We start from the raw sequence: 57,088 nt of genomic DNA, 5'->3' as shown, positions 1-57,088 counted from the left end.
TCGCCACGACGGTCCTGGACCACGTGCGGTTCGACACCCGGCGGATGGCCGAGGCGTGCGAGCGGGAGTTCCTCGGCGGATTCGCCCTGGCCAACGCCCTCACCCTGCGGGAGGGTGTGCCCTGGCGCCGCGCCCAGGTGATCGCCGGCCGGTACATCGTCGCCGCCATGGAGGCGGGCCTCGCACCGGCGGACACGGACCCGGCGCTGCTCGCACGGGCGGCGGCGGAGCTGGGCTCCGAACTGGCGGCACCCGAAGCGGTCCTGGCCGGCGCCTTCGACGTACGGCGCGCCCTGACCGCCCCGAAGTCCGCCGGCTCGACCCAGCCGGAGGCGGTCGCGGCCGTCCTGCGCGCACAGGCGGCGGAATACGCCCGGCTCGACGGGGAGTGGGCGCACCGCACCCGGACCGCCCGCGGCGCCGCGTCGGAAGGCGGCGCAGCGGCCGACGGAGCAGCAGGACACGACGGAGCAGCAGGACACCACGGAGCAGCAGAGGGAGGAGAGCGAGAGCATGTCAGCGCAGTCGTACACGCAGGAGCTTGACGGGCCGGCCGGCACCACGGACACGGAGCCGCTGCACACCGGCGGCGCGGGAGCGTCGCGCAGCGGCTGCGCCGGCGTCGGCAGGGCCTTCGGCACCTTCGGCGAGCTCCTCCAGGGCGTCCTGCCCGGCACCGGCGAGCACTTCATGGTGACCTCGCCGGTCGCGGCCTGGTCCACCGCGACCTTCGCCTGGGAGCCGGACGCGGACACCGTCCAGGTGGCCCCCGCCCACAAGCGCAAGGCGGCCCGGCTCGCCCAGCGCGCACTCCGGGCCGCGGGCCGTCCCGGCGGGGGCCAGCTCCGCATCGGCAGCGAGCTGCCCGAGGGCAAGGGCATGGCGAGCTCCTCGGCGGACCTGGTGGCCACCGCCCGGGCCGTCGCAGACGCCATCGGCACCCGGTTCACCCCGGCGGACATCGAGAACCTGCTGCGGGACATCGAGCCGACCGACGGCGTCATGTACGACGAGATCGTCGCGTTCAGCCACCGCGAGGTCCGGCTCCGCGAACGCCTGGGCACCGTCCCGGCCATGACCGTCATCGCGTACGACGAGGGCGGAACGGTCGACACCATCAGCTACAACCACGCCGCCGGGGCGCGCACCGAGGCCGAGACGCACGAGTACGCGCGGCTGCTCGACCAGGCGCGGGAGGCGATCCGCGACTCCGACCTGCGCTCCCTGGGCCGGGTCGCCACCCGCAGCGCCGAGCTGAACGCCCGGCACAACCCGCGGCCCTCCCTGCCCGCGCTGCGGCGCATCTGCCGGGACATCGACGGGCTGGGCATCGCCTGCGCCCACAGCGGCACCATGCTCGGCATCCTGCTGCCCCACGACGACCCCGACACCGCGCTGAAGGCCGACCTGGCGCTCGGCGCCTGCGCCTCGCTGCCGGGCACCACGATGGTCTACCGCTCCCTCGGCCACCGCGACGACTGGTCGTACGGGGGCCTGCGGGCCCCCGACGGCGCGCGCTCCTCCGGGGACCCCCGGCCGCTCCGGCCGTTCCGCCCGTTCACCGCCGGGTACGCCCCGGCCGGCACCACTGCCTGAGGAGTGACGATGCTCTTTCACACCGTCAACGACATGGTCGGCCGTACTCCGCTGGTCAGGCTCCGCCTGGAAGTACCGGCCGGCACCGAGGTGTACGCGAAGCTGGAGCTGGCCAACCCCTTCGGGATGAAGGACCGGGTGGCCAAGAGCGCCATCGAGGAGGCGCGGCGCATCGGGGTCCTGTTACCGGGGGCCCCGATCGTGGAGAGCTCCTCCGGCACCATGGCCTGCGGCGTGGCGCTGGTGGGCCGTTCCCTCGGGCACCCGGTGCACATCGTGACCGACCCGCGGATCGACCCCATCACCATGGCGAAACTGACCTCGCTGGGCGCCGAGGTGCACGTGGTCCGCGAGATGCCCGCCACCGGCGGCTGGCAGGCCGCCCGCCTGGAACGGCTCGACGAGCTGATGCGGGAGCTGCCCGGCGCCTTCTGGCCGCGCCAGTACACCAACCCCGACAACCCGCGCGCCTACCGGGCGCTCGCCGCGGAGCTGATCCGCGACCTGGGCACCGTCGACGTCCTGGTGGGGGCGGTCGGCAGCGGTGGCTCCCTCTCCGGCAGCACCCGGGCGCTGCGGCGGCACCTGCCGGGCCTGCGCTCGGTGGGCGTGGACTGCGTCGGCAGCGCCCTGTTCGACCAGCCGGACATGCCCAAGCGGCTGCAGGGCGGCCTGGGCAACAGCCTCTCCCCGCACAACCTCGACCGCGGGGTCATCGACGAGGTGCACTGGCTCAACGACCACGAGGCCTTCGCCGCCACCCGCGAGCTGGCCGCCGAGCAGCAGATCTTCGCGGGCAACACCTCCGGTTCCGTCTACCGGGTGCTCGCCGACGTGGCCGCCCGCGCCGAACCGGGCAGCCGGATCGTCGGCATCCTCCCCGACCGCGGGGACCGCTACGCGGAGAGCGTGTACAGCGAGGACTACTGGGAGGCGCACCGCGTCGCCGGCCTCCCGCGGGCCGCGCGGCCGGCCGAGGTCCCGTACGGCACCCCGGTGACGCGGTGGTCCCGGGCGGCGCTCACCCGCCCGGCGGACCGGCCCCGGCGGCTCCTGTTCATCGAGTCCAACACCACCGGCACCGGCATGATCGCGCTGCGTACGGCCCGGGAGCTCGGCCTGACCCCGGTCCTGCTGACCGGCAGTCCGGAGCGGTACGCGGGCCTGGCCGAGACCGGCTGCGAGGTCCTGGTCTGCGACACCAACTCCCTGGCCGAGCTGCGGGACGTCATCCAGCAGGGCTTCCCGCGCCAGGAACTGGCCGGGGTGACCACGACCAGCGACTTCTACGTCCCCGTGGTGGCCGAGCTGGCCGACTGGCTGGACCTGCCCGGCAATCCGGCGGAGGCCGTGGCCGCCTGCCGCAACAAGGCGGTCACCCGCCGGGTGCTGCGGGACGCGGGCGTCGGCCAGCCGCGGTTCGCGGTGCTCACGGACCCGGCGGAGGCGGCCGGGGCGGTCCGCGAGGTGGGCCTGCCCTGCGTGGTGAAGCCCGCCGACGACTCGGGGTCGAACGCGGTCCTGCTGTGCGCCACCGCCGAGGAGGCCGCGGAGCACGCCGCGCGGATCCTCGCGGTGGAGACCAACGCGCGCGGCCTGCCCACGGCGCGGACCGTGCTCGTCGAGGAGTACCTCGACGGGCCCGAGTACAGCGTGGAGACCTTCTGCCACGACGGGGTCGTCACCTGTGTGGGGGTCACCGCCAAGGAGGTCACGGCCGGCCCGTGGTTCGTGGAGACCGGCCACCTCTTCCCGGCCCCGCTGCCGGAGGCGGTCGCCAATGACATCGCCGAGGCGGTCGGCGCGGCCCTCAAGGCCATCGGATGGGAGCTCGGCGCGACCCACACCGAGGTGAAGCTGACCGGGCGCGGCGTCGCGGTGGTCGAGATCAACCCACGCCTGGCCGGCGGCATGATCCCGGAGGCGGTCCGCCACGCCACCGGCATCGACCTGCTCGAACAGCAGGTCCGGGCGGCCACCGGCATGCCGCTCGACCTCACGCCGGGCCGGACGGCGGCCGCGGGCATCCGCTTCCTGCTCGCCGACGCCCCGGGCACGCTCGACGGCATCGGGGGCGTGGAGGAGGTACGCGCCGTCGACGGGGTCGCCTCCGTCACGGTCACCGCGCGGGAGGGCGCCGCCGTCCGTCCGGCGGAGAACGCGTACGACCGCCTGGGCCACGTCATCGCCACCGGCCCCGGCCCGGACGAGGTCCGCACCGCCCTGGACGCGGCCGTGGCCGGCCTGCGGATCGGCATCACCCGGGCCTGAACCGGTCGGGCGGCCGGGCGCGCGAAGCCCGGAAGGCAGCCCTGAAGGCCCGGACCGCCGGCGGGACCGTCGGCGCGATCCGGGCCTTCCGCCCCCGCACGGGGGTCCGTGCGGTCTACGCTCGGCCTCGGGAGGCGGTGAAGCGGATGCGCGACGAGCCCTACTTCGGCAGCACGGCGGAGCTGGAGGGTGCGGCGGAGGTCATCGTGCGGGTGCGGCTGGGTGCCGGCCACGAGGAGACCGCTGAAGGGGTGAGCACGACGGTGGCCACGGCGAGGGTGGTGGCGACCGCCAAGGGCGGGGCGACACCGGGCGATGCGGTCCGGCTGTCCTACACGCCGGCCGGCGCCGGGCCGGAGACCGCGGGACTCGCCGAGGGGAGGGAGTACGTCCTCCTGCTCGAACGCGGGGAGGACGGGATCCACTTCCTGGTGAACACCACCCAGGGGTGGTACGCGGTCGAGGACGGCACGGCGGTCGCCGGAAGGCACAACGGGGTGGCGCTGAGCCCGGTCGTGCGCGGGGCACTCCGGCTCGCGCCGTAACGCCGTAACGCCGCAGCGCCGCAGCGCCGTAACGCCGTACACCGCGGCGCCGGTGCGCCACGGAAGCTCCGTGGCGCACCGGCGCGTGCGGTGCGGGAGGGCGGACGCCCGACTACTGCGTGCGGTTCTTGGCGATCCGGTCGGTCCGGTCGGCCAGCTGCGCGACCTTGCCCGCGTCGTCGAAGCCCTCGCCCGACACGGCCTTGACCGCGCCGTCCGGGCTCACGGTGTAGAGCGCCTGCTGCGGGTTGATCAGGTCGTACGGATTCCCGCTGCCGTGGCCGGCGAGCATCATCACGTACTCCGGCCCGCCCTTGGCGAGCAGGGTGGTGTCCTGCTCCTTGTACGTGACGCCCTTGAAGGTGCCGCCGAGCTGGCTGACCTCGATGGTGTCGCCGGCCTTCACCTTCCCGGAGAGCGCCTGGGTCACCTTCACCTTGAAGACGGTGACGACGACCGGGTCGGCCTCGGCCGCCTTCCTGGCCTCCTCGGCCTCGGCGGGCGACAGGCCGGCCTGCGGGTTGGTGGCGGGGTCGTTGCCGGCGGCCGCGTCGGGCAGCATCTGCTGCACCCGGCTGCCGATCACGTTCCCCTTGACGACGAGGTCGGACTTCTTGATGACCTCGTCGAGGGAGGAGTACGCGGGGTAGTCGGCGTGGTAGGCCACCGTGTCCGAACCCTCCGCGGACCCGGCCCCGTTCGTGGACCCGCCGTCCGCGGAGCAGCCGACCGCGGCGAACGCGGCGAGCATTGCGGTCCCGGTGATGAGAGCGTTCCGTCGCAGGGTCACCTGTAGATCCTCTTCACCTCGGACTTGTCATAGGGCTGCGGCTTCTGCACGGTCGAGCGGTTGCGGTTGTGCTTCATCAGCGAGGCGCGCGACGTGTTCGGGTTGTCGTTGAGGCTGAGCGCGTGGCCGAGTTCGTGGGTGCTGGTGCTCCGGACCCACTTGTCGTACTGGGACATGGACCCCGTGTCACGGTCGAGGGTCCGGGCATTGACCTTGATCGCGAAGGACCGGTTCGGCCGCGATCCGGACGGTGCGTACAGGCCGTACCAGCTGGCGCTGTAACGGCCCGCCGTGAAGCTGGGCTTGGCCCGCGAATTGCGCTTGATGCTCGCGCCGACACCGGCGTCGTTCCAGTTCTTGCGGGCGGTGTCGAAGTACTTGACCCACTCGCTGTTGATCCCGACGGTCTTCACGCTGAAGGACCGCTTGGGCATGCCCCCGCTGTAGTACGTGGCCTCGGCGGGTGCCGATATGACGAGGGTGCCGGCCAGGGCCAGCGCGGCACCCGACGACAGAGTGAGTGAGGCCCGCCTGATACTTCGATTCAAAACTTTTCCTCCGTGAATCGGGCAGGAGGCACGGCAGAGTTCGTGCTCGCGTTTCTCCACGGTCGGCACAGCGTGCTGAGACCCGTGTCCCGGATCCCAGGGCTCGGGAAAGGAACGGAAGGACATGGGGACGCGGATGGTCGACGCGTCCCGGAACGTACTGGTTTCCTCCTTCGGTCCCCCGTGAGCCGCTGCTTCGCCCCCGCGTGCCGAGGTGGTCAGCCGTGAGCCGAACACGCACTGCGATGCCGCGCCTATGATCGATTCCCAGCATCACAGCCGGGGCAGGCCTGGGCATCGGCCTCAAGGAGGAACGCCGCGACAGGGCCTCCTACTTGAGGTCACATCAGTTCGCGAAGGGAAACCGGGGCAGATGATCCGTGTGCTTGTCGTGGACGACGAGGAGCTGGTGCGGGAGGCGCTGCGGCGATTACTGGAGGCCGAGGACGGCATCCGCGTCTCGGTCCGGGACGGTGCCGGGGCCCTGGACGCCGTACGCGGCACGGCACCCGATGTCGTCCTGCTCGACATGGTGATGCCGGACCCCGACGGGCTGACCTTGCTGGCCGCGATCCGGGCGCTGCCCGATCCGCCTGCAGTGGCCATGCTCACCGCCTTCGACGCCGGGGACGGGCTGGAGGCGGCCCTGCTCGGGGGAGCGGCCGGGTTCCTCTCCAAGGTCAGTGCGCCCGCGCTGCTCGTCGAGGCCGTACGGGTGCTCGCCGCCGGCGGGGTGATCTCCACCCCCGGCGGCTCTCACGCCCTCCTGGCCCGCCACCTCACCGCCCGGCCCGACCCCGGCCCGGCCTCCACTCCCGCCCCCGCCCCCGGTTCTGCCGATTCCCCCGGTTCCGCCGGGCCGCCGCTGCCCGAGCTGACCCGGCGGGAGCGCGAGGTGCTCGTCCTCATCGCCCTCGGCCTGTCCAATGCCGGCATCGCCGACCGGCTGACCGTCAGCGTCACCACGGTCAAGACCCACATCACCGCGCTGAAGCGGAAGTTGGGGGCGCCGAACCGGGTCGCCCTCGCCACGGCCGCGCAACGGGCGGGACTGGCGTGAGCACCGCCTGGCGGAGGCGGCTCGGTGACACCGCCGTCGTGGCCCTCGCCCTGCTCGAAGCCGTCGCCGCCCGCGACCGGGGCCCCGACTGGATGACCGGCTGGGTCCTCCTGGCCGCCGCCGCCCTCCCCGCCCGACGGCGTTTCCCGCGCACGGCCCTGCTCCTCGCCCTCCCCGGGCTCGCCGTCGGCCGGCTCTGGCTGCCCGCGTTCTTCGCCCTGTGCACGGTGGCCGCCACGCCCCGCCACCGGGTGGAGCTCGGGATCTGGGCCGTGGCGGTGGACGCGGTGGCCGTCCTCCCCCGGCCGCACCTGGGGCCCCTCCCCGCGACCTGGGAGGACATCACGCTGGAGCTCCTGGGTACCGAGCTGCTGGCCCTGGCCCCCGTCGGCCTGGGCCTGCTCCACGCCTCCCGCCGGGAGCTGGTGGCCAAGGCGTCCGAACTGGCGCTGAGCCGGGAAAGAGCGCAGGCCGTGGCCGCCGAACGGGCGACCAGGGCCGAACGGGCACGCATCGCCCGGGAGATGCACGACGGTGTCGCCCACCACCTCAGCCTCATCGCCCTCGGCGCGGGCCCCGGCGACCCCGTGCACCGGCAGGCCCAGGACGCCCTCGCCGAACTCCGCCGCGCGGTCGGCGCCCTGCGCGCCCCCGGTCTGGCGGACCTGGCGGCCCTCGTGCGGGCGGCGGGCCCGCACGTACGGCTGCACATCGACGCCACGGGGGCCACGGACGTCACCGGGGCCACCGCATCCCCGGTGCCGGTACCGGTGCCCGTGCAGCAGGCGGCGTACCGGATCGTCCAGGAAGCCCTCACCAACGCCCGCAAGCACGCCCCCGGCAGTCGTGTCCGGGTGGACGTGGCCCACGACGCGCAGACCCTCCGGGTCACGGTCCGCAGCACCCGGACCACCGGCAGCCCCCCGCCACCGTCCCCGTCCCCGCCCCCGGCCCCCGGCGGCCACGGCCTGGCCGGCCTGCGCGAACGCGTCACGGAGCTGGCCGGCACCCTGCACGCCGCCCCGGACCCGGACGGCGGCTTCTCCGTCCGCGCCGTCCTGCCGATGACCTGACGCGCGTGACCGGTGTCCTGGGACGACGCCGCTGGGCCGTACAGGGCATTCGGCTCGTCTGTACGGCCCCCGTCCACGGGTCCTGAGCGGGCTCGGGCCCGGGACGCGTCTAGCGTCGGCTGCGGCGATCACCAGCGCCGCGGCGGTCCCGGACACCCCTGGCAGGGCGTCGGCCGCCGACCTTGATCCGGAGCACGGAGGCGGCACGTCGGTGCCTCGTGCGCTGCAGGAGGTCTTGATGTCGGATAGCGCAGTGGCGAGGGTGCGGGACCGGGGAGGGGCGTCGCGAAGCCGCAGCGGCGGTGCGTGGTGGACGCCGCTGCGGGCTTGGGCGACGGGGCTGACGGTGCTGGCGGGGACGGTCCTCCCGCTCTCCGTGGCCACGACCGCCGCCGCGCAAACCGGCACGTTCGCCTACGTCGCCAACTCCGCCGCGGGCACCGTCTCGGTGATCGATTCCGCCCATACCGTCATCGCCACCGTCCCCGTCGGCGCCGGCCCCGAGGGGGTGGCGGTCGAGCCGGACGGCACCCGCGTCTACGTCGCCAACTCCGCTTCGGACACGGTGTCGGTGATCGACACCGCCACCCACACCGTCAGCGCCACCATCCCCGTCGGCACGCTTCCGCGGGGGGTGGCGGTCACCCCCGACGGCACCGGCGTCTACGTCACCAATTCCGGTTCGGACACGGTGTCGGTGATCGACGCCGCCGCCACCCCTCCGGCCGTCATCGCCACCGTCCCCGTCGGCGTGGGCCCTCGTGGCGTGGCGGTGGGAGACAGCGTCTACGTCGCCAATGCCGGTTCGGACACCGTCTCGGTGATCGACACCGACACCAACGGCGTCAGCGTCACCATCCCCGTAGAGGACTTCCCCCAGGGTGTGGCGGTGGGTCTGGGCACCGCCTACGTCACCAACTCCAACTCGGACACGGTGTCGGTGATCGACACCGACACCAACAGTGTCAGCGCCACCATCCCCGTCGGAGGCTTCCCCTTCGGAGTGGCGGCCGCCCTGGTCAGTGGTGCCGCCGTCTACGTCGCCAACTCCGACTCGGGCACCGTGTCGGTGATCGACAGCGCCACGAACAGCGTCAGCGCCACCGTCCCCGTCGGGGAGCTCCCGGAGGGGGTGGCGGTCACCCCGGACGCCACTGGCGTCTACGTCACCAATTCCGGTTCGGACACGGTGTCGGTGATCGACGCCGCCGCCACCCCTCCGGCCGTCATCGCCACCGTCCCCGTCGGCGACCTCCCGGTCGGTGTGGCGGTCGGGACCGTCCCGGTGACATCGGGAATTCCGACGACGCTGACGCTGAAGGCGGAGAAGGGCAAGGGCAAGGAGCAGGAGCAGGGGAAGAACACGCTGGGTGTCCCCGGCCACCACAAACTCACCCTGAAGGCCAGGCTGACCACCGCCGACGGGGCCCTGGAGGGGAAGGCCGTCGAGTTCACCACCGACTCCACTCCGCTGTGCACCGACACGACCGACAGCCGGGGCCGAGCCGCGTGCGAGGTTCCGCGTGGACAGGGCGGCGAGGCCTGCTACACGGCCGCCTTCGCCGGTGACGACGCCTACGGTCCGTCCACCGCGACCGTCTGCGTGAAGGACGGTCGTGGCGAGCCCCGCCCTCTCCTGCTCGCACTCACCGATTCCGGCTGCACCCTCCGGAACCTCGAAGGGTTCACCGAGAAGCCGACCAACCCGGCCGATCCGCTGTCCGGAAGGCCGTCGGCGCTCTGCTCGCGCTCGGCGCCGAGCGGCCCGTAGGAGCCCGTCGGCCGGGTGCAGCTCGAGGCGACTTCGGCCGGTGGCGGCGGGCCCTTGATCCACGCCTCGATCACTGCGGCGTTCTGGTTGAGGTTGAGCTCGGAACGACGAAGGACCCGGCCGCGATGCGGTCGGGTCCTTCGTTTGCCCTGGCGGGCGAGTGCGGAGGATACGAGATGTACAGGGGTCCGGCGGGCACTGTACCCGTCCTGACCTGCGGCGGCGCCTCTGGTGAGCCCGTCCGAACGGGCCCGGACGGAGGCGAATGCAACCAGAACTGCAACCACCCGTCGGCTACTTGCGGCCCTCCGGGCCGTACCACTGGATGGGCTGGCCGGTCACTGCGGCGATGCATTCGAAGTCGTGGTCACAGTGCAGGAGGGTGAGCCCCTGCAACTCGGCAGTCGCGGCCACAACGAGATCCACCGCACCTGCGCTGCGGTGCTTGCCTTGCTTGGTGAGGGCCTCCTGGACCTGCCAGGCCCGGTCGTAAGCGCGGTCGTCGACCGGGACCCAGCCGAAGAGCAGCCGCATGTCTTCGACGCCGCGTGCCCGGTCGGCAGCCGATCGGGCGCTGTAGGAGAACTCCAGCTCGGTGATGGGGCACGTGGCGATCAGGCCGGCGGCTGCTGCCTGGTCCCAGCCGTACTGCTCCGCGTCGCCCCGCATGAAGCGGGCGAGGGCGCTGGTGTCGATCAGGTAGAGAGCGGCATTCACCGTCGGTAGTTCCGCTTGTCCTCGAAGAGTGTCAGATCGAACGCGCCTTCGTCGGCGGCGGCGCGCAGGCGGGTCAAGGCCAATGCCCGCCGCCTGTTCTCCAGCACCTCGCGCAGGGCTGTGTTGACCGTCTCCTTCTTGGTGCTGGTCCCCAGCGCTTTGGCCACGTCTGCCACCAGCTCGTCATCGAGGTCAATCACTGTCCGGCTCATGTGCACCTCCTTTATATCAAGTATGGAATCAACTATACCTCTCACGGTTCATCGATGCCGTGGATTCACGTCGGCATGACGCTGTGGATCCGGGAGAGGGTGAAGACGCGTGCGTCTTCTCGCAGGTGGCACCAGGCCTCGAGGTAGGGCGGGTCGAGTTCGAGGCGGCTGAGGGTGCGTACCGTGCGGTTGCCGGAGGTGGCGACGTATTCGACGGTGAGGGGCGTTCCGGCGTCGATGGCATGTGCGAGCTGGCGGACATCGGTGTAGGACAGCCGCTTCGCGTGCCCGGCGACGATCTCCTCGGTGTCGGTGCCGAAGGGGACCCCGCTGCCGAAGGGGTCGGGGTCCGGGGTGGTGGGCGGGGCGGTGAGCAGGCGGGCGGCCAAGGCGCTCGGGTCGGTGCCGGCCGGTGTCCTCACGGTGTGGTGGACCGCGTTGTGGCGGTCGGCGCCCGTGCCGGCCTTTCGGGGGGTCGGTACGGCGGCGGCCCTCTGCGGTCGGGTCTGCTCGATGCGTACGGTTCCGTCGGCGGTCTCGGCGACGGGGGCGTAGCCCTCGGCGCGGAGCGCGGCGAGGGTCGCGCCGAGCGGGCTGCGGCTGACCAGCACCGTGGGCGTGAGCTGTCGGAGGCCGAGTTTGGCGAGCTTGCGGTGGGCGGCGAGCTCGGCGAGCATCGCCGGCTCCTCGCCGTGGATGACGCAGGCGGCGGGGGCGATGCGCACACGGCCGTGACCGCGGGCGGTGTCGGCGATGAGATAGGACAGGGGCTGGGGCAGAGGCCCGGTGGCGACGGCCGCCAGGTCGGCTGTGAGGTCGTCCGGCGTATGCCCGGCGTCCAAGGCCCGGCGGATGCTGCCGGTAGTGAACCGCCAGACCGAGGCCGTGCCGCTGGTTTCGCGGTCGGCGACGGAATCCAGTAGCGCCGCGAGTGGCGCCGATGGGGTGCCGGAGGCGACGGCGGTGAGGTCGCCGCCGATCCGGGCCGTTCGGGTGGCCGCGGGCAGGAGCCGCCGGCACACGGTGGCCGGCGCTGAGACGTCGTCTTCCAGCAGGGCGTGGCCGAGGGGGGACAGCGTGCCGCGGGCGAGCACGCCGAGCAGCCCGGCCTCGCGGATCAGGGTGGCGAACGGTGTCCCGTCCAAGGGCGACCCGTCGGCGAACGGGCGGTGCCAGGCCACCAGCGGCCCCAGGTCCGCGGGGACGGCCGCGCCCTGCCCCGCCGGAAGCTGTGACGCCGCGTGAAGCAGTCCGTGCCGGGCCTGCAGGCAGCCGCCGCAGGGAGGTGCTCCAGCAAGGGCGGGGAGCGCCTTGTTGTCCTCGTCACGTGCCAGGGTCGGGGTCAGCGCCAGGTCGCGCCATGCCTGGAGCAGCACCGCGATCCGTTCGGCGGGCTCCTGTTCCGCCCAGGCGTCGTATGCCGCGGTGGGTGCCACATGGTCGCCGTCCCGGCCCAGCAGCCCGGCCGCGTACGCGGTCTCCAGGGTGAGGCGTACGACGGCGTCATCGGCCTGGGACGCCTTGCCGATCCGGGCCAGTTCACGTGCACCAATCCCACCGGACTTGAGCCTGGCCGGCGGGCAAGCGGAGCAGGCCGACAGGACAGAGGCGGCCTGGGCGGCGAGCGCCATGGCCGCGGCTGCGGCCTCCCGTTCCACGTCGGCGGCGCCGACGGGCACCATCTGTGTGGAAGGCGGCACCGGTGCGAACGGGGCGTGCCAGTCCGGCCCGCGCAACGCCAGCGCGACTTCGACGGGCATGCGCGCGGGGCCGTACCGGTGGCGGTCCACGACCAGGAGCCCCCGGTCGAGTGCCCATCGGGCGCCGGGTTCGAGCTCGGGCCCGGGTGACCCGAACATGATGAACTGCCGCTGCCCCGCCGCGGATTCCGCTCGGCGGGCAAGCAGCTTCTGTGTGATTGCCGGTGCCCGTGCCACCAGTGTGGCGATGGCTTGCGGGTCGCTGTGGTGATCCACCAAGGCCGCCAGTCGCTGCTGCTTGGTGCCGGGTGGCTTGATGCCGAGGGTCACGAGCATGGTGCGCAGCTCGTCCGAGGCCACGCTTGCCAGCAGTTTCTCCAGAGGGGTGTCCAGCCCCAGGGGTGCGTCCCACGCCTGCCGCAGGGGTGCGGCCATGCGGAGTGCTCCGGTGCCGTCCGGCCACACCAGAGCGTGATCGGCCAGCACCTCCAGCGTGGAGTCCAGCCTGCGGGCGGCTTCGCCGCCCGTCGCTCCCAGCAGCTTCATCAGGGCATCGCGCGACGCCGGTCCCTCCAGCGCCGCCAGCGCCTCGGCCCCTTGCAGGCACGGCAGCGGGAGCTGCGGCAGGGCCAACGCCACCGACCCCGGGCGCTGGAGGCGGTCCGCCAGTTCCCCCACCGTCCGCGGCTCCGGAGACGACGCTGCGTCCTTCCGTACAGCGAGTACACGCGCCAGGCGCGGAGCGTCAAGGCTGCCCAGCCAGGACGCCAGCGTTGATCGGGATTTCATGGGGCACCTCGTCGAACCGGGCCGGAGCAGCACCGAAGCCGCTCCGGTGCAGAGTTCAAGGATGGTGCCTTCGTCGTGGTCGCGGGTGCGGAACGGAAGGCGTTCCTTCCGGGGTCTCGGCAATCGGAGGGCGGCGCCGGCCACGGATGCACCGAAAGGTCTGGATTGAGGCGATGTAAACGCAACCAGGAATGCAACCACGGCATGCCGAAGAGCCGGATCGCAATCAGCGGTCCGGCTCTTCGTTTCGCCTGTTCAGGCGGCTGCGGAGGATACGAGATTCGAACTCGTGAGGGGTTGCCCCCAACACGCTTTCCAAATGTTCGTACGGGGGTCCGGCGGGGGTCGTGGGTGTCCTGACCTGCGGCGGAGAGTCCAGGCTGGCCCCGTCCGAATAGCCCCGGACGGCCACGAATGAGACCAGAACTGAGACCAGACGGCCTGGGTTCAGCGGGATCCAGCCTGCGTGACGGCCGGCCAGCCTAGGCTTGTCCTCAGGTATGGGCCCGCGGACCGCTTCGTGGAGGAGCCGATCATGAGTACTGCCCCGAACCTCCCGCTCCCACCCCGTCGGCCCGAAGACCCACATCCGCTGCGGACCATCCGGGAGATCCGGGAGTCTTTGCCCGAGCACCAGCTTGGGCACTTCGATGCCGAGCTGGCCGACACCGACATCGATGCGTTGCCTGACATGCTTCACCGCTGGGCCACCCTCGGCAGTGACGGGTTTCTTGAGCGGCTTGCGTCAGCCCCGTTCGAGGGTCTGGAGTTCGGGCAGCGCTCCTACGACGACGCGGCGGGCGGCGAGTGATCTATCTCCTCGACACCAACGTGGTCGCCGAGATCACTACTCGGCCGAACCCCGCTCCAGCGGTTGTCGCCTGGGCCCGCTCGGTAGCGGCCACCGGTCTCTACGTGCGGCGGAGTGGTCGGTCCAGACCCATCTGTACGGTCTCGGACGGAGGTGAATGAGACCAGGACTGAGACCAGCCTGCTCCGGCTGCCGGTGATCACTGCGAGACGGTCGGAGCAGTTCAGGTGCGTGAGGATTCCTGGCCTTGGAGCGCCTGCCCCGCGATGGCGGCGATGCGTCCGACGTGCTCTCGCAGGCGGGCAAGCTCCGTGGTCTGCTGCCGTCCTGCCACGATCTCGGACAAGGCGGCGGTGACGGTTTCCTGCTGGGCGCCAGTGCCCAAGACCTGGGCGGCACGGCGGAGCAGAACGGCATCCACGCTGACCGAGACCGAGTGGCGCGACTCAGGCACGGACGGGATGGTGGGCTCCAGGGCTGGCCGGGATTTGCGGTGGGGTGGAGACGATGCTGGAGCGGGCATGGGGACGGTCGGCGTCGGGGGTTCGGGTGCACCAACGCTTGACCTCCCTCGTCGACGGGCTGCAAGTGGTGTGCCGCAATGCCGACGGCAGGGTGGTGCTCGCCATTGTGTCCCTGTCGGTCACGCATGCGTGGGCATACGTCAGATCTGGTCGTAGAGGGTTGCCAGGTCGACCAATCGGATGTCCCGGTCGGCTGCTGCTGCTGCGGTGTGCGCCTTGTCGTTGAATCCGGCTCCGCTGAAGCAGATGAGTCGGGTGTTGGTGGTGTCGTAGCGGCCTGCCAAGGTGACGAGGTCGCGGATGTGCCGAAGACGCTCGATGTGGGCAGCGCCCATGGTGTCGTTCCACTTGGCCTCTCCGATGGCCAGGAGTGGTGGCTTGGCGCCATCCGCGATGCCGATGACAGCCACGTCCACCTCATGGCCGGTGCGGGCCTTGGGGTCGTGGACGACGCCGTGTCCGACGCGGGCGGGCAGACCGCCCAGAAGCTCGGGGTCGGCGTGATGCAGTGCCCAGTCGCGGCAGACCTGTTCGAAGTGCGGCCCGAGGACGTTGCTGACGAAGCGGCGACGGCTGGCCTGCCAGACCCGTGTCGCACTGCCGGGGCGTTCGAGCTGGTCCCAGACCGGTCGCATGATCGCGTGGTAGAAGCCGATGAGTGGTTCGGCGATGCGGTAGGTGGGCCGGTTGTCGCGGAAGGCGTCCGCATCACGGTGGAGCAGGCCCGCGTCTTCGAGGACGTTGATGGGGTGCGCGATGTCGGTGGCTTTCCGCTCCAGGTAGCCGGCCATGCCTCCCCGCGTGGCGTTTCCGTCAGCCACGGCGGCCAGCACGGACAGGTACAAGGCGGTGTCGCGAAGGTCGGGCTCTTCGGCGAGCAGATATCGGGCCTCGCGGAAGAGGGGTGTCTCGGGGTTGAGGACGGTGCGGACGACCCAGTCGTCGAAGTCATCCGGACCCTGCGGCGTGTCGCCGCGTGCGAATTCGCGCCGGTAGGCGGGAGTACCGCCCACCACCGCGTTCACCTTCATGGCCAGGTGGGGGTCGGTGATGCCCCAGAACTCGGCGGCAAGGCGGTGGTCGAGGGGGCGGACGACCAGTTCCAGCCCGGCCCGTCCACGCAGCGGGGCGTTGCCCGACAGCAGACGTCCCATGAAGGAAAGTGCCGAGCCGCACAGCAGCAACCTGGTGCGCGAGCCGGTGCGCTGTTCACGCAGTGGGCGCAGCGCCTCTTGGATGATCGAGGGCAGCTCCGGATTGGCCTTGGCGAGGTAGGGAAACTCGTCGATCACGACCGGGACGGGCTGCTCGGAACCGAGCCCGAGCAGTGCGTCGACCGCTTCCGACCAGTTGGCGAAGTGGAACGGACTGGCTGGGCGTACGTGGGCGGTCAGTGCCGCGCTGATCCGCCGTAGCGACTCGGCGTCGGCGGCCTCGGTGGCGCCGAAGTAGAACCCTCCGGCGGCCCGGCAGGCGGCGTCCAACAAGAACGTCTTGCCTTGGCGGCGACGTCCGGAGACCACACCCAGGGTTGCTCCTGGCTGTGGATCGGTGATGAACCGGCTCAGCGCTGACCACTCGTAGTCCCGGTCGAACATCTCGGCAGGCTTGTCCACTGGCATCCCCGATAGAGAAGTACACCTACATAAAGCGTACTCCTGGTTTCTGGTGGCTGCCGCCACTCGCGGGTGAGCGTTCGGCACGTGCCAGGGCCGGCATCCCCGCCCATGACGGCGTGGTCCGATCCGCCATGCGGGCATGACGCCGTGAACGCGGGACAGTGCGAAGACGGCGGATCGGATGCACCCGTACAAGGGGCCACGGTTGCGTCCCCCGGGTCGCCAGGCGGCGTACGGAAGGGTTCACGGGTGAAGTCGAACTGCCCTACGGGTCGAAGAGCAGGATGGCGTCAGATGCCGTACGAAATGCCGTGAATGTCGGAGGTAAGTGAGGCCAAAACTGAGACCAGGACATGCCGAAGACCCCGGCCGCTGGAGCGGTCCGGGGTCTTCGTTTCGCCTGTTCAGGCGGCTGCGGAGGATACGAGATTCGAACTCGTGAGGGGTTGCCCCCAACACGCTTTCCAAGCGTGCGCCCTAGGCCTCTAGGCGAATCCTCCGCCGCAAACAATACAAGACGTTGAGGGGTGCTCGCGAACGTGATCCCCGGGCGGTGATCACGTTCGCGATCCGGCGGGGGTCCGGCGGGAGTCCGGTGGGGAGCGGAGTCGATTCGACGGCCATCCATCCGCTACGCTGGGGCCAGCCCCTCACGTGGCGCTATCTCACCCAACTCCCCCAGGGCCGGAAGGCAGCAAGGGTAAGTGGGCTCTGGCGGGTGCGTGGGGGGCGCTTGCGTTTCCGGGCGGGCCGGTGGCCGCCCGTTGTCGGCGGGCCCGGATAACCTCGTAAGCGTGTCGTCCCTTGCGCTGTACCGCCGCTATCGCCCCGAGTCGTTCGCCGAGGTCATCGGGCAGGAGCATGTCACTGCCCCGCTGATGCAGGCCCTGCGGAACAACCGGGTCAATCACGCGTACCTGTTCAGCGGTCCCCGCGGCTGCGGCAAGACGACCAGCGCGCGCATCCTGGCCCGCTGCCTGAATTGTGAGCAGGGTCCCACCCCCACGCCCTGCGGTGAGTGCCAGTCCTGCCGGGACCTCGCGCGCAACGGCCCGGGATCGATCGACGTCATCGAGATCGACGCCGCCTCGCACGGTGGTGTGGACGACGCCCGTGACCTGCGGGAGAAGGCCTTCTTCGGCCCGGCGAGCAGCCGCTACAAGATCTACATCATCGACGAGGCCCACATGGTCACCTCGGCGGGCTTCAACGCCCTGCTGAAGGTGGTCGAGGAGCCGCCGGAGCACCTCAAGTTCATCTTCGCGACCACGGAGCCGGAGAAGGTCATCGGGACCATCCGGTCCCGGACGCACCACTACCCCTTCCGGCTGGTCCCGCCCGGCACGCTCCGCGAGTACCTGGGCGAGGTCTGCGGCCGCGAGGGCATCCCGGTCGAGGACGGCGTGCTGCCACTGGTGGTGCGGGCCGGCGCCGGGTCGGTGCGTGACTCCATGTCGGTGATGGACCAGCTCCTCGCCGGCGCCGGCGAGGAGGGTGTGACGTACGCCATGGCGACGTCCCTCCTCGGGTACACCGACGGCTCCCTGCTGGACTCGGTGGTCGACGCGTTCGCGGCCGGGGACGGCGCGGCCGCCTTCGAGGTGGTCGACCGGGTCGTCGAGGGCGGCAACGACCCGCGCCGGTTCGTGGCGGACCTGCTGGAGCGGCTGCGCGACCTGGTGATCCTGGCGGCGGTGCCCGACGCCGCGGAGAAGGGCCTGATCGACGCCCCCGCCGACGTGGTGGAGCGGATGCAGGCGCAGGCTCAGGTCTTCGGCGCCGCCGAGCTCTCCCGCGCCGCCGACCTGGTCAACACGGGTCTGACGGAGATGCGGGGCGCGACCTCGCCCCGGCTCCAGCTCGAGCTGATCTGCGCGCGGGTCATGCTGCCCGCCGCCTTCGACGACGAGCGCTCCTTCCAGGCCCGGCTGGACCGGCTGGAGCGGGGCGCCGGTGCCGTGCTCGCCGCGGCGCCCGCGGGAGTGCCCGCGATGGGGTACGTGCCCGGGCCCGAGGCGCACGGGATGGCGCCGGTCGGGGCACCGGTGGCACCCGGCGGCGGTGCCGCGGCCGCCCGTGCCGCGGTGCGCGGCGGTGGCCCGGCCGGGCCGGGGCCCGACGGGGCCGTCCCCGCCGCGGCTCAGGCCGCCCCCGCGCCCGCTGCCGCCCCGGTCGCCCCACCCGCCCCCGCCCCCGCCCCGGCGCCGGCCCCCGAGCAGCCGGCCGCGCCCGCGCCCGGTGCCTGGCCGGGTGCGGCCCAGCCGGGTTCCGGTGCCCCGGCCGCGCCCGCCCCGGCACAGCCCGACCGGCCCGGGCCCGACCGGCCCGGTGCCTGGCCCGGCGCCGCCCAGCCCGGTACGGGCGGTCCGGCCGCGCCCCAGCCGGGGGCCTGGCCGGGTGCCGCCCAGCCCGGCGGCGGGGCCGCTGCCGACCGGCCCGGTGCCTGGCCCGGCGCGGCCCGGCCGGGCGGCGGAGCTCCCGCGGCCGCGCCCGCGCCCGCCCAGGCGGCTCCGGCCGCCGCACCGCCGGCCGCCGCGCCCTCCCCCGGGATGGCCGCCGGAGCCGGCCAGGTGCAGGCCATGTGGCCGGGCATCCTGGAGGCGGTCAAGAACCGGCGCCGGTTCACCTGGATCCTGCTCAGCCAGAACGCCCAGGTCACCGGCTTCGACGGGACCACCCTCCAGCTCGGCTTCCCCAACCCGGGCGCCCGGGACAACTTCTCCAGCAGCGGCAGCGAGGACGTCCTCAAGGCGGTGCTGGCCGAGCAGTTCCAGGTGAACTGGAAGATCGACGCCGTGGTCGGCGGCGGCGGCCCGTCCGCCCCCGCCGCCGCCTCCTACGCGGCTGCCCCCGCGCCCGCCTACACCCCGCCCCCGGCCGCCGCCCCGGCACCGCAGGCCCAGGCGCCCGCCGTACCCCCGGCCGACCGGGCCCACGCGCCCGTACCGTCCGCTCCGGTGCACGACGCACCGCCGCCGGTCGCGCCCGAGGACGACGTACCGGAGGACGACGACCCGGACCTCGTGGAGAGCGCCCTCAGCGGTCACGAGCTGATCGTGCGCGAGCTCGGCGCCACGGTGGTGGAGGAATATACGAACGAATAGGGACGCGGGATTGGGGTGGCCGCACGAAAGGTCCTCGGGCGCGCGGGCTAGGCTGCATCCCGTGAAGGTCCTCGTCATCGGCGGCGGCGCCCGCGAACACGCCCTGTGCCGCTCTCTGTCCCTCGACCCCGACGTCACCGCGCTGTACTGCGCCCCCGGTAATGCGGGAATCGCGGATGTGGCCGAGCTCCGTGACGTCGACCCCCTCGACGGTGCCGCGGTCGCCGGGCTCGCGACCGAGCTCGGCGCCGGCCTGGTCGTCGTCGGCCCGGAGGCCCCGCTGGTCGCGGGCGTCGCCGACGCCGTCCGCGCGGCCGGCATCCCGGTCTTCGGCCCGTCCGGCGAGGCGGCGCAGCTGGAGGGCTCCAAGGCGTTCGCCAAGGACGTGATGGCCGCGGCCGGAGTGCCCACCGCCCGCTCCTACGTCTGCACCACGCCGGAGGAGATCGACGACGCCCTCGACGCCTTCGGCGCCCCGTACGTGGTCAAGGACGACGGCCTCGCCGCCGGCAAGGGCGTCGTCGTCACCGAGGACCGCGAGGCCGCCCGCGAGCACGCCCTCGCCTGCGACCGCGTGGTCATCGAGGAGTTCCTGGACGGCCCCGAGGTCTCCCTGTTCGCCATCACCGACGGGGTCACCGTGCTGCCGCTGCAGCCCGCCCAGGACTTCAAGCGGGCCCTCGACGGCGACCAGGGCCCCAACACCGGCGGCATGGGCGCGTACTCGCCGCTGCCCTGGGCCGACCCCAAGCTGGTCGAGGAGGTGCTGGAGACCGTCCTCCAGCCGACCGTCGACGAACTGCGCCACCGCGGCACCCCGTTCTCCGGCCTGCTCTACGCCGGTCTGGCGATCACCTCGCGCGGCGTCCGCGTGATCGAGTTCAACGCCCGCTTCGGCGACCCCGAGACCCAGGTGGTGCTGGCCCGGCTGCGGACCCCGCTCGCGAGCGTCCTGCTGAACGCCGCCAATGGCACCCTGGACGCCGAGCCCCCGCTGAACTGGCGCGAGGACGCGGCCGTCACCGTCGTGGTGGCCTCCCACAACTACCCCGGCACCCCGCGTACCGGCGACCCCATCGAGGGGCTGGACGAGGTCGCGGCGCAGGACGGGCCGGAGGCGTACGTCCTGCACGCCGGCACCCGCCGGGAGGGCGACGCCGTCCTCAGCGCGGGCGGACGGGTCCTCTCCGTCACCGCGACCGGTTCCGACCTGGCGCAGGCGCGGATGCGCGCGTATAAGGCCGTGGCGCGGATCCGGCTGGACGGTTCGCAGCACCGCAGCGACATCGCGGCCAAGGCGGCCGAGGGCCGCTGACCGGCCGGGAAACCGGCAAGGAGCACGGGCGGCGGGCCCGGGCGCGGGAGACGCGCCCGGGCCCGCCGCGCGCGTTCGCGTGCGAGTGCATCCGGCCGCCTTCGAACGCACCCAGCTTTACCCAAAGCCATTCCATCGGGTGATCGATGCGCGCTTTGCATGACGCCTCCGCCCGCCCCAACTAGGGTGCGGCGCAAGCGTTCCGGCGGTGGCCCCGTGCGAGTTCCGGCACATGGACCACCGGCATTGCGATGTCAGTGGCGAGTGTCACAGTGGGGGAGTGAGCAAAGCCGCCGCAGGGCAGAGGGGGTGAGGTCCGGCCGTGTCCGGAACCGGTTCGACCATGGAGTCGGTCATGGAGGTCGGCGCGCTGTCCGCGCGTCACCGTGCCCTGGCCGTGCTGCGGGTGCGCAGCAGGGCGCTGGCCGTCGTACTGCTCCCCGCCGCCCTCGCGGTGGTGCTGGTGGCAGCCCGGATGACGGGCCGGCTGGCCGGGGACCCCTGGCCCGCCGTGACCCTCGTCGTGTGCGCGGTCGCCGCGCTGGTGCTGCTGGCCGCCGGGATCTTCGCCGCGGTGGTGCACCGGGCGAGCCCCGCCGTCACGCCGACGGTCCCCCTCTCGGAGGCGGCCGCCCCCGATCTGTACCGGCTGGTGCGGGACCTGGCCGACCGGCTGGACGTGCCGGCGCCGTCCGCGATAGCGCTGACCCCGGACTGCGACAGCTGGCTGGAGGACCGCACGCACGCCGCCCACCGTCGCCAGGGCATATCGGAGGACCTCCCGGAGGCCGCCCCGGTGCTGGTCATCGGCTCCCCGTTCCTTTGGTGGATGCGGGTCGGCGAGCTGCGGGCCGTCCTGGCCCCGGTGGTCGCCGGCACGGGCCCCTCGGCGCTGCCCGACATAGCCGAGGCCCGGCGTTTCGTCCGTGGGCTGGACGCGGCGGTGGACGTGGGCAACCGGCGGGGCCTGGGCTGGATCGCCCGGACGGCCCGGCTGCTGCTGCGGCTGTGCCGGGAGGACGCCACCGAGATGGAGCGCGGGGTGGCCTCGGCCGCCTCGGAACGGGCCCAGCGGGTGGACTACGGGCTGCGGATCGTCGCCCAGGAGCAGGTCGGGCTCGCCTACGCGGGCTGGGACCGGCTGCTGACCCGGGTCGCCCTGCCGGCCTGGCGGATGGGCCGCTGGCCGGCCCACCTGGACGCGGGCGTGGTCTCGGCGCTCACCGAGCTGTCCCGCCGCGACCGGCTGGCCGAGGGGTTCACCTCCCGGCTGGGCGAGCGGCCGGCCTGCGATCTGCTGGAGCAGCCCGGCCTGATCGACGAGGCGGCCTCGCTGCTGGCCGCCCGGCTGTTCCACGGCGGTCCGGCCGAACCGGGCCCGGACTGGTCCCCGGTGGACTGGGCCGCGTACCCGGAAGAGGTCGTGGACCGGAAGTGGCGGCTGGAGGCGGCCCGCCTGCACGCCGCCCTGGACGCCGTCGCGGCGCCCTCCGGCGTCGCGGCCACCCCGGCGACGGCTCCGGCGGCTCCAGGGGCTGCGTCGGCCCCCGCGGGCCGCGGGGACGTCTTCGCCGGCCCCACCCTGGAACGCGTAATGGCCTATCTCGCCGACGAGTGCGGCACGGCCGGGGAGACGCTGGCCGGGCGGCTCAGCGGTGACGTGGCCCGGGAGGAGCGGGCGGCCGGGGCGCAGGCGGTGAAGGCCCGCGGCTCGGACGCGGTGCCGCTGTTCCCGCTGCAGCCGCCGAGGACGGGCCGGGACCTGCTGGCCGACCACGTCACGGCCATGGTGTGCTGCGCCGCGGTGGACACCGCCGGGGCCGGCCCCGGCCTGGACTGGCTCGACGGTCCGGTCCTGCTGGTCGGCGGCGAACGCCGTGCCGACCTGGCCCCCCGGGTCCTGTCCCTGGTCGAGGACGGCGACGCGGCCCCGCTCCGCGACTGGCTCGCGGACATCGGGGTCCGCCCCGAGAAGCCGGTCCGCCTGGTCTAGCGGGGATCGGCCGAGGAACCCGGCCCGAGGGCCGGGCCCGAGGGCCGGGCCCGAGGGTCCGGACCGTGAGGCTCCCGGCCATGAGCGTGCCTCCGCAGCGGGTTCGTTGCCCCCAAATATCCGGATCTTGCCAGTCCGTTACCGTCAATTCGCGACGAACGGTGACGGAGTGCGTGCGTTATGTGATGTGCTGGGACCGGTCGCGGGCGACACCGCGGCGAATCGCGTCCACCGTTCGGGGGAGCGAGGGAGGGGAAGGGAATGGGTGCGGAACAGATCCGGCGCTGGGAGTCGGGTGCGCTCGCGCACGCGGTGACCGATCCCTTCGGGCAGGGACCGCTTCCGTGGTTCCGCGGCAGCGAGCTGTTCTTCGACGACACCGGACAGGTCGTGCCCTGGTACGTCGACCTGCCCGCGCCCCGTGCCGCCGGAGACGACCGGACCAGACCCTCCGGCGGCCCCCGCACGGCGGACGACGTACACCGCCAGATCAAGGGCTTCGCCTCCACCGGTGCCGTCACCCCCGGCGAGGCCATCGACTTCCACATCACCGTGGACCCGCCCCAGCAGTTCTCGGTCGACATCTACCGGATCGGGCACTACGGCGGCGACGGCGCCTCCAAGGTCCACTCCAGCCCCCGCCTCTCCGGCATCGTGCAGCCGGCCCCGCTCACCGCCGACCGCACGGTCTCCTGCCACCACTGGTGGCTCTCCTGGCGGCTCCAGGTGCCGAGCTACTGGAACGTCGGCGCGTACGTGGCCGTGCTCACCACGGCGGACGGCTACCGCTCGCACATCCCCTTCACCGTCCGGGACGACCACCCCGCCGATCTCCTGCTGCTGCTCCCGGACGTCACCTGGCAGGCGTACAACCTCTATCCGGAGGACGGCCACACCGGCGCCAGCCTCTACCACGCCTGGGACGAGGACGGCCGACTGCTCGGCGAGGAGGACGCGGCCATCACCGTCTCCTTCGACCGCCCCTACGCCGGGGCGGGCCTGCCCCTGCACGTCGGCCACGCCTACGACTTCATCCGCTGGGCCGAGCGCTACGGCTACGACCTCGCCTACGCCGACACCCGCGACCTGCACGCCGGCCGGGTCGACCCCACCCGCTACCGGGGCCTGGTCTTCCCCGGCCACGACGAGTACTGGTCGGTGCCCATGCGCCGCACCGCCGAACGCGCCCGCGACCACGGCACCTCGCTGGTCTTCCTCTCCGCCAACACCATGTACTGGCAGGTGGAGCTCAGCCCCTCCCCCTCAGGAGTGCCCGACCGGCTGCTGACCTGCCGAAAACGCCGCGGCCCCGGCCGTCCCGCCCTGTGGCGCGAGGTGGACCGCCCCGAGCAGCAACTGCTGGGCATCCAGTACGCCGGCCGGGTCCCCGAGCCCGCCCCGCTGATCGTGCGCAATGCCGGCCACTGGCTGTGGGAGGCCACCGGAGCCGTCGAGAACGACGAGCTCGACGGCCTGGTCGCGGGCGAGGCCGACCGCTACTTCCCGCGCACCCAGCTGCCCGTGCACCAGGAGCGGATCCTCCTCGCGCACTCCCCGTACCAGGACGGCCAGGGCCACCGCCGGCACCAGGAGACCTCCCTCTACCGGGCGCCCAGCGGGGCCCTGGTCTTCGCCTCCGGCACCTTCGCCTGGTCCCCGGCGCTGGACCGCCCCGGCCACGTCGACGAACGGGTCCGGCGGGCCACCGCCAACCTCCTCGACCGGATCTGCAAACGGGACTGACCGACGCGGCGGATACGGGACCGGCCGGACGCGAGACCCGTGACGCGAGACCCGTGACGCGAGACCCCGTGACGGGAGCCGCCGGCCGCGTGCGGGAGAATCGAGGTGCTCATACAGAACCACAGGGAGACCTCGTGTCCGGATTCGTAGAAAAGCCCGAGCCGGTTCAGGTTCCGGGCCTCATCCACCTCCACACCGGCAAGGTCCGCGACCTCTACCGCGACGGGGACGGCAACCTCGTCATGGTCGCCAGCGACCGCATGTCCGCCTACGACTGGGTGCTGCCGACCGAGATCCCGGACAAGGGCCGTGTCCTCACCCAGCTCTCCCTGTGGTGGTTCGATCAGCTCGCGGACCTCGTCCCGAACCACGTCCTCGGCACCGAGGTCCCGGCCGGCGCCCCCGCCGACTGGGCCGGCCGCACGCTGGTCTGCAGGAACCTCGACATGATCCCGGTGGAGTGCGTGGCCCGCGGCTACCTCACCGGCTCCGGTCTCGCCGAGTACGAGCAGACACGCACCGTCTGCGGACTGGCGCTGCCCGAGGGCCTGGTGGACGGCTCCGAGCTGCCCGCGCCGATCTTCACCCCGGCCGCCAAGGCCGAGGTCGGCGAGCACGACGAGAACGTCACCTACGAGGAGGTCGCCCGCCAGGTCGGCGCCGAGACCGCCGCCCTGCTGCGCCAGACCACCCTCGCCGTCTACACCCGCGGCCGGGACATCGCCCGCGAGCGCGGGGTCATCCTCGCGGACACCAAGTTCGAGTTCGGCTTCGCCGGCGAGGAGCTGGTGATCGCCGACGAGGTGCTCACCCCGGACTCCTCCCGCTTCTGGCCGGCCGACTCGTGGGAGCCGGGCCGCGCCCAGCCCTCGTACGACAAGCAGTTCGTCCGCGACTGGCTGACCTCGCCGGCCTCCGGCTGGGACCGGAAGAGCGAAACCCCGCCGCCGGCGCTGCCGCAGCAGATCGTCGACGCGACCCGCGCCAAGTACGTCGAGGCCTACGAGCGCCTCACCGGCCAGACCTGGGCCTAGGGGCCCGTCCGGCGGGCCGGGGCCGGCCCCGGCCCGCCGGACGGCTGGAACCCTGACCGGAGAAGAAACAGGACCGGGAAACGCGGAAGGCCCCGGTCGTGATGACCTGGGCCTTCCTGCCGAGCGGACGACGAGATTCGAACTCGCGACCCTCACCTTGGCAAGGTGATGCTCTACCAACTGAGCCACGTCCGCAGGCGCCGTAGCGCGAGACCCACTATACCCAACCTCGCTCCCGTGCGAGACGCACTGCCGTGTGGCGGTTCTCCGCGCCGAGTTTCGCGGCCGCCGCCGAGAGGTAGTTCCGGACCGTTCCCTGGGACAGCGAGGCCCGTTCGGCTATCTCCGCGATCGGCGCTCCGTCCGCGGCGAGTTCCAGGACCTCGGCCTCGCGCACGGTCAGCGGGGAGTCCCCGGCGCTGATCGCGTCGGCCGCCAACTCCGGGTCCACGTAACGGCCTCCGCCGTGCACGGCCCGGATGATCTCGGCCAGCTTCTGTGCCGAGACGGTCTTCGGCGCGAAGGCCCGCACCCCCGCCGACAGGGCCCGCTTCAGGTGCCCGGGCCGGCCGTGACTGGTCACGATCATGGTCTTGCAGTCGGGGAGTTCGGCCCGCAGCACCGTGGCGACGCTCACACCGTCAGCCCCTGGCATCTGCAGGTCCAGCACCGCGACGTCCGGCTTGTGGGCCCGGGCCATCGCCAGTGCCTCCGGCCCCGAGGCGGCCTCCGCGACGACCAGCAGGTCGTCCTCCAGCGCCAGCAGCGCGGCGACCGCACCGCGGATCAGGTGCTCGTCATCGGCCAGCAGCACACGTACGGGGCTCACGCCCGCACCTCCCGTCCAGGAATTCCGGCTTCTTCGATCGCCCCGGTGATCCCGGTGCCCAGCGGCGCGCCGCCCTCCTCCGCCCGCAGCGCCGCCCCGGGCACGCGCGCCTCCAGCCGGAACCGGCCCCCCGCGACCGTCCCGGCCTCCAGCGCGCCGTCGAGCACCGCCAGCCGCTCCCGCAGCCCCGGGAGCCCCGAACCGGGCCTCCCGGACGGCTCGGCCGGGGCGCCGTCGTTCTCGACGACCAGCACCAGCTCGCCGTTCCGCTCACAGGCCAGCCGGATCAGGCAGTTGCGGGCGTCCCCGTGCCGCAGCACGTTGGTGGCGGCCTCGCGGACCACCCAGCCCAGCACCGACTGCACCGGGACCGGCAGCGTCCGCCGGTCCGACAGCTCCACCCGGCAGTCGATGCCGGCCGCGGCCAGCACCCCGCGGGCGCCCTCCAGCTCCACGGCGAGATCGGCCTCCCGGTAGCCGCGGACCACGTCCCGGACCTCGCGCTGGGACTCCTGCGCGATCCGCTGGACCTCGACCATCTGGTCCACGGCCTCCGGCCGGCCGCGGCGGGCCAGCTGGACCGCCAGCTCGCTCTTGAGCGCGATCACCGCGAGGTTGCGCCCCATCACGTCGTGCAGGTCCCGGCCGAACCGCAGCCGCTCCTCGGCCACCGCCAGCCGTGCCTTCAGCTCCCGGGACCGCTCCAGCTCCCACACCGTCTTCAGCAGCCAGCCGGAGAACCCGCAGGTGAAGCAGATGAGGGTGCCGCCGATCAGCAGCCCGAGGGTGTACCCGAGCGCGTAGCCGGGCTCCCGGCTGAAGGCGTACGCGGCCAGGCCGACCACCACCCCCACGGCGGGCACCCCGTAGTACATCTGCCGCATGCTCCGGACCGCCAGGGTCAGCGAGCCGAGGGCGAAGACCACCAGACCGCTGATCACGGTGGGCGCGATCTGCGGGTCGTCCTTGTCCCGGACGGAGTCGAGGAAGAGGAACAGCAGGGTGGCCACGGCAGTCACCGCGGCCAGCGCCACGGCCGGCCGGACCGGCCGCTCCCGCCGGTCCAGGGCCCAGTCCAGGCCCTGCTTCGAGACCACCCCGCAGAGCACGGCGTGTGCGGCGACCAGCAGCGTCACGGCCACGTCGAGCGGCCCGAGGTCGTCGGCCACCGACAGCACGGCCAGACCGAGGCTCAGCATCTCGATCACCACGAAGCTGTGGAAGGACCACCGCGTGTACAGCTCGACCTTGGCCGCACTGGTGCGGCCGGTCCACCATCCCGTCAGCCTGGTCACCGGCCGACACCCCCCCGTTGCCGAATCCCCGTTCCGTGTCCCCGCCGCGGGCCGGAGCCGCGGGCTAGCGCCGCGGCTCCCAGCGGAACCACCGCTGGACAGCAAACACGGTGATCATCATCCAGGCCAGGGTGACTGCGGCGGCGGTCACCAGGTCCGTGCCCTCCCCGGTGCCCGGCCATCCGGCCCGGATCAGGGCCATCGGCCCGCTCAGCGGCAGCAGTTCGCACACCGAGGCCAGCTTCCCGGGCATGTGGTCCATCGGTACGAACAGGCCCGAGCCGAGCAGACTGATCAGGAACACCGGCAGGGTGGTGATGCCCGCGCTCTCCACGTTGCGGGTGAAGGAGCTGGTCAGCGCCGCCAGGCCGGCCAGCAGCGGTACGGCCGTGAGCACGCCGGCCACCAGCAGCAGCGGGTTGTCCGGGGTTCCGGCGTCCAGGACGACGGTCCCGGCCACCGCCAGCACCGTCACCTGGATCAGCGCGAGCACCGCGGCGGGCAGCGCACTGCCGACGAGGATCTCCAGGTCCCCGGCCTCACCGGTGCGCAGCCGCTTGAGCACCAACTCCTCGCGCCGCGCCACGTAGGCCGAGACCGAACTCAGGTAGACGACCAGGAGCAGCGTCATGCCGATGCCGCCGGTCACGGTGGCCGCGGCGACGGCGGACCGGCCGCCCTCCAGGTCCATACCGCGGAGCGAGTTCCGCAGGACGAAGACCATCACCAGCGGCAGCATCAGGGCGAGGGAGAGCGTGGCCCGATTGCGGAGCAGCAGGGTCAGTTCGGAGCGGCCGAGGGCGAAGAGCCGGCCGGGGTTCAGGGTCAGCGTGCTCATCGGGTGCTCGCCATCGTGTCGGTGTGGTCGGTGTGGTCGGTGTGGTCGGTGCGGTCGGTCCGCGTGGTCGGCCCGGCGGGGGCGCCGGTTCCCCTTCCGGCGCGCCGGCTCTCCGCGATCTCCAGGAAGGCCTCCTCCAGCGAGGCCGACCGGGCGTCCAGGCCCAGGAGTTCCACACCGGCCTCCTCGGCCCAGCGCAGCAGCTCCCCCAGGGCGGACTGCAGCCGCTCGGTGCGGATCTCCACCCGCCGCCCGTCGGCCGCCGCGCGCAGCGACAGCGGGAGCCGCGCCGGCAGCACCCCCTCGGGCAGCGTGAACCGGATCCGGGACGGCCGGGTGGCGGTCACCTCGGCCGGGGTGCCGGACAGCACCAGTTCCCCCTCGTGCAGGATGGCCAGCCGGTCGGCCAGTTGCTCGGCCTCCTCCAGGTAGTGCGTGGTCAGCAGGACCGTGGTGCCCTCGGCGCGCAGCGCGCGGACCAGCTCCCAAGTGTCCCGCCGCCCCTCCGGGTCCATGCCTGTGGTCGGCTCGTCGAGGAAGAGCACCTCGGGCCGCCCCAGCAGGGCCAGCGCCAGGTCCAGCCGCCGGCGTTCGCCGCCGGAGAGCTGCTTGACGCGTACGGAGGCCCGTGCGCCCAGACCGACCAGTTCGAGCACCTCGGCGCCCGGCCGGGCACCGGTGGTGACCCCGGCCCACATCCGGACCGTCTCGGTCACCGTCAGGTCGGACGGGAATCCGCCCTCCTGGAGCATCACCCCGGTCCGCGGCCGTACCCGGGCGCGGTCCTCGTACGGGTCGAGCCCGAACACCCGGACCCGGCCGCCGCTCGGCGCGGCCAGTCCTTCCAGCAGCTCGACGGTGGAGGTCTTGCCGGCTCCGTTGGTGCCCAGCAGGGCGAAGATCTCGCCGCGGGCGACGGAGAAGGAGATGCCGCGGACGGCCTCGAAGCCCCCGGAGTAGCCGCGGCGGAGTGCGGCGACGTCGATCACGTGCTGGTCGGTGTTGGTCATGGATCCAGATTCCGGCCGGATCCGCGGCGGCAGCAGTGCGCCGTGTCATGAACGCCGATGACAAATGTCATGGGTGCCGGGACAAACGCAGAAGACCCCGGTCGCAATGACCGGGGTCTTCATTCTGAGCGGACGACGAGATTCGAACTCGCGACCCTCACCTTGGCAAGGTGATGCTCTACCAACTGAGCCACGTCCGCAGGCATCCACTCGACACACTCTTGATGAAGAAGTGCACCGGGCGGCGTGAGAACCACTCTACCTGATCCACCGGGGTGGATGGCAAAGAGATTCAGAGCGGGTGACAGGAATCGCACACTGCGCCTTCCCCCTGGAAGGGGGATGTTCTGCTACTGAACTACACCCGCACGACCTCTGGGCTTCTGACCTGCCGGTCTTTGGCCCCTCGGCGTGATCCACACACTAGCGGATGACACCGGGTGGTTGGCAAATCGGGGGCGGCGGGCCGCGTCCGGTGGCCTGCGGGCCGAGGTCAGTGCGCCGCGTTGTAGGCCTCGTAGACCTTCTTCGGGATCCGGCCGCGCGGCGGCACCTCCAGGTTGTTGGAGCGGGCCCAGGCGCGTACGACGGCGGGGTCCGGCGCCAGGGACGTGTGCTTGTAGGTCTTGCCCGAGCGGGCCTGCCGGCGTCCGGCGGCGACGAACGGGGCGAGGCTCTTCCGCAGTTTCTTTGCGTTGGCGAGATTCAGGTCGATCTCGTACGACTTACCGTCCAGCCCGAACGTGACCGTTTCCGCTGCTTCTCCGCCATCGAGATCGTCGGAGATCGTGACTACTACGCGCTGTGCCACGGATATCGGCCCCTTCGTGCGACACCCACGCCTCTGACGTGCGGTTATGTCGACCATGTGGATGTTTTGTAACAATGCGCCTTTCCCGGTTGAATCCCCGGGATTCCTTTGTACCGCGATTTCCGGCGCATTGCGACGCTCAGTTAATTCTCTCCGCGTGTCCCGCCGCAATCCCGAGCGGGTGGTTTTCCTGTGGATTTTGCGAAGCGTTGGCGAAGCGCGCGATATCTACCCGCGTAGAAATTCCGGGCGGGTACGCTGAGGGAACCGCCTTGCACCAACCACCTCATCGGGAGTGCCAGTGGCACGCGTCGTAGTCGACGTCATGCTCAAGCCGGAGATCCTCGACCCCCAGGGCCAGGCGGTGCAGCGTGCACTGCCGCGCCTGGGCTTCGAGGGGATCGCCGACGTCCGCCAGGGGAAGCGCTTCGAACTGGAAGTGGAGGGACCGGTCGACCAGGCCGCCCTCGACCGCATCCACAAGATGGCCGAAACGTTCCTCGCCAACACCGTCATCGAAGACTTCGTCGTCAAGGTGGAGTCGGAGTAATGACCACTCGCATCGGGGTCGTCACCTTCCCCGGAACGCTCGACGACCAGGACGCGCTGCGCGCGGCCCGCCTCGCCGGCGCTGAGCCCGTACCGCTCTGGCACCGCGACAAGAACCTGCACCAGGTCGACGCGGTCGTCCTCGCGGGCGGCTTCTCCTACGGCGACTACCTGCGCGCCGGTGCCATCTCCCGGTTCTCCCCGGTGATGGAGACGATCATCGAGCAGGCCCGTGCCGGCCTGCCCGTCCTGGGCATCTGCAACGGCTTCCAGATCCTCACCGAGGCCCACCTGCTGCCCGGCGCGATGCTCCGCAACAACCACCTGCACTTCATCTGCCGCGACCAGAAGCTGCGCGTCGAGAACGCGGAGACCGCCTGGACCGGCGACTACGAGCAGGGCCAGGAGATCTCCGTCCCGCTCAAGAACATGGACGGCCGCTACGTCGCCGACGAGCGCACCCTGGACGAACTGGAGGCCGAAGGCCGCGTGGCCTTCCGGTACCTCGACGTGAACCCCAACGGTTCGCTCCGTGACATCGCCGGCATCACCAACGCCGAAGGCAACGTCGTCGGCCTGATGCCGCACCCCGAGCACGCGGTCGAGCCGCTGGTCGGGACGGGCCGCACCGACGGTCTGCCGTTCTTCACCTCGGTCCTGAAGAAGCTGGTCAACGCATCATGACTCTGGACACCGTCAAGCACGCCACGGAGACCCCCGACGCGTCCCAGCCGTGGAAGGAGCTCGGCCTCAAGGAGGACGAGTACGCCCGGATCCGGGAGATCCTCGGCCGCCGCCCCACCGGCGCCGAGCTCGCCATGTACTCCGTCATGTGGTCCGAGCACTGCTCGTACAAGAGCAGCAAGGTCCACCTGCGCCAGTTCGGCGAGAAGGCCCCCGAGAACGACGCCATGCTCGTCGGCATCGGCGAGAACGCCGGCGTCGTCGACGTCGGCCAGGGCTACGCGGTCACCTTCAAGGTCGAGTCGCACAACCACCCCTCGTACATCGAGCCCTACCAGGGCGCGGCCACGGGCGTCGGCGGCATCGTCCGCGACATCCTCGCCATGGGCGCCCGCCCGGTCGCGGTCGTCGACCCGCTGCGCTTCGGCGCGGCCGACCACCCCGACACCAAGCGGGTCCTCCCCGGTGTCGTGGCCGGCATCGGCGGCTACGGCAACTGCCTGGGCCTGCCCAACATCGGCGGCGAGGTCGTCTTCGACTCCTGCTACCAGGGCAACCCGCTGGTCAACGCCGGCTGCATCGGCGTGATGAAGCACGAGGACATCCACCTCGCCAAGGCCTCCGGCCCCGGCAACAAGGTGATCCTCTACGGTGCCCGCACGGGCGGCGACGGCATCGGCGGCGTCTCGGTCCTCGCGTCCGAGACCTTCGACGACACGAAGCCGACCAAGCGTCCGGCGGTTCAGGTCGGCGACCCCTTCCAGGAGAAGCTCCTCATCGAGTGCACCCTGGAGATCTTCAAGGAGAAGCTGGTCGCGGGCATCCAGGACCTCGGCGGCGCCGGCCTGTCCTGCGCCACGTCCGAGCTGGCCTCCGCCGGCTCCGGCGGCATGCGCGTCGAGCTGGACACCGTGCCGCTGCGCGACGCGACGCTCTCGCCCGAGGAGATCCTCATGAGCGAGTCGCAGGAGCGCATGTGCGCGATCGTCGAGCCTCAGCACGTCGACCGCTTCATGGAGATCTGCGAGAAGTGGGACGTCATCGCCACCGTCATCGGTGAGGTGACCGACGGCGAGCGCCTGGAGATCTTCTGGCACGGCGAGCAGATCGTGGACGTGCCCCCGGGCACCGTCGCCCACGAGGGACCGGTCTACCAGCGGCCGTACGCCCGCCCCGACTGGCAGGACGCCCTCCAGGCCGACGACGCGGGCAAGCTGCCCCGCCCGCAGACCTCGCAGGAGCTGCGTGCGCAGGTCCTGGCCCTGGTCTCCTCCCCGAACCAGGCCTCCAAGTCCTGGATCACCGACCAGTACGACCGGTTCGTGCAGGGCAACACGGTCCTCGCGCAGCCCGAGGACGCCGGCATGGTCCGCATCGACGAGGAGACCAACCTCGGCGTGGCCATGGCCACCGACGGCAACGGCCGCTACGCCAAGCTCGACCCGTACGCGGGCGCGCAGCTGGCGCTGGCGGAGGCGTACCGGAACGTGGCCGCGACCGGCGCGAAGCCCCTCGCGATCTCCGACTGCCTGAACTTCGGTTCGCCGGAGGACCCGGGCGTGATGTGGCAGTTCGCCGAGGCCACGCGTGGTCTCGCGGACGGCTGCCTGGAGCTGGGCACCCCGGTCACCGGCGGCAACGTCTCCCTCTACAACCAGACCGGCGAGACGGCCATCCACCCCACCCCGGTGGTGGCGGTCCTCGGTGTGATCGACGACGTGAACCGCCGGACGCCGATGGCGTTCGCGGAGGCCGGCCAGCTGCTCTACCTGCTGGGCGACACCGCCGAGGAGTTCGGCGGTTCGGCCTGGTCCCAGGTCGTCCACGACCACCTGGGCGGCCTGCCGCCGAAGGTGGACCTGGCCCGGGAGAAGCTGCTGGGCGAGATCCTGATCTCGGCCTCCCGCGACGGCATGATCGACGCGGCGCACGACCTGTCGGACGGCGGCGTGATCCAGGCGGTCACCGAGTCCTGCCTCAAGGGCGGCAACGGTGCGCGGCTCGTGGTCCCGGAGGGCCTGGACGCGTTCACCTTCCTCTTCTCCGAGTCCGCGGGCCGGGCCGTCGTGGCCGTCCCGCGCAGCGAGGAGCTCCGCTTCACCGACATGTGCGGGGCGCGGGGCCTGCCGGCCACCCGCATCGGCGTGGTCGACGGCGAGGAGATCGAGCTCCAGGGCGAGTTCACGCTCCCGCTGGCCGAGCTCCGCGAGGCCCACGAGGCGACCATCCCGGCGCTGCTGGCCTGATCGTCCCGGCCGCTGCGGCGGCCGTCCGCGGGCCCGGCCCGGAACCGCACGGTTCCGGGCCGGGCCCGTCGGCCGCGGACGGCCGCGGGCACCTCCCACAAGGTGGCCCGTGAGGAGTACCTGCAGGCCCTGGCGGAACGGCACAAGGAGCAGGTGCGCGCCGGCCGGAGCCGGGCGGGCGACCGGGACGGCCGCCGGAACGCCGCCGACAGCGGCGGCGGCTGCGGAGGCGGCGACGCCGGGGGCTGCGGCAGCAGCTGCGGCGGCTGCGGGGGGCTGACCGCGGCCGGCGGCCGGGCGGAAGCGGTCGTAGCCGTTCCGTGCCACAAGGGGCCTTATCCCCGTCGGGGGTCGCCTCCGATACTGACGCCGTGAGTGAGCACGTCAAGTACCTTCCTCCCGCCGCGATACCCGACGGCGGCGTCGCGGAATGGCCCCTGCCCGAGGCAGAGCGCTGGCTGAAGGCCCGTACCCCCGCGCTGTTCGTCCCCGCGGCCACGTCATGGGTGCTCGCGCCCCTGGTGCTGCTGTCGGTGGTGCTGCTGGCCTGGAACGAGGACGAGGTCACCCGCGGCACCGTCTGGGACGGCTACGCGGCGGCGGTGCTGCTGATCGCCCTGCCCCTGTGGTTCCGCTTCCTGCCCGGGGCCGCCGTGGTGGCCGCTGCCGTGGTGGCCGGCACCGCGGTCCTGGACCTCGGGCAACTCGCCCCGGCCGACTCCGCGGGCCGTGCGGGGGACGGGCTGGTGATCGCACTCGCCCTGTGGACGGCCACGGGCGCGCTGCTGCGCCTGCGGGCCCGCCGCCGGCAGCGCGCCATCGCCCTCGCCGTGGCGGGCGAGGCCCGGCACCCGCTGCCGGAGGAGCTCCCGGTGGGCCACCGCAAGCGCGGTCTGGCCCTGCTCCTGACCGGCGGCGGGCTGTGCCTGGCGGCGGCCGCCCTGCTGGTCTGGGCGCTGACCGAGGACCTGGGCGCCGCGGAGCCGGGCTCCTACGACGGCATCGGCCAGCAGGTCCTCGCCCTGCTCCTGCTCGTTCCCGGCACCACGGTCCTCGGCCGCGGCGCCACCGCCCGGGCCGCCGCGCGCCGGCTGCACCGCGCCCCCCAGCCCGTTCTCCGGGTGGGCGTGCGCTCCCGGTACGAGGTCGACTGGATCTACCCGGACGCCCGCACCACCGAGGCCCGCCCGCTGCTCGCCTACCCGGACCGCTTCGAGAACGGCTACAGCCGCGGCAAGGGCAGGCTGCTGCTCGGCGCCTCCGAGGAGCACCTGCGCCGCAAGCACCACGACATCGACTCCTGTTCCGAGCCCTTCGAGGCACTGCTGTACGGGCTGCCGCACGAAGGCGCCGAACTGGTGCTGGAGTACGCCGTGTACGGGTACTCCGGCACCCGTCTGCAGTCCGCGACCACGGCCGCGCCCGCCCGAGACCTCTATCGGCGGGGCCCGTACCGGTGGCGTGCGGAGGGCAGCTCGTACCGGGTGAAGCAGCGCGCGGAGGAGGCGAGGGAGAAGAAGCGGCGCCTGGAGCAGCGCGACTCCTCCTCCTCCTCGTCCTCGTCGTCGAGCTGCGGCTCCTCCTCCAGCTGCGGGAGCTCCTGCGGCAGCAGCTGCGGCGGCTGCGGCGGCGGGGACTGATCGGGCAGACTCGCCGCATGGCACCCAAGACGCGCAGCTACGACCCGGCCAGGACCAGGGCGGCGGTACTGGCCCAGTACGGCCATGTCGCCGACGCCGTGCGCGGGTTGAGCGAGGAGCAGCTCGCCGCGGCCGCGGGCGTCGGGGAGTGGACCGTGGGGGACCTCGCCGCGCACATCGCGTGGGCGGTGGGCTCGCTCGCCGGAGCCGCCGCGCGGCCCCCGGCGGAGAAGGCCGAAGTGACCGTACGCACCTGGCCGTTCGCCACCGAGCCGCTCGCCGACCGGATCGCCGGCGCGCACCGCCGGGACGAGGAGCCCGCGGGGGCGGCGGACCTCGCAGCCCTGTACGCGCGGACCGGGGAGCGGTTCACCGAGCTGCTCGGCGTCCTGCCCGGGGACCGGCTGCTCGCGCTGTGGATCGGCGGCATGTCCGTGGCCGACTTCGTGGTGACCCGGGCGGTGGAGCTGGTGGTGCACACCGACGACCTCAACCGGGCCCTCGGGCTGGAGATCCCCCTCGACCGGCAGGCCCTGGCCGCCTGTGTGCGGGTGCTCGCCGACGCGCTCGCCGCCAAGGCGCCGGGCGGGGCGGTGGAGGTGCGGATCCCGCCGTTCGCCGTGGTCCAGTGCGTGGAGGGCCCCCGGCACACCCGCGGCACCCCGCCGAACGTGGTGGAGACCGACCCGCTGACCTGGATCCGGCTCGCGACCGGGCGTGCCCGGTGGGCGGCGGAGCTGGCGGCAGCGCGGGTCGGCGCCTCCGGGGAGCGGGCGGACCTGTCGGACCTGCTCCCGGTGATGAGCTGACCGGGCCGGTCGGCGGAACCGCTTCCGCGGCGGGCACGTCGGAGGGGCATGAGGATTACCGGCCGAACCTCCCGAACCGTCCGAAGCATTCCCCTCCTCCTGGCCGCCGTACTCGCCCTCGCCGGCTGCGGCGGCACGGAGCAGGCACGGGACCGGCCGGCCGGCCCGAAGGACGGGCAGGGCCTGTCCGCGGGCACCTGGTCGGTCGAGTCGCTGACCGTCGGCGGCCGCACCCTGCAGGCACCCCCGCAGGCCGAGCTGACCGTCGAACCCGGGCTGGAGCGAGCCAGGGGCAACCTCGGCTGCAACGGCCTGACCGCCGAGCTGGGCGTGGCGGAGGACGGCCGGTCCGTCACCGTGGAGCCCGGCCCGCGTACCCAGGTGGCCTGCCCCGACCTCGCCTTCGAGAACGCCTTCGCCGACCTGCTCAAGGGCCGCCTGGCGGTCGACCGCAAGGGTGACGCGCTGACCCTCACCGCCCCGTCCGGGGACCGGATCGGCTTGAGTTCCGCGCCCCGCCCGCCGGCTCCGCCGCTCACCGGCACCCGCTGGAGGGTGGACTCCCTGATCAAGGGGGACACCGTGTCCTCCCTGCCGGCCGGTGCGGAGGGACGGGCCGAGCTGACGATCGCCGCCGACGGCGCGGTGACCGGCAGCCTCGGCTGCAACCGGTTCAGCAGCAAGGCGGTGGTCGACGGCGCGAAGGTCACCTTCGGCCCGGTGGCCGCCACCCGGATGGCCTGCACCGGCCCGGCCGGAGAGGTGGAACGGGCCTTCTCCGCGCTGCTCCGCAGCGGGCCGCTGCACCACACCGTGGAGGGCGGGGTGCTCACCCTGACAGCGGCCGACGGTACGGGCCTGAGGGCGAGCGCGCGCACCGACTGACGCGGGCGCCCGCCCCGGACCGCCGGTCAGACGTGGGCGGTACCGCCGTCCTGTGCCATGGCCTTCGCCACGGCGCCGCGGTTCGCCGCCCACAGCTCCCCGTCGACCTTGGGCAGCGCCTCGTCCCACAGCGGCAGGCAGCTGCCGCGCAACTGCAGCATGCCCTCCGGCCGGGCGAAGAAGAACAGGTGCAGATGGGCGCCGCCGTCGCCCCACCGGTTCACGTGCACCCGGGCGATCCCGCCCAGGGAGAGCAGGGCCCGCTCGACCCGCTGGATCATCGGGCCCAGCTCCGCGGACCGCCCGGCCGGCAGGTCGGCCAGGTCGTGGTGGCCGCGGGGCAGCAGCTTGACGATGGCCGGCATGGCGCCGTGCTCGTCGACCAGCCGCCAGTGCTCGTCCGTCCACAGGCAGTCGGCGTCGGCGTAGGAGCACGGCACGCAGCCCTCCGGGCCGTGCTCCCCGTTCCGCGGCGGCTCGGGCAGGGTCGGCGGCTGCAGTTCCCGGACGCGGATGTCCCCCTCGTAGGGGAAGACGTCCCATTCCTGGATGCCGGTGTCGGGGAACGGGATGGGTTCGCCGATCGGCAGCTGCCGCAGGTACGCGGTGGGTTCGGTGGTCATGTGGTGATCATGACAGCGCAGGATCAGCCCGGGTAGGGAGCAGCGTGCCGTCGGTCCTCTCCCAGGCGGACCGCAGCTCCGCGAGCCGGGCCGGTTCGACGGCCGCCCTGTCGGCCTGCTGGCGGACGGCGCCCGCCACACGGACCAGGTCGACGTGTCGGCGCTCGACGAGGGTGACGGTGCCGTCACCGAGGGGCTGGATGGCACGGGAGCCTCCACGACATGTCCCGAAAGTGCCAAGATCGGCATCCGAATACCGAGACACGCGTAGACAGTCACCCTTCGTGCTGTGACATTTTTCGGGCGTCCCCAATTCGGACCAGTGGTCGACGTCGCCTAGACTCGGTGTTGTGCCTCGTGGTGATGGACGACTCAACCACGACCTGCTCCCCGGCGAGAAGGGCCCCCAGGACGCTTGTGGCGTCTTCGGTGTCTGGGCTCCGGGTGAAGAGGTCGCCAAGCTCACCTACTTCGGACTGTATGCGCTGCAGCACCGTGGACAGGAGTCCGCGGGCATCGCTGTGAGCAACGGTTCCCAGATCCTCGTCTTCAAGGACATGGGCCTTGTGTCCCAGGTCTTCGACGAAACCTCCCTGGGTTCTCTCAGGGGTCATATCGCGGTCGGTCACGCCCGCTATTCGACGACCGGCGCCTCCGTCTGGGAGAACGCCCAGCCCACCTTCCGGGCGACCGCCCACGGCTCGCTCGCCCTGGGCCACAACGGCAACCTGGTGAACACCGCCGAGCTCGCCGAGATGGTCGCCGACCTCCCCCGGCAGGACGGCCGCGCCACCCAGGTGGCCGCGACCAACGACACCGACCTGGTGACGGCCCTGCTCGCCGGACAGGTCGACGCCGACGGCAAGCCGCTGACCATCGAGGAGTCCGCCCGCGTGGTGCTCCCGAAGGTCAAGGGAGCCTTCTCGCTCGTCTTCATGGACGAGGGGACCCTCTACACGGCCCGTGACCCGCAGGGCATCCGCCCGCTGGTCCTCGGTCGCCTGGAGCGCGGCTGGGTGGTCGCCAGTGAGACCGCCGCCCTCGACATCGTCGGCGCCAGCTTCGTCCGCGAGGTCGAGCCGGGCGAGCTCATCGCGATCGACGAGAACGGCCTCCGCACCTCCCGATTCGCGGAAGCGAAGCCCAAGGGCTGTGTCTTCGAGTACGTCTACCTGGCCCGTCCGGACACGGACATCGCCGGCCGGAACGTCTACCTCAGCCGCGTCGAAATGGGCCGCCGTCTCGCCAAGGAAGCGCCCGCCGACGCCGACCTGGTGATAGCGACGCCGGAGTCGGGCACCCCCGCCGCCGTCGGATACGCCGAGGCCAGCGGGATTCCGTACGGCTCCGGCCTGGTGAAGAACGCCTACGTCGGCCGGACCTTCATCCAGCCGTCCCAGACGATCCGCCAGCTGGGTATCCGCCTGAAGCTCAACCCGCTCAAGGAAGTCATCCGCGGCAAGCGCCTGGTGGTCGTCGACGACTCGATCGTCCGCGGCAACACCCAGCGCGCCCTGGTCCGGATGCTCCGCGAGGCCGGCGCGGCCGAGGTCCACATCCGGATCTCCTCCCCGCCCGTGAAGTGGCCCTGCTTCTTCGGCATCGACTTCGCGACCCGCGCCGAGCTGATCGCCAACGGCATGACCGTCGAGGAGATCGGCAAGTCGCTGGGCGCCGACTCCCTCGCGTACATCTCCCTCGACTCCATGATCGAGGCGACGACGATCCAGAAGCCGAACCTCTGCCGTGCCTGCTTCGACGGCGAGTACCCGATGGAGCTGCCCGATCCGGAGCTCCTCGGCAAGCAGCTGCTGGAGACCGAGCTGGCCGGCGGTACCGACGCCGCCGACGCGCTCCGTCGTCCGTAGCGGGACGGGTCACGGGCCGTCCGGTCCGTGACCGCCCGTAACCCCTCACGCAGTACGACACGAAAGTTCTCTCTGCCATGTCAGCTGAGTCGTTTGAGCCTGCTCCGCAGGCGGGCACCGGTGCCAGCTACGCGTCCGCGGGCGTCGACATCGAAGCGGGCGACCGCGCCGTCGAGCTGATGAAGGAGTGGGTGAAGAAGACGCAGCGCCCCGAGGTCCTCGGCGGCCTCGGCGGATTCGCCGGACTCTTCGACGCCTCCGCGCTCAAGCGGTACGAGCGGCCGCTGCTCGCCTCCGCCACCGACGGGGTCGGCACCAAGGTCGACATCGCCCGCCAGATGGGTGTGTACGACACCATCGGCCACGACCTGGTCGCCATGGTCATGGACGACATCGTCGTCTGCGGTGCCGAGCCGCTGTTCATGACGGACTACATCTGCGTCGGCAAGGTCCACCCGGAGCGGGTCGCGCAGATCGTCAAGGGCATCGCAGAGGGCTGCGTGCTGGCCGGTTGCGCACTGGTCGGCGGCGAGACCGCCGAGCACCCGGGCCTGCTCGGGCCGGACGACTTCGACGTGGCCGGTGCCGGCACCGGCGTGGTCGAGTACGACCGCCTGCTCGGCGCCGATCGCATTCGAACGGGTGACGCGGTGATCGCGATGGCCTCCTCCGGCCTTCACTCGAACGGGTACTCGCTGGTCCGTCACGTCCTCTTCGACAGGGCCGGGCTGTCCCTGGACCGGGAGGTCCCGGAGTTCGGCCGGACCCTCGGCGAGGAGCTGCTGGAGCCCACCAAGATCTACTCGCTGGACTGCATGGCCCTCACCCGCACCGCCGAGGTCCACGCCTACTCGCACATCACCGGTGGCGGCCTGGCCGCCAACCTGGCCCGGGTCATCCCGGACCACCTGCACGCCACCGTCGACCGTTCGACCTGGACCCCGGGCGCGGTGTTCGACCTGGTGGGCAAGGCCGGCCGGGTGGAGCAGCTGGAGCTGGAGAAGACCCTGAACATGGGCGTCGGCATGATGGCCGTCGTCCCGCAGGAGTCGGTGGAGGTGGCCCTGACCACGCTGGCCGACCGCGGGGTCGACGCCTGGGTCGCGGGCGAGATCACCGAGCGCGGCGACCACTCCGAGGGCGCGGCCCTGACGGGTGCCTACGCGAGCTGAGCAGCGCCGAAACCCGGTCCGGGGCAATGCCCTGGACCGGGTTTCAGTGTGTGATGCGTCGTGTGCGAAGCGGTGAGCGAGGTGGGCGCGTCAAGCGCCGCGACGCTGCTGCGACGGACCGGACTCGTCGTCCTCGTCCTCGTCATCGTCGTTGTACAGCTCCGCGTAGCGGGCGTACGGGTCGTCCTCGTCCTCGTCGTCGTCCTCGAACGGCTCGCCATTCGGCGGCTGCTGCGAGAGCGGTTGCGAAGTCGATGCGCCCAGCTCGCTGGCCAGACGCGTCAGATCAGTCCCGCCGCTGCTGTACTTCAGCTGGCGGGCGACCTTCGTCTGCTTGGCCTTTGCCCGGCCGCGCCCCATGGCTCGACCCCCTCGGTGACGGGGCTCGACGGCCCCAGAGTCTTGACACGCGTTCATGGTTCGGAGCGGGCTCTCCGTGGAGAGACCGTCCTTAGGGCTTTAACGGTACCTGCTTCCGCGGCCATACGGTACGCCGCCCGCATGACGTGCCCCGGCGCAGTGACCATGAGACGCCCTGTACTCGCTGGTCAGCTGCGATTTTAACCCTTTATTGGCGGGCGACCCGCCGAAGTGCAGTGAGTCTTGTCTCGCCACACCCCGGCGGGCGCACCCGGGAGGTCCCGATCCTTACGCCCGGCGGGCGGCGGCGCGGGCGTCGGCCATCCGCTGCTCGGCGATCCGGTCGGCCGCGGCGGCCGGCGGAATGCCATCGGCCTTCGCGCGTGCAAAGATCTCCAGAGTGGTGTCGAAGATCTTGGTGGCCTTGACCTTGCACCGGTCGAAGTCGAAGCCGTGCAGCTCGTCGGCGACCTGGATCACGCCGCCCGCGTTGACCACGTAGTCGGGCGCGTAGAGGATCCCGCGGTCGGCGAGGTCCTTCTCGACGCCCGGGTGGGCGAGCTGGTTGTTCGCCGCACCGCAGACCACCTTGGCGGTCAGCACCGGCACGGAGTCGTCGTTCAGGGCGCCGCCCAGCGCGCAGGGGGCGTAGATGTCGAGGCCCTCGACACGGATCAGGGCCTCGGTGTCGGCCACGGCCGTGACCTTGCCCGGGTGCTTGTCGAGGATCCGCTGCACCGACTCCTGGCGGACGTCCGTGATGACGACCTCGGCGCCGTCCGCCAGCAGGTGCTCGACCAGGTAGTGGCCGACCTTGCCGACGCCCACCACGCCGACCTTGCGGCCGCGCAGGGTCGGGTCGCCCCACAGGTGCTGGGCGCTGGCCCGCATGCCCTGGAAGACGCCGTAGGCGGTGAGGACCGAGGAGTCGCCGGCGCCGCCGTTCTCGGGGGAGCGGCCGGTCGCCCAGCGGGTCTCGCGGGCCACCACGTCCATGTCGGCGACGTAGGTGCCGACATCGCAGGCGGTCACGTAGCGGCCGCCCAGGGACTCCACGAACCGGCCGTAGGCCAGCAGGAGTTCCTCGGACTTGAGGACGTCGGGGTCGCCGATGATCACGGCCTTGCCGCCGCCGTGGTCCAGGCCGGCGAGGGCGTTCTTGTACGACATGCCCCGCGCGAGGTTCAGCGCGTCGAGGACGGCCTCCTCGTCCGAGGCGTACGCGTGGAACCGCGTACCACCGAGGGCGGGGCCCAGCGCGGTGGAGTGGATGGCGATGACGGCCTTGAGACCGCTTTCGCGGTCCTGGCACAGCACGACCTGCTCGTGGCCGCCCTGCTCCGTGCGGAACAGGGTGTGCAGGACGCCGTCGGTCATTTCGGTCACGGTGGTGACTCCCATGGAAGAGATGCGGCGGTGACCCTCCTGAGGGTGGGGAGGGCTTGTATGAGCAGCGTAAGACCTGGGCGGGCGGGCGCGGTGCGGAGTGGCCCGGATCACCTCCCGCGGACTCCGTCCGGGGGGACCCCGGCCGCGGGGTGCGCCGGGCGCGGAGTAGCTCCGGGCGGTGCGGGGGAAGAGCAGTGCGTGAGCGAATCCAGCGATCTCCCGGTCCCCTCCGCACGCTCCGCGCCGACCGTGCCGTACGCCTCCTACCTGCGCGTTTACGAGCCCCTGGGGGCCTTTCCGGAGCCGGAGCGGACCCACTGGGCGGAGTACGCCCGGCGCGGTGAGCGGCCCACCGCCCAGGACGAACTGCGACGCTCGCTGGCGGAGTTGGTGCGGGTTCCGCCCTCCGGGGTGTTCGAGCGGGAGAGCTCGGACGCGTTCGCCGAGGAGGTGGACGGGGTGCTCCTGGTCTGCCCGTGGCGGACCCGGCTGCGCGGCTGGCTGGCGCTGGAGGAGCTCGTCGCGCAGTTCCCGCGGCCGGTGCTGGACGCGGCGGTGCCGCCGGGGGTGCGGCGGCGGGCGGCCGAGGAGTACGGGCGCTGGCGGGAGCGGAACCCCGATGCCCGGCCGTGGATCCGCACGGCGGTGTGGCAGGTGCCGCTGCGCTGGTTCGTGCTGGTCGCGGACGCGGAGCGGGAGTACGTGCCCGGGGAACTGCTGCGCTACCGGACGCCGATGGTGCAGGCCCGGCGGCGGCTGGCGCGCGGACTGCGCACGCTCCGGGAGGCGGAGGGCTACGCGGGGCTGGCCGAGGGGCTGGTGGAGGTCGGGAGCTGGCTGGAGGAGTTCCACCCGCGGTCGATGGTGGAGCTGGACTACGGCGGGCTGGTGCACGCGCTGCCCCCGGCCCGGCTCGCGGCGGACCGGTCGGCGGCGGACCTGGCGGCCGGACTGGCGGCGCTGCGCGCGGGGGACGCGGAGGGCGCGCGGACGGTGTACGGGGGGCTGGCGGAGCGGTGGAGGGCGGTCCGGGAGCGGCTCTTCGCCAACTGAGCCCCCGTGAACGAGACGCGCGTCACGTCCTGAAGGGAGAGACGCGTCACGTTCTGACGTGGAGACTCTTTGCCAGTCGGCGGATCGTTTCCGCGCCGGCCGCCGGAGGGCTCTCCGGCGGCGGGTCCCCCGGCAGGTCCGGCGCGGTCCTGTCGCCCGGACGGGAACTCCCCACCGGATGCCGCGTGTCGGTGCTTTCGGTCCAATGGGCACAATCAGGGATCATGGACCCGAACTCCGGCATTGGGGTCCTAGTGCCAGGACCTACGTCCCGATACGGGCCATTGGCCCAAGCGTGACGGACCGCACTAACCACACCCTTGCGCCGTTCCCCTACCCTCGTGCCAAAATAGGACAAGGAGTCCGGGGAGGGTTCCTTCCGTCCAACTAAGGGCGGAATGCTCGGCATTGCACTCTATGGGGGGTCTCGCGACTCCTGATCGCTCTGTGACTGATCGTTACGGTGGGGTGACTGTCCGTTATGGGCGGGTCCATCGGCTTCCGCCGCTGATGAACACCTCGGAGGGCAATTCCGTCGGTTTGGCCGACGAGGCTGGACAGATGGTGTAGTTGTAGTGCCGAGGACAAGCCGTTCGTCCTATAACCGACTCGGCCCGCGTCTGTCCATTTCGGGCAACGCGGGCCAAGGTGCAGAATTTAGAGGAAAGAACCGAGATGGTTCGGTTCTCCCGAGGAGGCCGCTCATGACCGCTCGCACCCCTGATGCCGAGCCGCTGCTGACCCCGGCTGAGGTCGCCACGATGTTCCGCGTGGACCCGAAGACGGTGACCCGCTGGGCCAAGGCCGGCAAGCTCACGTCCATCCGCACCCTGGGTGGGCACCGCCGATACCGCGAGGCCGAGGTTCGCGCTCTGCTCGCGGGAATCCCGCAGCAGCGCAGCGAGGCCTAAGGCCGCGCAGCACCCGTAGCACCCGTAGCACCCCGCTTCACCGGGTTCGAACGGATCCCCCAATCCGATGAAACCCACCATGCTTCATACGACCGGACCTGCCCCAACAGGTTCACCACGTCGTTCGATCGCGCTGGACTCCGCCGGGTCCAGCGCGATCTTTTTTGTGCCCGGCCCTGCCCCGGCGCTGCCCCGGTCCTGCCCGGTCCGTACTCCGGCCGGCTCCCGCGGTCGCGCCCGCACGAGGGTGCCATTGCACATATTAAATTGAGGTCGCGTAGGGGTGCGATAAAAGAGGGGATCTCGAAAATTCGTGTGGTGACCCCTGTCACAGTGGATCACTCTTGTGCGCGAGGCGGTGCACTCGTTAGAGGGATTCTCGTCCCTCGGCGGTATCGATGTCCCCGGAAACGCCAAACGCGTGGGAAAGCGGCCGCACGGGAAAACGGCCGCACGGGAAAACGACTCAGGGCCCGTATCCAATGGGATACGGGCCCTGAGCCTGTTGCGATCCTGACGGGACTTGAACCCGCGACCTCCACCTTGACAGGGTGGCGAGCTAACCAACTGCTCCACAGGACCTTGGTTGCGAGTCAGACTGTACAGCAGTTCTGGGGTTGAGGTCGAACCGGATCACGGGGCGGCGGCGTCCACCGCCTTCACGATCCGCTTGTCCGAGATCGGGTACGCCGTCCCCAGGGCGTGCGCGAAGTAGCTGACCCGGAGTTCCTCGATCATCCAGCGGATCTCCGTCACCTCGTCCGGCACCGGCCGTCCCTTGGGCAACTGCTCCAGCAGCCAGGCGTACTCGTCCTGCATCTCGTGGACCTTCTCCATGCGCGTGGTGTCGCGCTGGACCGCCGTGGGCATCTGCTGCAACCGCCGGTCCACCGCCACCAGGTAGCGCATCAGGTCCGGCAGCCGCCGCAGCCCGGCCAGCGTCACGAAACCGGCCGGCACGAGGGCCGCCAGCTGCGTTCTGACGTCCTGGAGGTTGTTCATGAGCGCCAGGCTCTGGGTGGCCTTCAGGCGGCGCTCACAGGCCTGCCAGGCGGCCAGGACCTGCTGCACCTGGCCGACCGTGCGCACGGTGACCTCCACCAGGTCGGCCCGCACGGCGTCGAAGAGCCTGGCGAAGCCGGCCTCGTCCCACGCCGGGCCGCCGTGGTCGGCGATCAGCTTGTCGGCCGCGGCCGTCGCGCAGTCGTCGAACAGCGCCTGGATGGATCCGTGCGGGTTGCGGGACAGCGCCAGCTTCTGCTGGTTGGTCAGCTTCTCGGAGGCGAACTTCGCCGGGTTCACCGGAATGTTCAGCATGATCAGCTTGCGGGTGCCCAGCCACATCGCCCGCTCCTGCTCGGCCTCCGTGTCGAAGAGCCGTACGGACACGCTGTCGCCGGCGTCCACCAGCGCCGGGAACGCCTTCACCGGCTGCCCGGCCCGCCGGGTCTCGAACACCTTGGTGAGCGAGCCGATGGTCCAGCCGGTCAGCCCCGTCCGCTCCAGGGACTCCCCGCCCGAGCGCTCGGCGGTGGCCGCGGCGGCCTTGGACAGGGCCTGGCGGGCCTTGGGCTTCAGCTTCAGCCGCAGGGACTCCAGGTCCTTGTCCTCGGCGATCTTCCTGCGCCGCTCGTCGACGATCCGGAAGGTGATCTTCAGGTGGTCCGGGATCCGGGAGAGGTCGAAGTCACCGGCGGACACCGGCACCCCGACCATCCGCTGCAGCTCCCGGGCCAGGGCGGCCGTCAGCGGTTCCTGCAGGGCCCGGCCGCCCTCGCCGGCCGAACCCGCCACGATCCCCAGGAAGCGGCCCGCGAAGTTCGGCGCGGGCACGTAGTGCCGGCGGACCGGCTTCGGCAGGGACCGGATCAGCTCCGTGACGACCTCTTCCCGCAGACCCGGGATCTGCCAGTCGAAGCCCTCCTCGGTGACCTGGTTCAGCACCTGGAGCGGGATGTGCACGGTCACGCCGTCCGCGTCCGCGCCCGGCTCGAACTGGTAGGTGACCCTGAACTTCAGGCCGCCCTGCCGCCAGGTGTCCGGATAGTCGGCCTTGGTGACCCCGGCCGCCTTCTCCGTGAGCAGCATCTCCCGCTCGAAGTCCAGGAGTTCGGGCTCCTCCCGGCGCTTGTGCTTCCACCAGGAGTCGAAGTGGGCGCCGGACACCACGTGTTCGGGGATCCGCTGGTCGTAGAAGTCGAAGAGGGTCTCGTCGTCCACGACGATGTCCCGCCGCCGGGCCCGGTGTTCGAGCTCCTCGACCTCGGTCAGCAGCTTGCGGTTGTCGGCGTAGAACTTGTGATGGGTCCGCCAGTCGCCCTCGACCAGCGCGTTCCGGATGAACAGCTCCCGGGAGACCTCGGGGTCGATCCGCCCGTAGTTGATCTTCCGCTGGGCGACGATCGGCACCCCGTACAGCGTGACCCGCTCGTACGCCATCACGGCCGCCTGGTCCTTCTCCCAGTGCGGCTCGCTGTACGTGCGCTTGATCAGGTGCTGGGCCAGCGGCTCGACCCACTCCGGCTCCACCTTGGCGTTGACCCGGGCCCACAGCCGCGAGGTCTCCACCAGCTCCGCCGACATCACGAACTTGGGCTGCTTCTTGAACAGCGCCGAGCCCGGGAAGACCGCGAACTTCGCCGACCGGGCACCGAGGTACTCGTTCTTGTCGGTGTCCTTCAGACCGATGTGCGAGAGCAGGCCGGCCAGCAGCGACACGTGGACCTGCTGCTCGGGGGCGTCCTGTTCGTTCAGGTGGATGCCCATGGTCTTGGCGACCGTGCGCAGCTGGGAGTAGATGTCCTGCCACTCCCGGATCCGCAGGAAGTTCAGGTACTCCTGCTTGCACATCCGGCGGAACGAGGAGGAGCCGCGCTCCTTCTGCTGCTCGCGGACGTACCGCCACAGGTTGAGGAAGGCCAGGAAGTCGGAGGTCTCGTCCTTGAACCGGGCGTGCTGCTGGTCGGCCTGGGTCTGCTTGTCCGAGGGCCGCTCGCGCGGGTCCTGGATGGACAGGGCCGCGGCGATCACCATGACCTCGCGGACGCAGCCGTTCTTGTCGGCCTCGACGACCATCCGGGCCAGCCGGGGGTCGACGGGCAGCTGGGCGAGCTTGCGGCCCATCGGGGTGAGCCGCTTCCTGTGGTCCTTCTCCGCCGGGTCCAGCGCGCCGAGCTCCTGGAGCAGCTGCACGCCGTCGCGGATGTTGCGGTGGTCCGGCGGGTCGATGAAGGGGAACTTCTCGATCTCGCCCAGGCCGGCCGCGGTCATCTGCAGGATGACGGAGGCCAGGTTGGTGCGCAGGATCTCGGCGTCGGTGAACTCCGGGCGGGCGTCGAAGTCGGCCTCGGAGTAGAGCCGGATGCAGATGCCGTCGGAGGTTCGGCCGCAGCGGCCCTTGCGCTGGTTGGCGCTGGCCTGGGAGATCCGCTCGATGGGGAGCCGCTGCACCTTGGTGCGGTGGCTGTAGCGGGAGATCCGGGCGGTGCCCGGGTCGATCACGTACTTGATGCCGGGGACCGTCAGGGAGGTCTCGGCGACGTTGGTGGCCAGCACGATGCGGCGGCCGGTGTGCTGCTGGAAGACCCGGTGCTGCTCGGCGTGCGAGAGGCGGGCGTAGAGCGGCAGCACCTCCGTGAAACGGAGCTTCTTCTTGATCAGCGCGTCGGCGGTGTCGCGGATCTCGCGCTCGCCGGAGAGGAAGACCAGGACGTCGCCCGGCCCCTCCTTCTGGAGCTCGTCGACGGCGTCGCAGATCGCGGTGATCTGGTCGCGGTCGCTGTCCTCGGAGTCCTCTTCCAGGAGGGGGCGGTAGCGCACCTCCACCGGATAGGTACGACCGCTGACCTCGACGATCGGGGCGTCGCCGAAGTGCCGGGAGAAGCGCTCCGGGTCGATGGTCGCCGAGGTGATCACGACCTTGAGGTCGGGACGTTTCGGCAGCAGCTGGGCGAGGTAGCCGAGGAGGAAGTCGATGTTGAGGCTGCGCTCGTGGGCCTCGTCGATGATGATCGTGTCGTAGGCGCGGAGCTCGCGGTCCGTCTGGATCTCGGCGAGCAGGATGCCGTCGGTCATCAGCTTCACGAAGGTCGCGTCCGGGTCCACCTGGTCGGTGAAGCGGACCTTCCAGCCGACGGTCTGCCCGATCTCGGACTTCAGCTCCTCGGCGATCCGCTCGGCCACCGTACGGGCGGCGATCCGGCGGGGCTGGGTGTGTCCGATCATGCCCCGGACGCCGCGGCCCAGCTCCATGCAGATCTTGGGGATCTGCGTGGTCTTGCCGGAACCGGTCTCACCGGCGACGATCACGACCTGGTGGTCGCGTATCGCCTCGGCGATCTCGGCCTTCTTCTGGCTGACCGGCAGCGCTTCGGGGTAGGTGACCTCGGGCATGCGGGCGGCACGGCCCGCCAGCCGCTCGGCGGCCTTCGCGGCCTCCGCGGCGATCTCGTCGAGTACGGCCTGCTTGGCCTCGGGCTTGCGGATGCGTCGAGCGCCTTCGAGGCGACGGCCGAGCCGGTGAGCGTCGCGGAGCGAGATCTCACCGAGCAGCGTCTGCAGGGCGGCGAAGGAAGTAGACATACGTAATCGAGGATCTCACCCGGGCCCGCCGGCTGGCGAACCGATTTGGAGGGCCTACCCGTAGCATTTGCGGACTAGATCCCCTGAAACGCCCCAACGCACGAGTGAGAGGCCCGTCATGCCCCGCCCCGGGACGCCCGCGTCGAAGAAGCCGCTGAAGCCGCTGAAGCCGCTGTTGATCTCCGCGGGGGTGGTGCTGGTCGCCGTCGTCATGGGACTGGTCTCCTGGCAGGCCACCGCCCCGGAGGAGCGGGACACCGGCTGGTTCGACTACCGGCCGCTCCCCGGCTCCGCGCAGTCCTCCCCGGCGCCCGGCACCACGGCCGCCGCCGAGCCCCGGGCCGACCTGCTCGCCCTGGCCCGCCGGGACGCCGGCGACAAGCTGGCCGTGGGCCGGGCGGACGCCCCCGTGGTGCTGATCGAGTACGCCGACTACCGGTGCGGATACTGCGGCAAGTTCGCCCGGGACACCGAGCCCGCACTGATCGAGAAGTACGTGGACGGCGGCACCCTCCGCATCGAGTACCGGAACTTCCCGATCTTCGGCGGCGAGTCCGAGGGCGCCGCCCGCGCCGCCTGGGCGGCCGCGCAGCAGGGCCGCTTCCACGCCTTCCACTCCGCCGCCTACGCCAAGGGGGAGAAGGAGAAGGGCTTCGGCGCGGACCGGCTGGCCGAGCTGGCCCGACGGGCCGGGGTCCCGGACCTGGAGCGGTTCAAGGCCGACATGGAGGGCACGGCGGCCGACGAGGCCGTGGCCAAGGACCAGGAGGAGGGGCACCGGATCGGGGTCTCCTCCACCCCGTCCTTCCTGATCAACGGGGAGCCGATCGCCGGGGCGCTGCCCCTGGGCGAGTTCGAGGCGGCCATCGAGCGGGCCGCTGCGAAGGCCGCCGCCACGAAGCCCGCCACGCCGACGTCCGCGAACCCGGCGGCGGCCCCGTCCGGGACCCCGGCGGCCCGCTGATGGAGATCGGGTACCTGGCCGCGCTGCTGGGCGGCCTCCTCGCACTGCTCTCGCCGTGCAGCGCCCTGCTGCTCCCGGCCTTCTTCGCGTACTCGATCGACTCCGCCTCGCGGCTGCTCGCCCGTACCGGGATCTTCTACGCCGGCCTGGCGAGCACCCTGGTGCCGCTGGGTGCGGCGTCCTCGACCGCCGGGCGGTTCTTCCACGGCCACCGGGACGCCCTGGTGCTGGCCGGCGGCTGGCTGATCATCGCGCTGGGCCTGGCCCAGATCCTGGGCCTGGGCTTCGCCTCGCGGCGGATCTCCGGGCTCTCCGGCCGGATCCGCCCGACCACCGCGCTGTCCGTGTACGCCCTGGGCGCCGTCTACGGGCTGGCCGGGTTCTGCGCCGGCCCGATCCTGGGCAGCGTCCTCACGGTGGCCGCGGTGTCCGGCTCCCCGGCCTACGGCGGCCTGCTGCTGGCCGTCTACGCCCTGGGTATGGCCGTGCCGCTGTTCCTGCTGGCGCTGCTCTGGGAGCGGTTCGAGCTGGGGCGGCGGCGCTGGCTGCGCGGACGGGCCTTCTCCGTGGGCCGGCTGGAGCTGCACACCACCTCGCTGCTGTCCGGGCTGTTCTTCGTCATGCTGGGCGGGCTGTTCCTCGCGTACGACGGGGCGAGCGCGCTGCCGGGGCTGCTGGACGTGGACGACTCGTTCGCGGTGGAGCAGTGGGTGCGCGGCGTGGCGGACGGGGTGCCGGACTGGGCGGTGCTGGGGCTGGTGGCACTGGGCGGCCTCGGCATCGGCCTGGCGCGTTGGCGCCGCGCCGAGGTTCGTACGGACGAGTGAACCGGGGCGGGGAGACGGCCAAAAGAGGCCGAACGGGTCCGAATGCGGCCGAACGGGGGAAGCGGAGCAACGGGGGCGGGGCAGTGGAAAGGCCGGAACGAGAAAGGCCCCGTCCGAGGGACGGGGCCTTTCTTCTTGTGGCTGGGGCCGGGGTCGAACCGGCGACCTATCGCTTTTCAGGCGATCGCTCGTACCAACTGAGCTACCCAGCCACGAGGACTCTTTCGAGCCTCAGCGATCCTGACGGGACTTGAACCCGCGACCTCCACCTTGACAGGGTGGCGAGCTAACCAACTGCTCCACAGGACCATGTTCGTGCGAGAACAAGTCTCGCACAGGGTTGTGCGTGCCCCCAACGGGATTCGAACCCGTGCTACCGCCTTGAAAGGGCGGCGTCCTGGGCCACTAGACGATGAGGGCTAAGAGGCCCGCCTGGGCGCTTTCCAGCGCGTCGGGGACGTGAGAAGCATATGGGATGCGGGGAGCTATCGCCAAAACGATTCCCGCCGGGGGGAGAATGGCCGGGTGCTGGAGATGACGCGTGAGGAGTTCGAGGAGCTCGTCGCAGAGGCCCTGGACCGGATCCCGCCCGAGCTGATGCGGCTCATGGACAACGTGGCGGTGTTCGTGGAGGACGAGCCGCCGGCGGACGATCCGGAACTCCTCGGGCTGTACGAGGGGACTCCGCTCACGGACCGCGGCGAGTGGTACGCCGGCGTCCTCCCCGACCGCATCACGATCTACCGCAACCCGACCCTCCGGATCTGCGAGAGCCGCGAGGAAGTGGTCGAGGAGACCGAGATCACCGTGGTCCACGAGATCCCGTCGCACGCGCCCCTTCGGGTGAGGAATCCCCTGTTCAGGTGACTCCCGCGGCCTGATCGCAGGCTGACCGAGCCGCTCGGGATCAGCCCCAGCCCAGCTCGTGAAGGCGCTCGTCGTCGATGCCGAAGTGGTGGGCGATCTCATGGACCACGGTCACGGCAACCTCGTGAACCACGTCGTCCGCGTCCTCGCACATGCGCAGCGTCGGCCCCATGTAGATCGAGATGCGGTCCGGGAGGACTCCGGCGTACCACTCGCCCCGCTCGGTGAGCGGAGTTCCCTCGTAAAGCCCCAGAAGGTCGGGATCGTCGGCGGACGGTTCGTCCTCCACGAAGACCGCCACGTTGTCCATGATCCGCGTCAGCTCGGGCGGGATCGTGTCCAGGGCATCGGCCACCAGCTCTTCGAAGGCTTCTCGCGTCATCTCCAGCACACCGCCATTCTCCGTGAGGCACGTCACTTCCACGGAGGAGAGGCGCGTGAAGCCTTCGGGCGGTCACTCCGGCGGTTGGCTGTACCGCTCCAGTGCCGCCTTGTTCGTGGACCGGTCGACCAGCCGCAACTCCCACGGCCCGGTGTTCACGTCGAAGTGCTTGCCGAAGCCGACCCACTTCCCGGCCATTCGTCGGCCCGTCGGCTCGACCGGCAGTTGAATCGCACTGGGGTACCGGGCGCCCTGGTAGTAGCCGTCAGCCTGGCGCGGCGCTCGCGGCCGCGGAGGTGACACCCCCTGCTCCAGCGCCCATGTCATGTCCTGCTGTCCCATCGGCGTGGACCCGTGCCATCGGTACAGGCAGGGCGAATCCCAGGGCTTCCACCGGCCGGCCTGTGACCCGTTCCAATGCCCTGGCGCAGACGCCCCGGGGCGTCTTGCTCGCCCCGGACTCCCGGTGCTGCACAAGGCGCTTGGGCGCCTCGTTGGGCTCTCCCGGTTCGGTCCCCGCTTGGCGGAGCGCGTTGGCGAACTCGTCCTGGCTCATACGCAGGCCCGTTCGTACGGCCCGCAACATCATTCGGCACCACGGCGGTCGTCGTTATGACGCCAAAGCCAGGGCCAACCGCCTTGAAATGACACCGGTGTGACGCCCATTGAGGCGTCATTGATGCCCCTCTGAGTGACGCCCGGACGACGCCCGATCCGTCGTCGCTCTGCCCTGGCCGACAAGCGGAACATCAGGGCGTCGTGGGGCAGCTACGAGGGAGCGGGACCCTGTCGGTTCGAGGCCGCAGGGGCGGCTGGCAATACACGGGCGGACCGGAGGGACTGGCCGTCCAGGAGCTTGGCGACCACGGCACCGACGATCTCCGACTCCTCCGGGTGCAGGGTGAGCTTCCGCTCTGGCGTGACGATGAAGCCATACGGGCGATTGCCCATCCAGCGGCCTTCGTCCCGCTCGTCCGCCCGAAGATCCGAGACCCGGATCGAGGTGTTCTCGGACTCCTTGTGGGCCTGATGGGCGGCAAGGGTGAGTTGGATCTCCCAGCCCTCGTTCCGGGAATCGATACCGTCCGCGACAGAGATGAAGCGGCAGCCGGTCTCGTACACGACACGGATGACCTCCGACGCCTGTGGGATGCCCTGACGCGTTGCGCGGTCAACCTTGAAGACGATCAGTGCGTCCGCCAGACGCTCGCGGAGCATGGATAAGGCGGCGTCCCAATCGGGGCGCTCCACGTACGTGTGGTAGCCGGACTTGTCCACGTCCTTGAAGATCTTCACCACATTGGCGCCCAGGTCGTCCACCTTCGAGTGGCAGGCCTTCTCCTGGCGCGGTATCGAGGTCGAGGTGTCCGTGAGATCCGATATGCGCAGGTAGAGAATCGCCCTGAGTGGCGAAACGGCGCGAGTGAACGCCGAGCGTGGTGACACTGGCGCCTCCAATCGTTACTCCCTGTGGATGATCGTAGGTTTTCGGATGGTTTGGTGAGAGATGTTTGACGAAAATTTCTGGGTCCACGAGATTGCCCACCACTTCGGGATCGACGACGACCGGCTGCACGCCCTGGGGTGCGGGTGACCCATCCGGTGGCGGGCGCGGAGGCGATCGATCCGGACGTCGACCTCCACGTGTCCGCCCAGCGCACCGAGCCGCAGGGGCGGGTACTGGCCGCGGTCGCGGCCGGCGGTGCCCTCGGGGCGGTGGCGCGGTACGCGGTGTCGCTGCTGTGGCCGGCCGTGCCGGGCGGGTTCCCCTGGGCCACCTTCTGGACGAACCTCGTCGGCTGCGCGCTGATCGGCGTGCTGATGGTGCTGGTGAGCGAGGGCGGGCGGACGGCGCACCCGCTGGTGCGGCCGTTCCTCGGGACGGGGGTGCTGGGCGGGTTCACCACCTTCTCGACGTACGCCCTGGACTTCGCGCGGCTGCTGGACGGGGACGAGGCCGGTACGGCGCTGGCGTACGCGGGCGGGACGGTCGTGGGGGCGCTGGGCGCGGTGTGGCTCGCGGCCGTGGTGACCCGGCGGGCGCTCCGGGAGGGCGGCGGGTGAACTGGGTGCTGGTGGTGGCGGGGGCCGTGGTCGGCGCTCCGCTCCGGTATCTGACGGACCGTGCGGTGCAGCTGCGGCACGACTCGGTGTTCCCGTGGGGGACGTTCGTGGTCAACGCGGGCGCCTGCCTGCTGCTCGGCGCACTGGCCGGGGCCTCGCTCTCGGCCGGTCCGTACGCGCTGCTCGGGTCGGGGCTGTGCGGGGCGCTGAGCACGTACTCCACGTTCTCCTACGAGACCCTGCGGCTGGCCGAGCGCGGCCGGGGCTTCCTGGCCGTGGCGAACGTGGCGGGGTCGCTGCTGGTCGGGCTGGGCGCCGTACACCTGGGGTGGCAGGTGGCGGAGCAGCTGGCGGGCCGCGCCTGACCGGGTCGTCCGGGTGTTCGAGGACAGGTTGCGTCCGCGGGGGCGTGTCCCCAACGGGGCGAAGGGAGTTGGGCAGACCGACCCGCTGTCCCGCGGGCGCTCCGCCGCACACGCCACCCCTGGAGGTGCCACCCGTGCGCCAGTTCTCCGCCTCCCTCCGACTGGCCGTCACCGCGATCGCGGTCGCGGCGGCGGCGGGCTGCATGAGTGTGAGCGACGATTCCGCGAAGCCCTCGCCGTCCTCCTCCGGTGATCGCCGGGGGCCGGCCGCCGAATCGGGCGGTGCCGGCGGTTCCGGGCGGGCGGCCGGGGGCCACGGCTCCGGGCACGGCAAGCGGACCGGGGCGGAGGGCAAGGACGTGAAGCCGGGTGAGGAGGGCAAGCCGGTCCCGGTCGGGGCCACGCCCCGGCCCGGCGCCTCCCCGGGCGCACCCGGAGGGCCCTCGCCCTCGGCGGGCCCGGGCGGCCCCGGCGGTTCGGCCGGCGGAGCGGGTTCGGCCGGCGGCGCGGCCGGCGGCGGCCAGGGTCCGCAGGACCCGCCGCCCGGGGCCGGTGATTCCGGCGGTTCGGGCGGGGGCGAGCCCACGCCGCCCGTCCAGCCCCCGACGCCGGAGCCGCCTGTGACGGACCCCACACCCACTCCGCCGGCGGACCCGGGGCCCAGCACGGAGCCGGGCCCCCAGCCCCAGGCGGCGGGCTGACCCTGGCGGGGCCCCGGCTCCCCCTCCGGCCTGCGGATTTGCCATGGTGGGGGAGAGGTGCGTATGGTTATAGATCGTTTGATCCCATTGCCCGGCGCCGAACCCGAAGAGCGCCGTGTGGCGCGTACTCTCCCTTGCCGTGACTGACCGCATTGAGGCGGTCGAATTTGCGATTCACGGAGTTTGGGCGCGTGCCGAGACTCCGGAAGGTTTTCGCATTCGCATGTCCATTTCCAGTTCTGACCGTGCCGTCATGCCCGAGAACGACTCGATCGAGGCCCTCGAGGCTGTCGAGGCCGTAGAGATCGTCGAGACCCTTGAGGTCGACGAGGCCATCGAGGCCTACGAGGCGGAGATCTCGGCTGACGACGCCGACGACGCCGACGAGCCGGCCGAGCCGACCATCACCTTCGGGGACCTCGGTCTGCCGGAGGGCGTCGTCCGCAAGCTCGCTCAGAACGGTGTCACCACCCCGTTCCCGATCCAGGCCGCGACCATCCCGGACGCCCTGGCCGGCAAGGACATCCTGGGCCGCGGCCGCACCGGCTCCGGCAAGACCCTCTCCTTCGGCCTCCCGCTGCTGGCCACGCTGGCCGACGGCCACACGGAGAAGAAGAAGCCCCGCGGCGTCATCCTCACCCCGACCCGTGAGCTCGCGATGCAGGTCGCGGACGCCCTCCAGCCCTACGGCGACGTGCTCGGCCTGAAGATGAAGGTCGTCTGCGGCGGTACCTCCATGGGCAACCAGATCTACGCCCTGGAGCGCGGTGTCGACATCCTCGTCGCCACCCCGGGCCGACTGCGCGACATCATCAACCGCGGCGCCTGCTCCCTGGACCAGGTCAAGATCGCGGTCCTCGACGAGGCCGACCAGATGGCCGACCTGGGCTTCCTGCCCGAGGTCACCGAGCTGCTCGACCAGGTCCCGGCCGGCGGCCAGCGCCTGCTCTTCTCCGCCACCCTGGAGAACGAGATCGACAGCCTGGTCAAGCGCTACCTGGTGAACCCGATCACGCACGAGGTCGACCCGTCGGCCGGCGCGGTCACCACCATGACCCACCACGTGCTGGTCGTGAAGCCGAAGGACAAGGCTCCGGTCACCGCCGCCATCGCCGCCCGCAAGGGCCGCACCATCATCTTCGTCCGCACCCAGCTGGGCGCCGACCGCGTCGCCGAGCAGCTGCGCGACGCCGGCGTGAAGGCGGACGCGCTGCACGGCGGCATGACCCAGGGCGCCCGTACGCGCACCCTGGCCGACTTCAAGGACGGTTACGTCAACGTCCTCGTCGCCACCGACGTCGCCGCCCGCGGCATCCACGTCGACGGCATCGACCTGGTGCTGAACGTGGACCCGGCCGGTGACCACAAGGACTACCTGCACCGCTCGGGCCGTACCGCCCGCGCCGGCCGCTCGGGCGTCGTGGTCTCCCTGGCCCTGCCGCACCAGCGCCGCCAGATCTTCCGCCTGATGGAGGACGCGGGCGTGGACGCCTCGCGCCACATCGTCGGCGGGGCGGGCGCGTTCGACCCGGAGGTCGCCGAGATCACCGGCGCGCGTTCGCTCACCGAGGTCCAGGCGGACTCCGCGAACAACGCCGCCAAGCAGGCCGAGCGCGAGGTCGCCGACCTGACCAAGCAGCTGGAGCGCCTCCAGAAGCGTGCCGTCGAGCTCCGCGAGGAGGCCGAGCGCCTGGTCGCCCGCGCCGCCCGTGAGCGCGGCGAGGACCCGGAGACCGCGGTGGCCGAGGCCGCCGAGGCCGCCGAGGCCGAGCTGGCCCAGGCCGTCGCGGCCGCGGCCGCCGAGGCGGAGCGCGCCGAGCGCGCCGAGCGTGCCCAGCGCGACGAGCGGGGCAACTTCGAGCGCCGCGACCGCCGGGACGACCGTGGCGACCGTGGTGACCGTGGTGGCTTCAACCGTGACCGCCGGGACGGCGACCGCGGTGGCTTCCGCCGGGACGACAACCGCGGCGGTGGCTTCAACCGTGACCGCCGGGACGACCGTGGTGACCGTGGCTTCGAGCGCCGTGACGACCGTGGTGGCTTCCGCCGCGACGACCGCCGGGACGACAACCGCGGCGGTGGCTTCAACCGTGACCGCCGGGACGACCGTGGTGACCGTGGCTTCGAGCGCCGTGACGACCGTGGTGGCT

51 protein-coding genes, 8 tRNA genes and 1 other RNA gene (1 of these 60 running past the window's edge) are annotated in these 57,088 nt (G+C 71.8%); 32 read left to right on the top strand and 28 right to left on the bottom strand.

What is annotated here, in order from left to right:
• The 4 genes from AC067U_RS09185 to AC067U_RS09170 all read left to right on the top strand — a co-directional run.
• Positions 1-545, top strand: the 3' end of a protein-coding gene (locus AC067U_RS09185; RefSeq protein ID WP_478829015.1) for a lyase family protein. 1,057 nt of this gene lie to the left of the window's left edge; the window shows 545 of its 1,602 coding nt (coding positions 1,058-1,602); its start codon lies off the left edge, out of view; its stop codon occupies positions 543-545.
• Positions 514-1,596 (top strand): GHMP family kinase ATP-binding protein, encoded by a 1,083-nt coding sequence (locus AC067U_RS09180; protein ID WP_478829014.1) that lies wholly within the window; start codon positions 514-516, stop codon positions 1,594-1,596. Before AC067U_RS09185 ends, AC067U_RS09180 begins: the two co-directional genes overlap by 32 nt.
• 9 nt (positions 1,597-1,605) lie before the next feature.
• Positions 1,606-3,867: a pyridoxal-phosphate dependent enzyme gene (locus tag AC067U_RS09175; protein WP_478829013.1), complete on the top strand. Its 2,262-nt coding sequence runs from the start codon at positions 1,606-1,608 to the stop codon at positions 3,865-3,867.
• Between the two features lie 146 nt (positions 3,868-4,013).
• Positions 4,014-4,412 (top strand): hypothetical protein, encoded by a 399-nt coding sequence (locus AC067U_RS09170; RefSeq protein ID WP_478829012.1) that lies wholly within the window; start codon positions 4,014-4,016, stop codon positions 4,410-4,412.
• 112 nt (positions 4,413-4,524) lie between these two features.
• Here the strand turns inward: AC067U_RS09170 and AC067U_RS09165 are convergent, their stop codons facing one another.
• Positions 4,525-5,202 (bottom strand): hypothetical protein, encoded by a 678-nt coding sequence (locus AC067U_RS09165; protein WP_478829011.1) that lies wholly within the window; start codon positions 5,200-5,202, stop codon positions 4,525-4,527.
• Entirely contained in the window at positions 5,199-5,750 is a 552-nt protein-coding gene (locus AC067U_RS09160; protein ID WP_478829010.1) for a hypothetical protein, read from the bottom strand. The genes AC067U_RS09165 and AC067U_RS09160 overlap by 4 nt, the downstream gene beginning before the upstream one ends.
• 373 nt (positions 5,751-6,123) lie before the next feature.
• Here AC067U_RS09160 and AC067U_RS09155 point away from each other — a divergent pair, with 373 nt between their 5' ends.
• The 3 genes from AC067U_RS09155 (at position 6,124) to AC067U_RS09145 (ending at position 9,654) form a co-directional block, all read left to right on the top strand.
• The gene (locus AC067U_RS09155) at positions 6,124-6,810 is read left to right on the top strand and encodes a response regulator (protein ID WP_478829009.1); all 687 of its coding nucleotides are present in this window, start codon (positions 6,124-6,126) and stop codon (positions 6,808-6,810) included.
• A complete protein-coding gene (locus tag AC067U_RS09150) occupies positions 6,807-7,883 on the top strand; it encodes a sensor histidine kinase (protein WP_478829008.1) in 1,077 nt (358 codons plus the stop codon). The genes AC067U_RS09155 and AC067U_RS09150 overlap by 4 nt, the downstream gene beginning before the upstream one ends.
• Before the next feature lie 238 nt (positions 7,884-8,121).
• Positions 8,122-9,654 carry a YVTN family beta-propeller repeat protein gene (locus tag AC067U_RS09145; protein ID WP_478829007.1) on the top strand — a complete coding sequence of 511 codons (1,533 nt, stop codon included), beginning with the start codon at positions 8,122-8,124 and terminating at the stop codon, positions 9,652-9,654.
• A 294-nt stretch (positions 9,655-9,948) separates the two neighbouring features.
• On the opposite strand, the gene AC067U_RS09140 is transcribed toward AC067U_RS09145, so the two are convergent.
• The 3 genes from AC067U_RS09140 to AC067U_RS09130 all read right to left on the bottom strand — a co-directional run bounded on the left by AC067U_RS09140 (position 9,949) and on the right by AC067U_RS09130 (position 13,072).
• Positions 9,949-10,371 (bottom strand): PIN domain-containing protein, encoded by a 423-nt coding sequence (locus tag AC067U_RS09140; protein WP_478829006.1) that lies wholly within the window; start codon positions 10,369-10,371, stop codon positions 9,949-9,951.
• The gene (locus AC067U_RS09135) at positions 10,368-10,583 is read right to left on the bottom strand and encodes a type II toxin-antitoxin system VapB family antitoxin (protein ID WP_079428878.1); all 216 of its coding nucleotides are present in this window, start codon (positions 10,581-10,583) and stop codon (positions 10,368-10,370) included. Before AC067U_RS09135 ends, AC067U_RS09140 begins: the two co-directional genes overlap by 4 nt.
• A 65-nt stretch (positions 10,584-10,648) precedes the next feature.
• Entirely contained in the window at positions 10,649-13,072 is a 2,424-nt protein-coding gene (locus AC067U_RS09130; RefSeq protein WP_478829005.1) for a helicase C-terminal domain-containing protein, read from the bottom strand.
• Positions 13,073-13,607: 535 nt separating this feature from the next.
• On the opposite strand from AC067U_RS09130, the gene AC067U_RS09125 reads away from it, so the two are divergent.
• Positions 13,608-13,883, top strand: a complete 276-nt coding sequence (locus tag AC067U_RS09125) for a hypothetical protein (RefSeq protein ID WP_478829004.1) — start codon at positions 13,608-13,610, stop codon at positions 13,881-13,883.
• A gap of 223 nt (positions 13,884-14,106) precedes the next feature.
• Here the strand turns inward: AC067U_RS09125 and AC067U_RS09120 are convergent, their stop codons facing one another.
• The 3 genes from AC067U_RS09120 to AC067U_RS09110 form a co-directional block, all read right to left on the bottom strand.
• Complete coding sequence (locus AC067U_RS09120; protein ID WP_478829003.1) at positions 14,107-14,337, bottom strand: hypothetical protein; 231 nt, start codon at positions 14,335-14,337, stop codon at positions 14,107-14,109.
• Positions 14,338-14,547: 210 nt separating this feature from the next.
• On the bottom strand, positions 14,548-16,023 hold the full coding sequence (locus AC067U_RS09115) for an AAA family ATPase (protein ID WP_478829561.1): 1,476 nt from the start codon (positions 16,021-16,023) through the stop codon (positions 14,548-14,550).
• A 418-nt stretch (positions 16,024-16,441) separates the two neighbouring features.
• A tRNA-Ser gene (locus AC067U_RS09110) sits at positions 16,442-16,526 on the bottom strand.
• A 141-nt stretch (positions 16,527-16,667) separates the two neighbouring features.
• On the opposite strand from AC067U_RS09110, the gene ffs reads away from it, so the two are divergent.
• From ffs to AC067U_RS09080, 6 genes are all read left to right on the top strand, one after another.
• Positions 16,668-16,766, top strand: an RNA gene (gene ffs, locus AC067U_RS09105) — signal recognition particle sRNA small type.
• A gap of 54 nt (positions 16,767-16,820) precedes the next feature.
• Positions 16,821-19,130 (top strand): DNA polymerase III subunit gamma and tau, encoded by a 2,310-nt coding sequence (locus AC067U_RS09100; protein ID WP_478829002.1) that lies wholly within the window; start codon positions 16,821-16,823, stop codon positions 19,128-19,130.
• A gap of 61 nt (positions 19,131-19,191) precedes the next feature.
• A complete protein-coding gene (purD, locus tag AC067U_RS09095; RefSeq protein ID WP_478829001.1) occupies positions 19,192-20,445 on the top strand; it encodes a phosphoribosylamine--glycine ligase in 1,254 nt (417 codons plus the stop codon).
• Between the two features lie 343 nt (positions 20,446-20,788).
• Complete coding sequence (locus tag AC067U_RS09090; RefSeq protein WP_478829560.1) at positions 20,789-22,438, top strand: M48 family metalloprotease; 1,650 nt, start codon at positions 20,789-20,791, stop codon at positions 22,436-22,438.
• Between the two features lie 261 nt (positions 22,439-22,699).
• Positions 22,700-24,181 carry a N,N-dimethylformamidase beta subunit family domain-containing protein gene (locus tag AC067U_RS09085; RefSeq protein ID WP_478829000.1) on the top strand — a complete coding sequence of 494 codons (1,482 nt, stop codon included), beginning with the start codon at positions 22,700-22,702 and terminating at the stop codon, positions 24,179-24,181.
• 134 nt (positions 24,182-24,315) lie between these two features.
• Complete coding sequence (locus AC067U_RS09080) at positions 24,316-25,215, top strand: phosphoribosylaminoimidazolesuccinocarboxamide synthase (RefSeq protein WP_478828999.1); 900 nt, start codon at positions 24,316-24,318, stop codon at positions 25,213-25,215.
• Between the two features lie 122 nt (positions 25,216-25,337).
• Here AC067U_RS09080 and AC067U_RS09075 read toward each other — a convergent pair.
• From AC067U_RS09075 to AC067U_RS09040, 8 genes are all read right to left on the bottom strand, one after another.
• Positions 25,338-25,410, bottom strand: a tRNA-Gly gene (locus AC067U_RS09075).
• Between the two features lie 22 nt (positions 25,411-25,432).
• Positions 25,433-26,044 (bottom strand): response regulator, encoded by a 612-nt coding sequence (locus tag AC067U_RS09070; protein ID WP_478828998.1) that lies wholly within the window; start codon positions 26,042-26,044, stop codon positions 25,433-25,435.
• The gene (locus AC067U_RS09065) at positions 26,041-27,339 is read right to left on the bottom strand and encodes a sensor histidine kinase (RefSeq protein WP_478828997.1); all 1,299 of its coding nucleotides are present in this window, start codon (positions 27,337-27,339) and stop codon (positions 26,041-26,043) included. Before AC067U_RS09065 ends, AC067U_RS09070 begins: the two co-directional genes overlap by 4 nt.
• Positions 27,340-27,403: 64 nt before the next feature.
• Complete coding sequence (locus AC067U_RS09060; protein ID WP_478828996.1) at positions 27,404-28,177, bottom strand: ABC transporter permease; 774 nt, start codon at positions 28,175-28,177, stop codon at positions 27,404-27,406.
• Positions 28,174-29,187: an ABC transporter ATP-binding protein gene (locus AC067U_RS09055; protein ID WP_478828995.1), complete on the bottom strand. Its 1,014-nt coding sequence runs from the start codon at positions 29,185-29,187 to the stop codon at positions 28,174-28,176. Before AC067U_RS09055 ends, AC067U_RS09060 begins: the two co-directional genes overlap by 4 nt.
• 127 nt (positions 29,188-29,314) lie before the next feature.
• Positions 29,315-29,387 (bottom strand) — tRNA-Gly (locus AC067U_RS09050).
• A gap of 96 nt (positions 29,388-29,483) precedes the next feature.
• Positions 29,484-29,555, bottom strand: a tRNA-Gly gene (locus AC067U_RS09045).
• A 125-nt stretch (positions 29,556-29,680) separates the two neighbouring features.
• On the bottom strand, positions 29,681-29,998 hold the full coding sequence (locus AC067U_RS09040; protein WP_478828994.1) for a histone-like nucleoid-structuring protein Lsr2: 318 nt from the start codon (positions 29,996-29,998) through the stop codon (positions 29,681-29,683).
• Positions 29,999-30,299: 301 nt separating this feature from the next.
• Between AC067U_RS09040 and purS the strand changes: the two genes are divergently transcribed.
• From purS to AC067U_RS09010, 6 genes are all read left to right on the top strand, one after another.
• Entirely contained in the window at positions 30,300-30,548 is a 249-nt protein-coding gene (gene purS / locus AC067U_RS09035) for a phosphoribosylformylglycinamidine synthase subunit PurS (protein ID WP_478828993.1), read from the top strand.
• Entirely contained in the window at positions 30,548-31,231 is a 684-nt protein-coding gene (gene purQ, locus AC067U_RS09030; protein ID WP_478828992.1) for a phosphoribosylformylglycinamidine synthase subunit PurQ, read from the top strand. Before purS ends, purQ begins: the two co-directional genes overlap by 1 nt.
• A complete protein-coding gene (gene purL, locus AC067U_RS09025; RefSeq protein ID WP_478828991.1) occupies positions 31,228-33,477 on the top strand; it encodes a phosphoribosylformylglycinamidine synthase subunit PurL in 2,250 nt (749 codons plus the stop codon). Before purQ ends, purL begins: the two co-directional genes overlap by 4 nt.
• Before the next feature lie 371 nt (positions 33,478-33,848).
• Complete coding sequence (locus tag AC067U_RS09020; protein WP_478828990.1) at positions 33,849-35,117, top strand: hypothetical protein; 1,269 nt, start codon at positions 33,849-33,851, stop codon at positions 35,115-35,117.
• Positions 35,118-35,134: 17 nt separating this feature from the next.
• Positions 35,135-35,926 (top strand): maleylpyruvate isomerase family mycothiol-dependent enzyme, encoded by a 792-nt coding sequence (locus AC067U_RS09015; protein WP_478828989.1) that lies wholly within the window; start codon positions 35,135-35,137, stop codon positions 35,924-35,926.
• Positions 35,927-35,974: 48 nt separating this feature from the next.
• Positions 35,975-36,811, top strand: a complete 837-nt coding sequence (locus tag AC067U_RS09010; protein WP_478828988.1) for an META domain-containing protein — start codon at positions 35,975-35,977, stop codon at positions 36,809-36,811.
• Positions 36,812-36,837: 26 nt separating this feature from the next.
• Here AC067U_RS09010 and AC067U_RS09005 read toward each other — a convergent pair whose 3' ends face one another.
• Both AC067U_RS09005 and AC067U_RS09000 read right to left on the bottom strand, forming a co-directional pair.
• Positions 36,838-37,434, bottom strand: coding sequence for a hypothetical protein (locus tag AC067U_RS09005; RefSeq protein ID WP_478828987.1), 597 nt, complete (start codon positions 37,432-37,434; stop codon positions 36,838-36,840).
• 7 nt (positions 37,435-37,441) lie between these two features.
• Positions 37,442-37,699, bottom strand: coding sequence for a putative leader peptide (locus AC067U_RS09000; RefSeq protein ID WP_478828986.1), 258 nt, complete (start codon positions 37,697-37,699; stop codon positions 37,442-37,444).
• A gap of 85 nt (positions 37,700-37,784) precedes the next feature.
• Here AC067U_RS09000 and purF point away from each other — a divergent pair, with 85 nt between their 5' ends.
• Together purF and purM are read left to right on the top strand one after the other, a co-directional pair.
• Positions 37,785-39,302: an amidophosphoribosyltransferase gene (purF, locus tag AC067U_RS08995; RefSeq protein ID WP_478828985.1), complete on the top strand. Its 1,518-nt coding sequence runs from the start codon at positions 37,785-37,787 to the stop codon at positions 39,300-39,302.
• Between the two features lie 77 nt (positions 39,303-39,379).
• Positions 39,380-40,474, top strand: coding sequence for a phosphoribosylformylglycinamidine cyclo-ligase (gene purM / locus AC067U_RS08990; protein WP_478828984.1), 1,095 nt, complete (start codon positions 39,380-39,382; stop codon positions 40,472-40,474).
• Between the two features lie 90 nt (positions 40,475-40,564).
• Here purM and AC067U_RS08985 read toward each other — a convergent pair whose 3' ends face one another.
• Both AC067U_RS08985 and AC067U_RS08980 read right to left on the bottom strand, forming a co-directional pair.
• Positions 40,565-40,834 carry a DUF3073 domain-containing protein gene (locus AC067U_RS08985; protein WP_393571949.1) on the bottom strand — a complete coding sequence of 90 codons (270 nt, stop codon included), beginning with the start codon at positions 40,832-40,834 and terminating at the stop codon, positions 40,565-40,567.
• A 288-nt stretch (positions 40,835-41,122) separates the two neighbouring features.
• A complete protein-coding gene (locus tag AC067U_RS08980) occupies positions 41,123-42,220 on the bottom strand; it encodes a Leu/Phe/Val dehydrogenase (protein ID WP_478828983.1) in 1,098 nt (365 codons plus the stop codon).
• 201 nt (positions 42,221-42,421) lie between these two features.
• Here AC067U_RS08980 and AC067U_RS08975 point away from each other — a divergent pair, with 201 nt between their 5' ends.
• Positions 42,422-43,276, top strand: a complete 855-nt coding sequence (locus AC067U_RS08975) for a DUF8083 family protein (protein ID WP_478828982.1) — start codon at positions 42,422-42,424, stop codon at positions 43,274-43,276.
• A 704-nt stretch (positions 43,277-43,980) separates the two neighbouring features.
• A complete protein-coding gene (gene bldC / locus AC067U_RS08970) occupies positions 43,981-44,187 on the top strand; it encodes a developmental transcriptional regulator BldC (RefSeq protein ID WP_003949541.1) in 207 nt (68 codons plus the stop codon).
• Between the two features lie 508 nt (positions 44,188-44,695).
• On the opposite strand, the gene AC067U_RS08965 is transcribed toward bldC, so the two are convergent.
• Both AC067U_RS08965 and hrpA read right to left on the bottom strand, forming a co-directional pair.
• A tRNA-Asp gene (locus tag AC067U_RS08965) sits at positions 44,696-44,769 on the bottom strand.
• 51 nt (positions 44,770-44,820) lie between these two features.
• Entirely contained in the window at positions 44,821-48,768 is a 3,948-nt protein-coding gene (gene hrpA / locus AC067U_RS08960; RefSeq protein ID WP_478828981.1) for an ATP-dependent RNA helicase HrpA, read from the bottom strand.
• A 118-nt stretch (positions 48,769-48,886) separates the two neighbouring features.
• Here hrpA and AC067U_RS08955 point away from each other — a divergent pair, with 118 nt between their 5' ends.
• Complete coding sequence (locus AC067U_RS08955; protein ID WP_478828980.1) at positions 48,887-49,732, top strand: DsbA family protein; 846 nt, start codon at positions 48,887-48,889, stop codon at positions 49,730-49,732.
• A complete protein-coding gene (locus AC067U_RS08950; protein WP_478828979.1) occupies positions 49,732-50,559 on the top strand; it encodes a cytochrome c biogenesis CcdA family protein in 828 nt (275 codons plus the stop codon). Before AC067U_RS08955 ends, AC067U_RS08950 begins: the two co-directional genes overlap by 1 nt.
• Before the next feature lie 138 nt (positions 50,560-50,697).
• Here the strand turns inward: AC067U_RS08950 and AC067U_RS08945 are convergent.
• From AC067U_RS08945 to AC067U_RS08935, 3 genes are all read right to left on the bottom strand, one after another.
• Positions 50,698-50,771, bottom strand: a tRNA-Phe gene (locus AC067U_RS08945).
• 23 nt (positions 50,772-50,794) lie between these two features.
• A tRNA-Asp gene (locus AC067U_RS08940) sits at positions 50,795-50,868 on the bottom strand.
• 38 nt (positions 50,869-50,906) lie between these two features.
• Positions 50,907-50,979, bottom strand: a tRNA-Glu gene (locus AC067U_RS08935).
• Positions 50,980-51,084: 105 nt separating this feature from the next.
• Here AC067U_RS08935 and AC067U_RS08930 point away from each other — a divergent pair.
• Positions 51,085-51,426: a metallopeptidase family protein gene (locus AC067U_RS08930; protein WP_478828978.1), complete on the top strand. Its 342-nt coding sequence runs from the start codon at positions 51,085-51,087 to the stop codon at positions 51,424-51,426.
• Between the two features lie 40 nt (positions 51,427-51,466).
• On the opposite strand, the gene AC067U_RS08925 is transcribed toward AC067U_RS08930, so the two are convergent.
• The 3 genes from AC067U_RS08925 to AC067U_RS08915 all read right to left on the bottom strand — a co-directional run bounded on the left by AC067U_RS08925 (position 51,467) and on the right by AC067U_RS08915 (position 53,254).
• Complete coding sequence (locus AC067U_RS08925) at positions 51,467-51,817, bottom strand: metallopeptidase family protein (RefSeq protein ID WP_478828977.1); 351 nt, start codon at positions 51,815-51,817, stop codon at positions 51,467-51,469.
• A gap of 63 nt (positions 51,818-51,880) precedes the next feature.
• Positions 51,881-52,006 carry a hypothetical protein gene (locus AC067U_RS08920; protein ID WP_478828976.1) on the bottom strand — a complete coding sequence of 42 codons (126 nt, stop codon included), beginning with the start codon at positions 52,004-52,006 and terminating at the stop codon, positions 51,881-51,883.
• Between the two features lie 570 nt (positions 52,007-52,576).
• Complete coding sequence (locus AC067U_RS08915; protein WP_478828975.1) at positions 52,577-53,254, bottom strand: recombinase family protein; 678 nt, start codon at positions 53,252-53,254, stop codon at positions 52,577-52,579.
• A 61-nt stretch (positions 53,255-53,315) separates the two neighbouring features.
• On the opposite strand from AC067U_RS08915, the gene AC067U_RS08910 reads away from it, so the two are divergent.
• The 5 genes from AC067U_RS08910 to AC067U_RS08890 form a co-directional block, all read left to right on the top strand.
• Positions 53,316-53,402: a metallopeptidase family protein gene (locus AC067U_RS08910; RefSeq protein ID WP_478829559.1), complete on the top strand. Its 87-nt coding sequence runs from the start codon at positions 53,316-53,318 to the stop codon at positions 53,400-53,402.
• Positions 53,399-53,872, top strand: a complete 474-nt coding sequence (crcB, locus tag AC067U_RS08905; RefSeq protein WP_478828974.1) for a fluoride efflux transporter CrcB — start codon at positions 53,399-53,401, stop codon at positions 53,870-53,872. Before AC067U_RS08910 ends, crcB begins: the two co-directional genes overlap by 4 nt.
• Positions 53,869-54,237: a fluoride efflux transporter FluC gene (locus AC067U_RS08900; RefSeq protein WP_478828973.1), complete on the top strand. Its 369-nt coding sequence runs from the start codon at positions 53,869-53,871 to the stop codon at positions 54,235-54,237. The genes crcB and AC067U_RS08900 overlap by 4 nt, the downstream gene beginning before the upstream one ends.
• A gap of 134 nt (positions 54,238-54,371) precedes the next feature.
• Positions 54,372-54,938 carry a hypothetical protein gene (locus AC067U_RS08895; protein ID WP_478828972.1) on the top strand — a complete coding sequence of 189 codons (567 nt, stop codon included), beginning with the start codon at positions 54,372-54,374 and terminating at the stop codon, positions 54,936-54,938.
• Positions 54,939-55,191: 253 nt separating this feature from the next.
• A partial coding sequence (locus tag AC067U_RS08890) for a DEAD/DEAH box helicase (RefSeq protein WP_478828971.1) occupies positions 55,192-57,088 on the top strand: 1,897 nt, incomplete at its 3' end.

This window comes from Streptomyces sp. NPDC043853 (assembly GCF_056436025.1).
The sequence above is the reverse complement of the archived record's forward strand: the minus strand, read 5'-3'. Positions and strand labels throughout refer to the sequence as shown.

Excerpts from the sequence above, each read along its gene's own strand:
- AC067U_RS09180 (WP_478829014.1), top strand. The coding sequence starts at position 514 with ATGTCAGCGCAGTCGTACACGCAGGAGCTTGACGGGCCGGCCGGCACC.
- AC067U_RS09175 (WP_478829013.1), top strand. The coding sequence starts at position 1,606 with ATGCTCTTTCACACCGTCAACGACATGGTCGGCCGTACTCCGCTGGTC.
- AC067U_RS09170 (WP_478829012.1), top strand. The coding sequence starts at position 4,014 with ATGCGCGACGAGCCCTACTTCGGCAGCACGGCGGAGCTGGAGGGTGCG.
- AC067U_RS09155 (WP_478829009.1), top strand. The coding sequence starts at position 6,124 with ATGATCCGTGTGCTTGTCGTGGACGACGAGGAGCTGGTGCGGGAGGCG.
- AC067U_RS09145 (WP_478829007.1), top strand. The coding sequence starts at position 8,122 with ATGTCGGATAGCGCAGTGGCGAGGGTGCGGGACCGGGGAGGGGCGTCG.
- AC067U_RS09135 (WP_079428878.1), bottom strand. The coding sequence starts at position 10,583 with ATGAGCCGGACAGTGATTGACCTCGATGACGAGCTGGTGGCAGACGTG.
- AC067U_RS09130 (WP_478829005.1), bottom strand. The coding sequence starts at position 13,072 with ATGAAATCCCGATCAACGCTGGCGTCCTGGCTGGGCAGCCTTGACGCT.
- AC067U_RS09125 (WP_478829004.1), top strand. The coding sequence starts at position 13,608 with ATGAGTACTGCCCCGAACCTCCCGCTCCCACCCCGTCGGCCCGAAGAC.
- AC067U_RS09090 (WP_478829560.1), top strand. The coding sequence starts at position 20,789 with ATGGAGTCGGTCATGGAGGTCGGCGCGCTGTCCGCGCGTCACCGTGCC.
- AC067U_RS09085 (WP_478829000.1), top strand. The coding sequence starts at position 22,700 with ATGGGTGCGGAACAGATCCGGCGCTGGGAGTCGGGTGCGCTCGCGCAC.
- AC067U_RS09060 (WP_478828996.1), bottom strand. The coding sequence starts at position 28,177 with ATGAGCACGCTGACCCTGAACCCCGGCCGGCTCTTCGCCCTCGGCCGC.
- AC067U_RS09055 (WP_478828995.1), bottom strand. The coding sequence starts at position 29,187 with ATGACCAACACCGACCAGCACGTGATCGACGTCGCCGCACTCCGCCGC.
- purQ (WP_478828992.1), top strand. The coding sequence starts at position 30,548 with ATGACCACTCGCATCGGGGTCGTCACCTTCCCCGGAACGCTCGACGAC.
- purL (WP_478828991.1), top strand. The coding sequence starts at position 31,228 with ATGACTCTGGACACCGTCAAGCACGCCACGGAGACCCCCGACGCGTCC.
- AC067U_RS09015 (WP_478828989.1), top strand. The coding sequence starts at position 35,135 with ATGGCACCCAAGACGCGCAGCTACGACCCGGCCAGGACCAGGGCGGCG.
- AC067U_RS09010 (WP_478828988.1), top strand. The coding sequence starts at position 35,975 with ATGAGGATTACCGGCCGAACCTCCCGAACCGTCCGAAGCATTCCCCTC.
- AC067U_RS09005 (WP_478828987.1), bottom strand. The coding sequence starts at position 37,434 with ATGACCACCGAACCCACCGCGTACCTGCGGCAGCTGCCGATCGGCGAA.
- purM (WP_478828984.1), top strand. The coding sequence starts at position 39,380 with ATGTCAGCTGAGTCGTTTGAGCCTGCTCCGCAGGCGGGCACCGGTGCC.
- AC067U_RS08985 (WP_393571949.1), bottom strand. The coding sequence starts at position 40,834 with ATGGGGCGCGGCCGGGCAAAGGCCAAGCAGACGAAGGTCGCCCGCCAG.
- bldC (WP_003949541.1), top strand. The coding sequence starts at position 43,981 with ATGACCGCTCGCACCCCTGATGCCGAGCCGCTGCTGACCCCGGCTGAG.
- hrpA (WP_478828981.1), bottom strand. The coding sequence starts at position 48,768 with ATGTCTACTTCCTTCGCCGCCCTGCAGACGCTGCTCGGTGAGATCTCG.
- AC067U_RS08955 (WP_478828980.1), top strand. The coding sequence starts at position 48,887 with ATGCCCCGCCCCGGGACGCCCGCGTCGAAGAAGCCGCTGAAGCCGCTG.
- AC067U_RS08950 (WP_478828979.1), top strand. The coding sequence starts at position 49,732 with ATGGAGATCGGGTACCTGGCCGCGCTGCTGGGCGGCCTCCTCGCACTG.
- AC067U_RS08920 (WP_478828976.1), bottom strand. The coding sequence starts at position 52,006 with ATGGCCGGGAAGTGGGTCGGCTTCGGCAAGCACTTCGACGTGAACACC.
- AC067U_RS08910 (WP_478829559.1), top strand. The coding sequence starts at position 53,316 with ATGTTTGACGAAAATTTCTGGGTCCACGAGATTGCCCACCACTTCGGG.